Origin of the sequence: Sporosarcina sp. 6E9 (genome assembly GCF_017921835.1) — a bacterium.
Lineage (GTDB): Bacteria > Bacillota > Bacilli > Bacillales_A > Planococcaceae > Sporosarcina.
The window spans coordinates 1-57671 of sequence record NZ_JAGEMN010000004.1; the positions used below are offsets into that span (position 1 = coordinate 1).

Genomic DNA, 57671 nt, shown 5'->3' on the forward strand with positions numbered 1-57671 from the left:
AGCAAGCTTCTTAAAACATTCGCTCGACTTGCATGTATTAGGCATGCCGCCAGCGTTCGTCCTGAGCCAGGATCAAACTCTCCATAATAGAGAAACTTGAATAGCTCGAGTTTCATTTTGCTGACTTCGAATCCGAAGATTCGTTTTTGTTTCGATTTAACGAAACGTTATATCTTGACGTTTTGCTGTTCAGTTTTCAAGGTTCATTGTTATCGCCTTAATAATATAGAAGGAATATAGAATCTAGTTCGACTTATTTCTCTTCTGTAACAGCGACTTCTCTAATATAACAAAAACGAGAATGCTTGTCAACAATTATTTCAAATTCTTTTTTTGATGTTTTGTTGATTACGTGCTGCTTCTTAAGGACAAGTAATAATATAACCCAAGAAGCAGAAATAATCAAGCCTTTTTCAAAAAGAAAATTCTTCTTACTGTTTTTCCATCTATAACAAACAATAATATACCCATTATAACAATAAGCCCGCCGGTTATTTGAGCGGTTGATAGTGTTTCATGAAAGATATAATAGGCTAAGATTGACGCACCTACAGGTTCAAATAGGATTGCAATGGAAATAACATTAGTACTAACCCACTTAAGCGCCCAGTTAAATAATGAATGTCCAAGTAAATTTGGGATAAGCGCCAGCAAGATAAACCAAAACCAATCCATGCTAGGATGCGGACCAAATGATTCTCCTCTTATAATAACATAGAAGAATAGCGTCAAAGTACTTATAGAGTAAACAATAAATGTATAAGTAATTAAAGAGAGATGTCGACGAACTACTTGGCCAAATAATAAATAGGCCGTTATTAACGCACAACCAATCAAGGCCAACATATCACCAAACAATGCTGTTCCACTAACTTTGAAATCGCCCCAACTTATGATAAAGCTGCCAGCGATAGCGATTAACGCCGATAAGATTGTTTTAACGCTTAACTTCTCCTTAAAGAAAAAGTAAGTGCCTGCAAATGCAAATATTGGTTGCAACGTAACCAATACGGTTGAACTTGCCACGGAAGTATAATTGAGCGATTCAAACCAAAAAATAAAATGAAACGCTAAGAAAACTCCGGCGAATGTAGTATTGATCCAATCTCTCTTACTTAATAACTTAACTTCCCATCTATACTTATATAGAAAAACGGGTAATAGTAATAAAACGGAAAAAAACATTCGGTAAAATGCGATAACCCCGGCATCTGCAGTCGCTAGTTTGACGAAAACAGCTGATAAGGCAACGGAAATAACACCAATCATTATTGGAATGTACGGGTTGATACCTGGTTTATCCATAAAAACACATCACTTTCAAATAATCGAGATTATAAATTAATAGTATATCACCTCTGTTTACAATGAACATACTTAAGGAAGTATAATACCTTAAGAAATGAAACAGTCTTACTACAATAATAACAAAGTTTAACTATGTCTATAGGAAGGTACATAATAAGAACAATTTTAATACCTAGATTAAATTATGTTGTTTTATCATTAAAGGAGGATTTCTAGATGAATGATATATTTAAACTATTAAAAGAAGGAAACAAACCTTCCTTGCTGGCCGGAATTGTAAATACGATTATTGCAATATTAAAAGGTATCGCATTTTCCCTAACCGGTAACGTCGCCATGTTTGCCGAAACGCTTCATTCACTAGGCGATGCCGCAAATCAGTTCTTTGTATTTATTGGTTCCGCTTTATCAAGAAAAGCCCCCACTCCACGATTCCCCAATGGATTCGGTCGAGTGGTCAATTTAGTTTGTCTTGGCGCTGTTATTATTGTTGCAATCATGTCATACGAAGCCGTAAAAGAAGGCTGGCATCACGTGATGAATCCAACTGAATCAGGTGGATTCATCATCAATCTCTCTGTTCTTGGTATTGCGATTATGCTTGAGTTTGGTGTGCTTTATAAGGCCGGAAAGGAAATTTTACATGAAGCGGGTATTGAAAAAGGTGGACTCGCGCCAATAACACTGGGTTTTACTAATCTAAAGAAAGCAAAACCAGCAACAAAACTAGTCTTTATGGAAGACTGTGTTGCGACTGCCGGTGGAATTTTAGCGTTTGTCGCAGTTTTACTCGCACATTTCTTTGGATTGCTCGTAGCGGAAGGGCTCGCTTCCATTATCATTGGATTAATGATGTTTTACGTAGTCGGGAAAGTATTTCTGGAAAATGCGCGAGGAGCTATCGGAGAAACTGACGAAGAAATGCTCAATCATATCGCACATATCGTTGCTATGGATTCTGATGTGAAGGATATTCAACACATCGAGGTAGTAAAAGAAGGGGAATTTCTCCACGTGCAAGTTACCGCTGAAGTCAATCCTTCCCATACCCTTGCATACATCGATGACATACGTGATCGACTAATGAAAATTATATTAAATCAAAAAGGGGTTCAAGATGTTTTGATTTCATTTGACGAAGATGACGGAGTGCGTCAGTGGAAGGGTTCTAATCAAAATAATAAAATAGAGGATTACAGTACAAAGTTTCCAGAGTAATTTTTAATTAAGTATGACTAACATCTATTATAAGAAGAAACCGTTACGCATTATTAAAAGCGTAACGGTTTTTTAATAATTATAAAGATGCTACGAGGACTTTTTCGACATCTTCTCTATTCATATTTGAAAACCTACCGATGTTACCATTGATAGTTGCTTTTTCTGCCATAATGCCTACTTTGGAATTATCTATACCATAATCTGCAAGTGTTTCAGGGGCTCCAATCGAGGACCAGAACGATCTTAGACGATCAATGCCTTCTAAAGCAACTTCTTTAGTTGTTTTACCGTCCGGATTCACTTGGAATACTTTCTCCGCCAATCTTGCGAATCGTTCGGGATCTTTATCCAGGTTTTGTCTCATCCAATGCGGGAATATAATTGCCAGACCCCCCGCATGCGGTATATCGTATACCGCTGAAATTGCATGTTCAATTTCATGTGATGCCCAGTCTCCTTGGTAACCTAAGCGTAGGAAGTTATTTAATCCTAGAGTCCCTGCTATCAAAATTGTTTCGCGTAAGTCATAGTTTTCTAGGTCATCAACGAGTTTGGGACCATTCTCAATAATTGCACGCAACACACCTTCACACATTTCTTCTTGTACTGGCGTGTTAGTTGCTTCATTAAAGTACTGTTCGAAGATATGGGACATCATGTCAACGATACCGTATACCGTTTGATCTTTTGGGACCGACATTGTATAAGTAGGGTCCAATATCGAGAATTTCGGAAATGTAAATGGACTTCCCCAACCGTATTTCTCTTCTGTTTCTTCATTCGTAATGACCGATCCGGCATTCATTTCTGATCCTGTTGCTGCTAATGTTAGGACTGTGCCGAATGGAAGTCCTTCTTTAGGGGATGCTTTCTTACTTACAAAATCCCAGGCGTCTCCATCGTATTTCGCTGCACAGGCAATAAGTTTCGTACAGTCAATTACCGAGCCACCCCCAACTGCTAGTAAAACATCGATTCCTTGTTCCTTACAAATTTCTGCCCCTTTACGGGCTGTTGAAATACGCGGATTTGGTTCAACACCCGCTAACTCATGAACTTCCATGCCTAATTTGTCGAGTACTGACATGACCTCATCATAAAGTCCATTCTTTTTTATACTGCCGCCGCCATAAACGACTAAAACCTTTTTTCCGTAAATCGGTAATTCTTCAGTAAGTTTTTCTAATTGTCCTTTGCCGAAAATTAATTTGACTGGGTTATAAAATGTAAAATCATTCATTTGTAATACCTCCTATTTTTCTCTATTATCCGGAACAAGATTAACGATTGCAAAATTAATAGACCTGGTATTTATTATTAACAAATGGACATACTTATTATGGAGGTGTTTTAGATGGGAACTATTCAAAGAATCGCCCTCGCTTTAGTCATAATTGGCGCGTTAAACTGGGGCCTTGCTGGGTTGTTTCGTTTTGATGTGGTTGGAGAATTAGCTGGTGGTTCCGCTGAACCGATTGCTCGACTCATTTATATTATTATTGGTGTAGCAGGACTTCTCAATCTTGGATTGCTTTTTGAAGAGTGGCGAGGAGACAGAGACGTTGTCAAAGTGCATGCCGCAAGTCCGGAAGAAATATGAAAAAGACATCTCCCGTTTTATATCGGGAAATGTCTTTTTTAATTTTTACGCCCATCCACGGAAACGTGATGCTTCCGCAGTCGCGCGAACACCAACCATATAAGCCGCTAAGCGCATATCTATATTACGTGTTGTAGCTGTAGTATATACATTTTCAAATGCTTCTACCATTTTCTTTGTTAACTTTTCACGAACTTCTTCTTCAGACCAATAGTAACCCATATTGTTCTGTACCCATTCAAAGTATGAAACAGTTACACCGCCGGCACTTGCCAATACGTCCGGTACGAGTAATATTCCGCGTTCTGTAAGTATTTGTGTTGCTTCTGCTGTTGTCGGACCATTTGCCGCTTCAACAACAATACTTGCTTTTATATTATGTGCATTTTCTTCTGTAATTTGATTTGCAATTGCAGCTGGTACAATTATATCGCAGTCCAGTTCAAAGAGTTCTTTGTTAGTGATTGTGTCTTCGAAAAGTGTTGTTACCGTACCGAAGCTGTCGCGACGATCTAGTAGATAATCGATATCCAAACCATTTGGATCATGTAGAGCACCATAAGCATCTGAAATTCCGATTACTTTAGCACCTGCATCATGAAGGAATTTAGATAAGAAACTACCAGCGTTCCCGAAACCTTGGATAACGATACGAGCACCTTTCATGTCGATTCCGCGTTTTTTTGCGGCTTCTTCAATTACGATTGTAACGCCTTCCGCTGTCGCGCGGTCTCGTCCTTGAGAACCTCCAAGAACAATTGGTTTACCCGTAATAAATCCTGGTGAGTTAAATTCATCAATTCGACTATACTCATCCATCATCCATGCCATAATTTGAGCATTTGTAAAAACATCTGGAGCTGGGATATCTTTTGCTGGTCCCATAACTTGACTCAACGCACGGACATAACCGCGGCTTAAACGCTCAAGTTCGCCCATGGACATTTCACGTGGATCACAGATAACTGCACCTTTACCTCCACCATACGGAAGATTAACGATTCCGCATTTTAATGTCATCCACATTGCAAGTGCTTTCACTTCAATGTAATCTACATCAGGGTGGAAACGCACGCCGCCTTTTGTCGGACCAACCGCATCATTATGCTGGCCACGGAAACCTGTAAACACTTTAACTTTACCATCGTCCATACGGATAGGTATCCGTACTTCAACCATACGAATCGGATCCTTAAGAAGATCGTACATTCCTTCATCGTAACCAAGTTTATCCAGAGCTTCTTTAATGACATCTTGCGTGGACGTTAACAGCTTCATATTTTCAGTCAATTGTTTTTTTCGCCTCTTTGATTAAAATTTTTACTTCGCAAATATTATAACATATTGCTAGACGTCTTGAAACTAATCTTTTTAAGCAAATACCTGCTTTATTTTTTCTAATGCCCAATCAATTTCTTCTTTATTGATAACGAGTGGCGGTGCAAAACGGATTACCGTATCATGTGTTTCTTTACATAGTAAGCCCAGTTCTTTTAGTTCTTCGCAATATGGACGAGCGTCTACAGATAATTCTACGCCAATAAATAATCCACGCCCTCTTACTTCTTTAATATCAGGATGGTTTATTTTCTTTAATTCATCCATGAAATAGTTGCCGAGCGCCAATGCGTTTTCTGCAAGATTTTCATCTTCAAGAACTTCTAATGAAGCAATCGAGACTGCACATGCCATTGGATTTCCGCCAAACGTCGAACCGTGTGAACCAGGATTGAATACGCCGAGGATGTCTTCGTTTGCGACAACGCATGAAATCGGGAATACTCCGCCGCCCAATGCTTTGCCTAGTACGTATATATCTGGCTCGATGCCTTCCCATTCACAAGCGAACATTTTACCTGTACGTCCAAGACCAGCTTGTATCTCGTCTGCGATAAACAACACATTATGCTTTGTGCAAAGGTCGCGTGCCGCTTTAATGTAACCTGCTGGAGGAATAATGATGCCTGCTTCGCCTTGAATTGGTTCAATCAGAAACGCTGCTGTGTTTGGTGTAATCGCCGCTTCGAGTTCATCAATATCACCATATGAAACTAGCTTAATACCAGGTAGCATCGGACCAAATCCGCGTTGATATTCCGGTTCTGATGATAATGAAACTGCCGTCATTGTACGACCATGGAAGTTACCATTGCAACCGATAATTTCTGCTTGCCCTTCAGCAACACCTTTTACATCGTAAGCCCAACGACGTGCCGTTTTAACTGCTGTTTCAACAGCTTCAGCGCCTGTGTTCATAGGTAGAGCCATTTCTTTGCCTGCCATCTTACAAATTTTTTCATACCATGGACCAAGTTGATCATTATGAAATGCGCGTGATGTTAGTGTGACGCGATCTGCTTGTTCTTTTAGTGCATTAATAATTTTGGGATGACGATGTCCTTGGTTTACGGCAGAATAAGCCGCAAGCATGTCCATATACTTATTACCCTCTGGATCTTTCACCCAAACACCTTCTGCTTCTGAAATCACAATTGGTAGTGGATGGTAGTTATTCGCACCAAACTTTTCTGTTTGTTCAATTACATTTTTCGATACTGACACATAATTCCCTCCTTTTTAATAGCAGATTGTCTCTTCGAATATGAAGAGACAATCCTTTTAACTCGTTCATCTTTATATTATCGTATTTCTTCTTTGTATTATAGTGTTTCTGAAGTTGTTTTTCCTTGCATATGAAGTTGCAAGTAATCCGGTCCGCCCGCTTTTGAGTCAGTACCTGACATGTTAAAGCCACCAAATGGTTGGTAACCAACAATTGCGCCTGTGCAGCCACGGTTGAAGTATAGGTTTCCAACATGGAAGTCTTCGCGTGCTTGTTCAATATGCTCACGGTTATTCGTGATTACAGCACCTGTAAGGCCGTAATCTGTGTTGTTAGCAAATTCAATTGCTTCATCGAAGCTTTTCGCTTTCGATAGACCAACAACAGGTCCGAAAATCTCTTCTTGCATGATTCTAGCTTTTGGATCTAGGTCTGCAAATACAGTCGGAGCGACGAAGTATCCTTTTGAATCGTCACCAGTACCGCCAGCAATTAGACGACCTTCTTCTTTACCAATTTCAATATAGCTCATGATTTTATCATAGGATGCCTGATCAATAACTGGTCCAGTGAAGTTCGAGTTATCCGAGGAATCTCCATAAGTCAATTCATTTGTAAGTTCTTCAACGCGTTCTACCACTTGATCGTAGACTTCTTCATGAATGATTGCACGAGAACATGCTGAACATTTCTGCCCACTAAATCCGAATGCTGATTTTACAATGGATTGTGCTGCTAATTCCAAATCAGCTTGATTGTCAACAACGATTGTATCTTTACCTCCCATTTCCGCGATAACGCGCTTCAACCAAATTTGTCCTTCATTCACGACTGCAGCACGTTCATAAATTCTAGTTCCGATTTCACGGGAACCTGTAAATGATACAAAACGTGTTCTGGCATGATCTACTAGGTAATCGCCGACTTCTGCGCCTGAACCAGGGATGAAGTTAACAACTCCCGCTGGCATACCAGCTTCTTCAAGTACTTCAATAAATTTATATGCAACCACTGGCGTTGTTGAAGCCGGTTTTAGCAGTACTGTATTTCCAGTTACGAGAGCAGCTGCCGTTGTTCCAGCCATAATTGCAAATGCAAAGTTCCATGGAGAAATTACCACGCCAACTCCTAGTGGAATGTAGTGGAACTGATTATATTCGCCTGGACGACTTTCAACATGCATGCCTTTTTTCAAGTCCAGCATTTGACGACCATAATACTCTAAGAAATCGATTCCTTCGGCTACATCTGCATCTGCTTCGTTCCAAGGTTTGCCCGCTTCTTTTGTCAAAAGCGCTGAAAATTCCGCTTTACGACGACGTACGATTGCAGCTGCTTTGAATAAAACATCCGCTCTAAATTCCGGTTTAACTTTTCTCCATGTATTAAATGTTTCGTCTGCTACTTGCATCGCTTTTTCAGCAAGCTCTTGACTTGCTTTAGATACGCGGCCGATAACTTCTTCTTTGTTCGACGGGTTAGTAGATACTAGTTTTTCATCAGTCGTGATACGTTCTCCACCGATAATTAATGGGTAGTCTTCACCGAGATACCCTTCTACTTGTTTTAATGCACTAAGATATGTGTTTTTATTTTCTTCATTTGTAAAGTCTGTGAAAGGTTCATGTTTGTATGGAATCAAAATAATTTCCTCCTTTAATAATGTAAGGTGCAAAAAATATTTGCGCTTTGTAATAGCTTACATATATAATAATGCAAAAGATTCTTGCTTATTTCAAGTATTATTACTTTTATTTATACATTTTCTTATTTATTAGTCGATAGGAGGAGTTTTATGCGAAAAGAGATAGATGCGCTTGCCCCTTTTTATGCATTTGCAATTGAACATGCAGCGCTTGGTATCCACGCAATAGATAATCATGGCCATACAATTATTTACAATAATAAAATGAAGCATATAGAAGGACTTGCGCTTGAAGATGTCCAAGATCGCTCTATTTTAGAGTTGTTTAATTTTGATCAGGAAGAAAGTACTTTGCTTAAAGTTTTACAAAGTAAAAAAGAATTATTGAATGTAAAACAAACTTATTGGAATAGAAATGGGATTGAAATTACGACTATCAATGATACCTATCCGGTCTTTAGGGACAGGAACTTAATAGGAGCAATTGAACTTTCACGTGATATAACTGCATTAGAAAAAATTCTGCATCAACCAGATTCGAAATCCAATAAACCCATAACTTTCAATGAGATTGTGGCATATTCGTCACCAATGAAAACTGTGATTTCAACAGCTAAGAAAGCGGCAAAGGCCAAATTATCGGTTCTATTAATCGGTGAAACCGGGACTGGAAAAGAATTAATCGCAGAAAGTATCCACAATGCATTGTCACCATCTCTTCAATACTTTTATACGCTACATTGCCAAAGTTCGGATCCGTTTCTAATCGATCGATTACTTGAGGACTTGAATGAGTCTGCTTCCTATACGTTGTTTTGCGAGCGAATCGAACTCTTATCCATTCCTTTACAAAAAAAGTTATTGGCTTTGCTGTCGAAGTCGGATAGCGGAAATCGACAATTCATCGCGAGTATTGGGGATGATCCTGTTGAATTAATCGCCGCTGGAAGCTTATTGAAAGAGTTGTATTATTTCTTTTCTTCATTTGCGATTCGGATTCCGCCACTTCGGAAAAGACCCGAAGATATCATGCCGTTCATTTCAACATATTTAGCGCGCAGAAGTGAGCGTTATAATAGTGCGATTCAAGGAGTTACTCCTGATGTTGAGAAGCTATTTAAACAATATGATTGGCCAGGTAATATTCGTGAACTTGAAATTCTGTTAGACGAAGTGACTTCCCTTTCATCGACAGAAACCGTGATTACTTACAATATGTTGCCGCTTCATTTCAGGGTAAAAACTGGTGACAGAGATGCTCAGTCCGTCGAAGATTTTATTGTCCACCGAAACAAAGAGCTACTGCCGCTTGATGAATATTTGCATGCTGCTGAAGAGTACTATATTCATAAAGCGATGAAACTCCATGATGATAACGTTACAAAAACGGCGAATGCTTTAGGCATGAGCCGCCAAAGTTTACAATATCGTTTGCGGAAAATAAAAAATGAGAGGTAGGCATCATCGCCTCCTCTCATTTACTTATTGACCTGATTGTTCGATCCAATCTTGAAGCTTTTCTTTTAAGGAATTAAATCCTTCAGCGTCTTGCTCTTTAATCCGTTCTTGCAAAGATTCACGCAGACGTTCGTTTCGGTGGTCGGTTTCTGGTTTTTCCTGGAGTGCACGAATCGATAAACTAATTTTTTCAGCTTCTTCGTTGACTTCCAGAACTTTCACTTCGACTTCTTCTCCGATAGATAAGAACTCGTTTACATCTTTCACAAAACCATATGTGATTTCGGAAATATGGACGAGTCCTTGCGTGTTTTCATCGAGTGAGACGAACGCGCCATAGGGTTGAATGCCCGTTACTATTCCTGTGAGCTTTTCTCCCGCTTCATACTTTCTCGCCATTTGAAACAGCTCCCAATTTTTTATACGTATCTGCCATAGGGCCATCTAAATTATATCACGAATGCATATAGCGGGCAAAAAAGCATAGTTATTCACTTATTGAATCTCGTAAATTGTCCAGATATTTTTTTCGATATCTAAAATCATTTTTGCAAAGTAGTTAATCGTGCCATCTTTTTCATAACCCACAGGGACAAGCGGTGCACCGTTAATGCTAGCCTCTCCTCCCATTTCCACAGATAAATACTCTACTTGTTCTAATATAGAGTCTTTTTTCGTCCAGTCATCCATATAGGCTTCGAGCGAAATTGGGACATATTCATGATTGAATAGCTGCCACATCGTCTCAGGATCCTCTTGTTCATTTGCATAATCGTAAACGCCTATAATCATTAGCGGGTTCGCGTTTTCTAAAGTCATTAGATTATGATCGTGAGAGAACTTTTCATATAACTCTTTGACTTCTAATTGATACTTGGAATCTTGAATATCAGTTGTAATTGTCCCGTATCCCATGTATTCTTCGATTGTAAATAATTTCAAGTTATTATTCTGTGCGGAGCTTAATGCATCATAAATATGTTGTTGATTTAATCTCTGATAACTTTTCGATTTCTTCCAATCGCTCTCTTTCATCTCACTAATGATTTTCTTCATGATAAAAGCGGCTGGTGAATCCCCGCCGATATTTGCAATCTTTTCCCAAACGGCACGATATTCTTCTTTTACTGCGCCATGTTCATCAAATATTGCATTTGTTTCGCTATGTTCATAAAAAACCCCGTATTTCTTATTGTCGTCGATAACTAATGCATTAAATAATGTTGTATATGAATGTGATAACATTTCATAATGTGTAGTAAATTGTTCAGAAGCGAGTAGTGTGTTTTCCATATCGATTAAATAGTCTAGTGATTGGTCCAATGGAATATCTAGGCTTTCTACGTTGAACAAATGCTCGTTTTCAAGCATTGTCATATAGCCACTTACGTCTTCGTGAAGCGAACTTCTAATTTTCTTACTCAATTCATTGGTCTGATATTTCGGGAATAATGGCGCATACATTGGTATCGATGCTGGATAAAAGTTTTGTTTCTCTAGTCCTGTTAGAACTTTTTGAAAGTCTTCAGGGTACGAATCTTTCTTTTCCATAAACTTATCAATATCAATACTGTCATCGACCATCGCATCTTCGAAGATTTCGTGATGGTTGTAGTAAATTGTATAAAAGGACTCTTGAATATAGGAGAGTTTTTCCAAATATGAATGAATGAATTCTTCACTTTGCTTTTTATCATTTGTCAAAGGTTTTTTAATTACTCGCGTGGCCATTTCAGACGGCAATTGTATTTGTTCTAGTAGTTCCTGATATTCTTCCTTGATTTTCCCCTTATCGATTGGTTCATTTTTTTCGAGTAATCTTTCGTAACGCCTAATCATTGAATCAAAATCCCTGCGCGGGGCATCGGCTAATCCGCTTGTAAAATCATAGTCGTTACTTTCAATTGTTTCAGGAATACCCAATTCATCGAACTTATTTTGTACTTCTTTTTCAAAGTCTGTTTTTATACGCGCGATATACTTTTCAGTTGAGGACCTTTGATATTCCTCACCTGTCACTACCGAAACCGTGATGAGGGCTAATAATGTGACAATCCCTGCTACCCAATAAAGAAGTACTTTTTTTGACGATTTTTGCTTTACGAGTGGATCGCTTTCGACTTGCTGCACCTTGAATAGGTTTTCATATGTGAATGAAAAACGAAGTCGATCATATGATTTTTCTAGAAACTTTAATTGTTTCTCGATTTGCTGGTCATTTCTATTGAGTCTTTGACGTGATGCGGCAATTAAATTCACGACTTGATTTTCTGGAATCCCTGTAAGAAATGCAATTTCTTTTTCTGTCATTCCATGAAAATAGGAAAGTAATAAGGTGACTTTATTTTCATAGTCGAGATTGATTATTTTTTCATGAAGTTGTTGGTCTTCCTCAAATGGCAGAAACGTTTCCTTTTCAAGCGGCAGATCCATATCCCCCAATAATGATAAACCAATCTTATACTGGACTAAACGAAGCTGATTCTCGTCCACAATTTCTGTTAGCTGATTATATAATTTCTTGAACGTTGCTTCAGTTACCTGCTGTACTTGAAGCGAATTACAACCGTATTGAAGGGCGAGTTGTTCGATTTCTTTTGCGTGACTTCCCATCCATTTTATAAAAGCTTCGCGGTCTCCCGTCTTTAGCTGATTGTATAGCTCGACATTCGTTATGATCATCATCCCCCTACTCATCAGTGAATCCCATTATTGTAAAGGATACACGATACGCCAACCGTTTTTTGTCCACATCATGTTTATTTCTACTATAGATTCTTTACTCGGGTTCGTTTCTTGGTTGACCGTTAGCGTTGCAATGCCTGGCCAGTTTCCATTCTGATCTTGTTCTAGTCCTTTAAAAGAAATCTTTTTGTACAGGTTTTCCATATTTGTTGGAATATTTCTGCTAGGCTTTTTAATGTACTGATCTTTTTCAATTACTTCCGTTCCATCACCTTGATAGTAGAAAGCGTATTGTGTTTCAACGTCCCCTCTCTGCGCAGCATAAAAATAAGTCGCGATGATGTCAATTGGCGTCATATAATTCATTTCATCGAATGACTTCGATTCGGCGATATAATCGTACCTATAGGAGATCAATTCTTTTTCTATGGAAGCAACGTCTATTTCTGGCATAACCACTCTTGATGGTAGCGGGTTATGAACGATCTCTTGCAGAAAAGTTTCTCCGTTTTTATCTATCGAAATCGGAATATATTGATCTTCCGTTTCACTTTTCCCGATTTTGATATAAGCGTAATAATTTCTTCCATATCGCTCTATGTTTTCAGTGGAAAATTCGATGGAGGTCGCTTCTTCAAATATCGAAAACCCTTTTTCCCAATCTTCTACAAAGGTCGCCCGCCATTCCTCTGCAACTTCTTCGTTTTCATGTAAATCTCGATTATTAAAGTTGAATAAATTCAACATTGTCACTGGGTCATCCATTTCATTTGCATAGTCGTAAACACCGACCACATAAATAGGCGATAGCCCTTTAAATAGGGTTCTGTCGTAGTTTTCTTGGAACTTTTCATACAACGCTACTATTTTCGTTGTAAACAGCTTGTTTGGCAGTTCGATTTTTTCATTAACAAGTGTAGGCTTTTTACCGAACATGATTTCCTCTAGTTTACCTTCTTGTGCAAGTTTAAGAGCGTCGAGGATAGAATCACGAGTGAATCGATCCCAACTTTCCGACGCCTTCCAATCAGACGCTTCCATTTCCTTAACAATTGGTTCTACAAGGTAACTAATTGGCAACGCTTCTTCTGGATAATAAAAGTTTCCCCATGCATGTTGAAAATGAATTGGGACAATTCCTTGAACTTTCATCTCATCAATCAGGTCATTCCCTTTCATCATTTCGTAAAAAAACGAAACGAAATAGCTTTCCAAGTCCTTGTAATAACTTTCAGCCTCATTAATTTGTATAACGGCTGGTTGCATTGCAGTTAATTCTCGAGAAATCCAATCTGGACTATAGACCATATTGGCGTGATTGAGATAATAGTCATATGTCATTATTCCGAAGTATGTGCGTGCATTTTCATGATAGCTATAGCCCAATAAATCATGATTTGATGATTTATAATAACAAGCATTAATTTCGAAAGTTTTATTTTTCGCGCACAATTGAATGGATTGGCTTCGCATTGTGTCTATCGCATCTTGGAGTTCTCTCGGAAACTTATCTCTTGAAAGCATTAATAAGGATGCTTTTTGTGCGCCCCCTTCAAATCCTTCAATTGTTTCGCGATTGTCCCACAAAATGGCATTGTACATCGTGATTAGATTTTCAATTTTTTCACGGTAGCTCATAACATGATCAATACTCGCGCTTTCGCTTTCGTGAAGCGGCTCTTGTTGAATATCAGCTATCATTTCGGATGGTAATTTTATGTCCTCAATGATGTTCGCGATTTGCTGGTCTATATTTTCAGGGATTTCTCCACGATTCAATGAATCTTTAATAGTCTTCATTTGATTATCTGCTTGTCTAATGAAATTCAACTGGTCAAATCTTGAATCTTCGAGTTTGAGTTTTTCTTTCCGTTTAGCACGTTCAGTTTTATATTTTTCTTCCAATACTATGAAAGATTCCATCTCAGTAGCATTGGCAGTCGACTTGTCTTTCTTGTTCGGTAAAGACAATGGCACCGATATAAGTAACAAACCCAAAGCCAATACACCTAGAATTGGCCAGAATACTGACTTCTTGTTTGATTTGATGACAGGTTGCTGGTCTATAGAGCCGAATGCTTGGTCAACTTTAAATGTTATGGGTATGCGATGATAGGATTTTTTTAAGAGTTCAAAACTTTTTCTTTTTTCACCGAGCAATTCACTTGAAGTATTAATGGCTGACGCAACATCTATCGTGGACTCTCCAGTAATAAATGATATTTGTTCATGATTAAGATCATGATCAAAAGACAAGATAAATGGGACGCGATATTGCTCATTAAGTTCTACAATTTTCATATGAAGAAGGGTGTCTTCTTTAAAAGGAAGTGCATTTTCAGGAATGGAATGCATCGAATCATATTGTGCAAGTTTCTTTAACAAAATTTTATAAAGGGTGAGTAATAATGGATTTGTTTCATCAAGAAGACTTAAATCATCACGAATAGCGATATATGTATCTAACGTCACCTCATTCGCCTCTGCTATAGAAAGGCCATATTGAAATGCGAAACGAACCATCTTGCCACTCTGCATGTTAAGCCATTCCAGCAAATGAGCAACGTCCCCGTTTTTTGCATTTTCTACTCGTTCATTTTCTTGCACGAGTCGCCATCCCCTTCCCCGACAAATGTTCGTGAATCTTATTATACCAGAAGGTACGAATTATTCAGTTAAATTTTGCCGCTTGCAATCTATTTAATCATTCATTGTCACGTTTTATTGTATGGTTCATGTCACCTCAGGCAAAACTATTCTGTAATTTCTCACTGATTTTGGAACCGTGTTCTTTCCTTTCTATATGTGTTACGTCACTTTCGTAGGATTTTTTTCACTTCTGATGTAATTCCTTATGTATTCATGTACAATGAAAAAATGTTTGTAAATAGAAAGAGTGATGAATTATGGCGCCACGTGAACAGTGGACATCGAAAATCGGTTTTATCCTTGCCGCAGCGGGTAGTGCAATTGGACTTGGTGCGATATGGAAGTTTCCTTATATGGCAGGAACAAATGGCGGCAGCGTTTTTGTTCTGCTCTTCATAATTAGTACGATTGCAATTGGTCTTCCTATTCTACTTGCGGAGTTCGTCATTGGACGAATGGGACAAGCAGATGCGGTAACTGCGTTTAAACGGTTGGCACCTGGCAGTAAGTGGAATCTCATTGGTTGGCTAGGATTTGCTTTTGGATTTATTGTATTATCTTTTTATAGTGTTGTCGGCGGTTGGATTTTATCTTATTTAACACGAGCACTTATCTTTAAACTGAATGGATTAGATTATGGATTGATGTTCGATTCAATTACGGCTAACCCGATTGAAATACTGCTTTCACAAGCAGTGTTTATGCTGTTAACTATTTGGATTGTGCAAGGCGGGATTAAAGCTGGGATTGAACGAGCAAGTCGATGGATGATGCCTTTATTGTTCATATTTTTCATCATCCTAGCCATCCGCTCATTGACACTTGAAGGTGCGATGGAAGGTGTACGTTTCTTATTTGTACCAGATTGGTCTTTACTAACGGGTGAAACATTTTTACTTGCACTTGGTCAAGCGTTTTTCTCCCTTAGTGTAGGTGTAACTGGAATGTTGACATATGCTTCTTATTTACCGAAGGAGGAACGTCTTGGGCAATCCGCGGTGAATGTATCTTTATTGAATATCATTATTTCAATTTTAGCTGGCCTTGTTATTTTCCCTGCGGTGTTTGCACTTGGACAATCTCCCGCCGAAGGCCCTGGTTTAATCTTTGTTGTTTTGCCGGCAATTTTTGAACAGATTCCGTTTGGGAATCTATTTATGATTATTTTCTTCATCTTGATGCTTTTTGCAACATTAACATCTTCAATCTCTATGTTGGAAATTGTCGTATCTACAGGTATACGTGAGCGTACTGAACGCAGAAAACGAGCCGCTTGGGTATATGGCTTACTTATTTTCATCATTGGGATTCCAAGTGCTCTGTCTTTTGGGGTATTGTCTGGTATAAATGTCTTCGGCGGAACGATTTTCGACTTCGCGGATCTGTTAACAAGCCGAATCGGAATGCCGATCGGCGCACTATTCATTTCAATATTCGCAGGATTTGTATTAACGAAAAAGCAAACGATTGACGAATTAAATACGCATCCGGCGATACATGCCCTATGGAAGTTTCTTGTTCGATTTGCCGCCCCTCTGGCAATCGCCATTATTTTCGTCGCTTGGATTATTGATATAACATTTTAAAAAACAACCTATGGATTTGAAATCCATAGGTTGTTTTTTTCACACAATACATTTTGCTTCGTATTTTATCGCTAACAGCTTATAAGATATTTGAACACATTTTTCGATTGGAATCCACATTTCATAAGAGTGTTCGTAAATCTCGCGAATTTTTTTTGCGAGATCCGCTGGATGATCAAGTCGATGCAGTTCAGCTACAACATCAACGATTTCGAGTTCATATGCTTTTTCACCTTCGTCGAATGGGTCCCATTGTTCGAGTAGGTGGATTGCTTTTTTATTCATTTCGAAAGTTTCCATTATTGATTCACCTTATTTTTATTTGGATAATTATATGATAGCATAGGAATGGAAAAAGAAAAGGGGGAGTTTTATGGGTATTTTCGAGAAATTCATTAATCGACGTGAAACGCGGTCCATTAAATGGGATCGATTAGAAGAAGTTTATGGCATCGAAAATGCATCCGATATATTGCCAATGTGGATTGCTGATATGGATTTTGCAGCGCCACAAGTTGTTATCGATGCGATGCAAGAAGTACTCGATCATGGGGTTTTTGGCTATTCATACATATGCGATGAATGTAAAGATGCGATTCGATCATGGCTTGAAGAACGGCATTCTTGGAAAACAGAGAATGAATGGATGCTATTTCATCATGGCGTTGTACCTGCGATTGCTACGGTTATTGAAACGTTTACCGTAGATGGAGATGGCATACTAATTACTCCGCCCGTCTATCCACCGTTTTTTCAAGTTCCGAAACTTATGGAGCGCACCATCGTTGAGTGTGTCATGATTGAAAAGGATCGAAATTATTCAATTGACTTTGTCGAATTTGAAAAAGCGCTTCAACAAAATGTGAAATTGTTTATCCTTTGTAATCCACATAATCCTGGAGGGATTGTTTGGACAGAAGACGACCTTCTAAAAATTATTGAACTTTGTGCAAAATACGATGTTTTTATTTTATCCGATGAAATTCATGCAGATCTTGTATTCCCTGAACACCGACATATTGCATTGGCTTCAATTGCCGGTGAGGAAGCCCATAGAATTATCACATGCGTCGCGCCAACGAAGACATTTAACCTGGCAGGCGTTCAAGCCGCGATAATGATTGCAACTGATCAAGCGGTTCGTTCAAAACTTGAACAAAATGCATTAGCGCACGGCCAGATGTCTCTTAGTCCTTTTGCCGCGGCTGCCGTGAAATCTGCTTATATGCAGGGCGGGCCATGGCTTTCTGAGCTTCTTGAGATAATTTCCGCGAATATGGACTATGTGATTACGGAATTAGAAGAAGCGCTGCCAGGTATAAAAATAAACAAACCTCACGGGACATATTTATTGTGGATTGACTACCGCGGTACAGGACTTTCTGAAAAAGAGATGATGGACAAACTTTTAACTATAGGAAGGATTGCCCTGGAACCAGGTTCGAAATACGGTGAATCTGGCATTGGTTTTCTGCGCATGAACGTTGCATGTCCTTTTTCTACTGTTCAAAATGGCGTCCAACGAATCATTACTGCATTATCATATAAAAATGAGAACCTTCAATTTTGAAGGTTCTCATTTTTTTTTGCTTCGTTTTCTGCGCGGCGTTCACGCAGGATTCTTTCTTCAAGTTCTTTTGTCTCTTCTTCTTGTTTCTTGGAATTTCGACGAATCCAATTGAAGGTAAGGACTAAAAGAATCATGAAAAATATAAATGAAATTGCAGCAGGTATATATTCTGCTTTATCTTGTGGAAAGTAAAGGAACGGCATTAATAGAGCGTTCATTTACGTACACTTCCTTACTTAATTTATTTCACATGACTGGATTACTTTTGTAGGATTTCGATTGATTCAATTGAAACATCTTCAACCGGCTTATCTTGTCGGCCTTTTTTTACTTTTGCAATTGTATCTACAACATCCATACCTTCAATTACTTGTCCAAAGACGGTATGTTTTTGGTCAAGATGTGGCGTTCCGCCTAGTTCTTCATAAGCGTCTGCGATTGCATCCGGCCATCCGCCTTTTTTCATTTGGTCAGCAGAGCTTGGTACGTCTGATGCGTGTACGATGAAAAATTGACTTCCGTTTGTACCTGGTCCTGCATTTGCCATTGAAAGCGCACCTTTAAGGTTGAATAATTTCATCGAAAATTCATCTTCAAATGTATCGCCCCAAATGCTTTCTCCACCCATGCCTGTGCCTGTTGGATCGCCGCCTTGAATCATGAAATCTTCAATGACACGGTGAAATATAATACCGTTATAATAGCCGTTTTCAGCATGCGTTAAAAAGTTTTCAACTGTTTTTGGCGCAATTTCTGGAAATAATTTAATTTTGATTGAGCCGAGTGTCGTGTTCATTACAACAAGTGCCTCGTTTGCCGCAACTTCGTTTGTTAATTGTGGATACATTGTTATTGCCTCCTATTTTTCCGTAAGAATTTCGATTGATTCAATAATAATATCTTCAATCGGTCGTGTGTCATTTGCTTCTGCTTTTGCAATTTTATCAACTGTGTCCATTCCTTCAATCACTTGACCAAATACAGTGTGGGAATGATCGAGATGCGGTGTGCCGCCCATACTTTCATAGGCTTCGCGAATTTCATCAGAATAAACCAAGTCTTTTTCCTGTTCAAGCGCAGCTTCGTCTACATCAGTTTTCTGTACAATGAAAAACTGGCTCCCATTTGTATTCTTTCCAGCGTTTGCCATTGAAAGCGCTCCGCGGAAATGAAAAACTGAATCTGAAAACTCATCTTCAAATGAATCTCCGTAAATACTTTCCCCGCCCGCACCTGTTCCGGTCGGATCACCGCCTTGAATCATGAATTCGTCCATTACGCGGTGAAATATTACACCATCATAATAGCCTTCCTTTGCATGTGTCAAGAAGTTTTCAACCGTTTTTGGTGCAATGTCTGGAAAGAGTTTGATCTTAATCTGGCCAAGGGTTGTGTTTATCGCAACAACTTCTTCATTATCCGCTACTTCTGTTGATAGTTGCGGATAGCCATCCACTTCTTTTGTTTGTTCCTTATCAGTTCCTGTACCGCAAGCGGATAGGACGAGAAGTAACAAGACTGTTAGTAGAAGTAAGGAATATTTTCTCATTAGCAATCACCATGTTTACTCTACCATATTCACTTTCAAATTTCGATTATAAAGCAAATGCTTTCTTCGGGTTTCGAAGTGTTTTATACTTGAAAATAAGCACGATTAATGAAAGAAGGTTTATGGACATGGATGTACTAAAAAGAAACTTCATCATTATGTGGGTCTGCAATTTTCTCGTTGCTGGAACAACGACGATGATAATGCCATTCCTTTCCTTATATATCGACACGTTTGGCGATCATTCTGCTGCTTATGTTCAAAAATGGTCCGGTCTTATTTTCGGTGCAACATTTATTACTGCCTTTATTATGTCGCCAGTTTGGGGAAGGATAGCAGATAAGCACGGCTTTAAACCTATATTAATTATTAATGGGCTTGGACTTGCTACATCGATTTTCTTAATGAGTTTCGTGCAGACCGTTGAAACCTTTTTTATTTTAAGGCTTGTGATGGGAATTGTAACCGGTTTTATCCCTACCTCTTTGGCGTTTATTTCATCCCAAACAGCTAGGAATGAAGCTGGTAAAATGCTAGGTACATTGCAAATGGGAAGTGTTTCGGGGATGCTCTTTGGCCCCATGTTTGGTGGTCTACTAGCGGATGCTTTTGGTTTTCAATATACATTTATCATTACAGCGATATCAATTACAACTGCGACAATTATCGTCCTATTTGGGATAAAAGAACAAATTCGCGTGAAAAGTAAACGTGCAATTAGCTATACGCGAAAAGCAATTGTAGGCGGCATTTTCCGCCATCGGTTGATGCTAACAATCATGTTGGTTACGACGATTATTCAAATCGCGAACTTCAGTATCCAACCTCTTCTCTCTCTTTATGTTGCTGAATTAACGAATGCAAAAGATGTAGCTTTTCTTGCTGGTGTTACATTTAGCGCGGCAGGACTTGGTAATTTATTGTTCGCCAGATTTTGGGGTCGCCTTGGCGATGATATTGGCTATGAGAAAGTCTTGTCGGTCCTTTTACTTCTATCTTTTATATTTGTCATCCCCCAGGCATTTGTAACAGAATTATGGCAGCTCATTATTTGTCGTTTGTTATTCGGAATTGCCGTCGGCGGAATGATCCCTATCACTACTGCGCTTATCAGAAGGGATGCGCCTGTCAATATCCAAGGAGAAATGATGGGATACAATACGAGTTTTAGATTCCTTGGTAATATTATCGGTCCGATGTTTGGTGGTATTGTGAGTGGGTTTATCGGCATCTCTTCGGTATTTATTGTTACCTCTTCACTATTTCTTGTGGCATTTACATTCCTTTATCTGGCTAAACGAAAACCCGGGCAGGATTTTGAAGCTACTCTCGCCGCTAAAAATAACGGTTGAATCGTGCTATCTCACAAATTTTACAGTAAAACGAAAAATTCTTTCGCGTCCATACATATAAGAAGACAGTTGTCCGCTTATAGGAATCTTGCGAGTCACCCATGCAAATCAAGATAAATTACGTTATACTTTTAACGATGTTTTGAATTACGTTTTATTCATTTTGGAGGAGGATTTCATTGGAATTCGTATTATTAATATTTCTGCCGTTGCTGGCTGCTGTTTTCGTTCCGATCCTTTTTAAAAAGCTGAAATCTATACATACAGGATGGTTCGTTCTGCTTGTCCCGGTCGTTTTGTTCATTTACTACTTAAGCTTTCTAAAAATGACTATGAATGGCAATGTCGCCATTTCTGAAATACCATGGATTCCTTCGCTCGACATTTCATTTGTCTCCTATATTGATGGGCTCAGTCTTCTGTTCTCCCTTCTGATAACGGGTATTGGGGCTCTTGTCGTGCTTTATTCGATCTTTTATCTTGATAAAAATCGAGAGAAGTTGAATAACTTTTATGTGTATTTACTAATGTTTATGACTGCAATGCTAGGAATTGTGCAGTCTGATCATGTCATAACGCTTTATTTATTTTGGGAATTGACCTCGATTTCTTCATTTTTACTAATTGGATATTGGTATACGAGAGATCGTTCACGGTTTGGTGCATTGAAATCGATGCTAATAACGATTTTTGGTGGACTCATGATGCTTGGTGGATTTGTTCTTCTCTCGATTATGGGAGACACTTACTCAATTCGAGAAATGATTACCAATTCGGCAGCAATATTCGAACATGAGTATTTCATACTTGCACTCGTTTTAGTATTGCTTGGAGCTTTTACAAAATCAGCTCAATTTCCGTTTTACATTTGGTTGCCTGACGCGATGGAAGCTCCTACGCCAGTGAGTGCATACCTTCACTCTGCAACCATGGTTAAAGCTGGTCTTTATCTCGTTGCTCGGTTTACTCCGGTTTTTGCTGCATCTGAGGTTTGGATATGGCTCGTTACTGGAATTGGTCTGCTCACCCTTTTCTGGGGATCGTTTTTTGCTGTAAAACAGACGGATTTAAAGGCAATTCTTGCTTTCTCGACAGTCAGCCAACTTGGCTTAATCATGTCACTACTCGGCGCAAGCGCAGTTTCTTATCATGTTGAAGGTGAGAATGCCGCATTATTCAAGTTTGCTGCCTTTGCTGCGATTTTCCATTTGCTTAATCATGCGATGTTTAAAGGTAGTCTTTTCATGGTAGCAGGAATCGTCGATCACCAAACAGGTACACGAGATATAAGAAAACTTGGCGGTTTAATGAGTATTATGCCAATCAGTTTCACAGTGGCCTTTATCGGATCTATGTCGATGGCTGGTCTACCACCGTTTGGCGGTTTTCTAAGTAAGGAACTATTCTTCACTTCGATGATTGCATTACCTAAATTTGAATTGTTCAACTTTGCCACATGGGGTATGGTTTTCCCGATACTTGCATGGGTTGCAAGCGTCTTTACGTTTGTCTATAGTTTCTATTTCGTTTTCAAAACGTTTACTGGCAAGAAGAAAACTGAACTTTTACCGATTCAACCGAAAGAGGCGTCATTGGGAATGCTCATTTCCCCAATCCTTCTTGCAACTGTTGTAGTCGTTATTTTCTTCATCCCAAACCTAATTGGAAAGGCATTCGTTAGCCCTGCTGTTGTTGCCACGCAATCGGATTTGTTTACTCATCCCGATGAAGTCGGCGTTCATATCAAGGCTTGGCACGGCCCATTAGCAACTGAACTTCTTATGACGTTGGGTGTCATTGGAATTGGATTACTTCTGTTCTTAACAATGGCCAGATGGCAAAAATTATACGATATACAACCACAATATTTTTCATTAAATGCGTTATACGACTCCTTACTGACCTTCGGAGAAGTGGGTATGAATCGATTATCACGCTTTTATATGACGGGGTTAATACGTACGTATTTGATTTATATGTTTTCGTTTATTGTTTTAATCACAACCGCAACCTTATTTATACAAGACGCATTTGTTGTCGATATGGATAGTTTCGCAAAGATAAATGCGTATGGTGTGATGACTGCAATCATACTAATTCTTGCAGTTTGCATGGTTTTATTCGCTAAGACACGACTAGGGGCAATTATTGCGCTAGGTGCTGTTGGTTATTCCGTCGCTTTGTTTTTTGTCATCTTTAAAGCACCCGATCTTGCGTTGACGCAACTTGTCATTGAAACAGTTTCGGTCGCATTGTTCTTGTTGGCATTTCATCATTTACCTGAGGTAAAAAGACATGGTGAAACCAGGAAGTTTCGTCTAGGTAACTTTATTATTGCGGCGGCTGTTGGAATTATGATTACATTAGTCGCGTTATCTGCACATTCACAAAAGCTGATTCCAGAGTCTATCTCTCAGTATTATAAAGATACGGTGTTTACAGAGGCGGCCGGTGGAAATATCGTGAACGTCATCCTTGTGGATTATCGTGGATTTGATACATTGTTTGAAATTGGCGTATTAGCAATTGCAGGTATCGGTGTTTATAGCATGATTCGTTTAAGATTGTCGAGAAAGGAGAATTCTGATGAAAGCAAATGATGTTATCTTGCAGACCGCAACGAAGGTTGTGTTCTTTATCATATTTCTTTTTTCGGTTCATATTTTCTTTGCTGGACATTTTGCTCCAGGAGGCGGCTTCGTTGGAGGGCTTCTTACAACGGCAGCAATCGTTCTATTATTGCTGGCTTTCGATCTAAAAACCGTACAAGAATCACTGCCGTTTAATTTCATGATTGTTGTAGCGATTGGTTTGCTTTTAGCGCTGGGCACAGCGGCTGGTTCAATCTTGTTTGATGTCCCGTTCTTCACACATGCATTTGATGATTTTAATTTACCGCTTTTCGGGGTTTCTTCACTACACACAGCTATGATTTTTGACGCTGGTGTTTACTTGGTGGTAGTCGGATCTACGATTACGATGATTCAAGCGATTGGAGGAGATTCGTAATGGAATTTGTAATGTCGATTGTAATCGGCATCTTATTTATGGCGGCCGTTTACTTAATTTTATCAAGAAGCTTATTGCGAATAATCCTCGGAACTGGTCTTCTAAGTCATGGTGCTCATTTATTAATCTTAACAATGGGTGGTTTAGGTGGTTCAGCTCCTCCTGTTTTGGTTGATGGCGTAACCGATTTAGTTGACCCACTACCGCAAGCGCTAATTTTGACCGCGATTGTGATTAGCTTCGGTGTCACGGCGTTTATGCTCGTACTATTTTATCGGACATATGAAGAACATAAAACCGACAACATGAATCTTATGAAGGGAAATGACGAACATGATTAATCTTTTAGTATTTCCAATCATTTTGCCGTTTTTCTTCGCGATTGTTCTGCTCTTTTTTAGAGAGAATGTCCGAATGCAAAGGATTGTCACCGTAATTGGTTTAGCATTAAGTTTCATATCCGCACTTATGTTGCTGTCAAAAGTAAAGTCTGACGGTGTGCAGGCATTAACACTAGGTAGTTGGCCAGCACCATTCGGTATTACAATGGTTTCGGATATGATTTCTATATTACTTGTCACAACTTCAATTCTAATTACGTTTTTCGTCGTTATTTACAGTTTTTCGGCGATTGATACGGAACGAGAAAAGTTCTATTATTATCCATCAATTCTTTTTATGTTAACTGGTGTTAATGGTGCTTTTACGACAGGTGATATTTTCAATATGTTCGTCTTCTTTGAAGTATTACTAATAGCCTCTTATGTGCTAATTGTACTTGGCGGCGAAAAAAAGCAACTTCGTGAATCCATAAAATATGTACTCGTCAACGTTATTTCGTCTGCATTATTCGTTGTCGCTATCGCACTATTATACTCGGTGGTCGGTACTGTAAATATGGCGGATATTGCAGTGAAAATCACGGAAATTGGACAACCTGGTATTGTCACCGTAATCGCTGTATTATTTCTACTTGTTTTCGGAATTAAAGGGGCTTTGTTTCCACTGTACTTTTGGTTACCTGGTTCCTATGCGGCACCGCCGATGCCCGTGTTGGCGCTTTTCGGAACATTACTGACAAAAGTCGGCATTTATGCAATTACGCGTACATATACCTTGTTCTTCATCCACGATTTGGCGACTACACATGAGTTACTTTTAGTATTATCGCTCATTACAATCGTTGCAGGATGCATTGGCGCTTTGGCTTATTTTGACTTGAAACAAATTATGATTTACAACATTATCATTACTGTTGGCGTCATTTTGTTCGGTGTCGCGCAAATGAATAAAGCTGGTATGGAAGGCGCTATGTTTTATTTAATACATGACATGCTTATTAAAGGGGCTTTGTTTCTTCTAATCGGTATCATCATTACGATTACCGGAACATCGAGTTTACGGAAAATGGGCGGATTAATGAAAACCTATCCCTCATTAGGCTGGATGTACTTAATCGCTGCATTGGGACTTGCGGGGATTCCCCCGTTAAGTGGGTTTGTGGCAAAGCTTCTTATTGTTAAAGGCGCATTTGAATCTGGAAACGTTTGGGGAAGTATTATTATTCTTGCTTCTAGTTTAATTGTATTATTATCTGTCATGCGTATATTCATCTACGCATTTTGGGGCAAGCCTGTAGAATTACCTGTAGCAAAAAGTGATTCTTATCAAAAAATGATGATTCCTGCGGTTCTGTTGGTCGTCTTATCCATTGCCTATGGAATCGGATCAGAGTGGCTTGTACCTTATATGACAGATGCCGCGGATGTATTATTAAACCCGTCTATTTATATTGACGCGGTGTTAAAGGAGTAGATGACGATGGCTTTCCAAATACTGTTGAACTTTTTCATCGCGATTGTCTGGATGTTCTTAAGCTCATCGGCGACAGCTACCACATTCGTCATTGGCTATTTAATCGGGTTTATACTCCTGTTTGTGATGAGAAGATTTTTTACTGAACGACTTTATATTGATCGAGTCTGGGCAGCGTTTAAGCTAACTGTAATCTTTATAAAAGAATTAGTGCTCTCTAATATTTCAGTTCTGTTACTCGTTATTCGTCCAAAATTGGATCTTAAACCAAGATTTTTTGCCCTACCGACAGAGCTAGAGCGCGATTGGGAAATTACATTGCTTTCAAGTTTAATCACATTAACACCTGGTACGGTTGTCGTCCATGTTTCTGATGACCAACGCGTGTTATACGTCCATGCCATCGATGCAGATGATGTTGATGATGCAATTCACTCGATTAAAAATACATTTGAAAAAGCGATTAAGGAGGTGAGCCGTCCATGATGACTTTTATTTGGATTTCTTTGTTGATTGTCATTTTATCGATGGTCGGTCTCCTTTATCGTATTTTCCAGGGTCCGTCAGTACCAGATCGGTTAGTTGCTTTGGATGCAATCGGCGTTATGTTTATCTCGGCAACAGCCTTATTATCCGTATTATTTGAGACAGAACTGTTTCTAGATGTAATTTTACTGCTAGCAGTCTTGTCCTTTATCGGAACTGTGAGTTTTTCCAAATTCATCGAGAAAGGAGAGATAATCGAGCGTGACCGTAATAGCTAATACACTCATTGTCATTTCAATCCTCGTAGGACTCGTTTTCACGGTTGTCGCGGTGGTAGGCATCATACGTTTACCCGATGTGTACACACGCGCTCATGCGGCTTCTAAGAGTGCCACATTAGGTGTATTAAGTATCCTGGTAGGTGTATTCTTTCACTTTTGGTTGAATGAAGGACATTTTAGTGTAAAAATCCTCCTAGGAATTCTCTTTTTATTCATCACTGCGCCAATCGGTGGTCATTTGATGAGTAGAGCCGCTTATGTTTCTGGCGTGAAACCGACGGAACTTACAGTTGGCGATGACCTTGCAGAAATCATTGAACAAGGAAAAAAGGATCAAGCAAAAAAAACTTAAACTAAAACGCATGGAAACCGGTTATTAACAGGTTTTCATGCGTTTTTTTCAAATATTAATACGGACGATAATATCCATATGGCGGATAACCGCCGTAGTAAGAAGGCGCATATGGGTAACCGTAATACGGTGGATAACCGCCGTATCCGCCGTACCCGCCGTACCCGCCGTACCCGCCGTTCCCATCAAACAATGCACTCCCTAAAAGCCCACCGGCTAAGCCACCAATGAATGGGCCTCCAAATCCTCCAAAACCAAAACCACTTCCAAAGCCACCATCTCTATAGCCGCCACCTCTATTATGACCACCACGATAACCACTTCTTGGCAATTTACTAACCCCCTTCTCACTTCTCACTTATCCTATTCAAAAAAGAACACGAGAAAGAGGACAGCAGCCTATTTGCTGTTTATATCCGTACTTGCCATACGTTCAATAACTGTCGCGAGTGTACGCACCATTACGCCGGTTGCGCCTTTTGGACCAAGATCATGCTCGGAACTTGCATCTGAAGTTCCCGCAATATCCAAATGAATCCACGGCGTGTCACCGACAAATTCTCCAACGAAACCCCCACCAAAGATCATATGACCATCGCGGCCGGGTGAGTTATTTAAATCAGCCACTTCACTTTTGCGAAGTCGTTTCTTATCGCTTTCTGTTAATGGCAGTCTCCAGACAAATTCTCCTGTTTCTGTTGCTGCATGCATGAACTCTTCAAAGAACGCCTCATCGTTTGTTAGCGCTCCAGTCTTGTCCATACCTAATGCCACGATAACACCGCCTGTGAGTGTCGCTACGTCGATTAAATAGTCTGCACCGGATTGCTTCGCATATGTCACGGCATCTGCTAGGACAAGACGCCCTTCCGCATCGGTATTTAAAACTTCGATTGTTTTCCCACTTAACGAAGTGATGACATCATCTGGTTTAAATGCATCGCCAGACACCATATTGTCAGTAGACGCAATGACAGCTATGACGTTTTTCTCGGGCCGTGTTTCTCCGATGATTTGCATAGCGCCGAGTACAGCTGCTGCTCCGCCCATATCACCTTTCATACCAACCATTCCATCACGCGGTTTTAGTGAATAACCGCCAGTGTCGTAGGTAATCCCTTTTCCGACGAGACCGACGATGTCTTCCCATTTATCGGTTGCAGCATACTTGAGAACAATTAGCTGTGGCTCTTCAACAGAACCTTTATTTACCGCTAGGATTGCGCCCATTCCCTGCTCTTCCATTTCTTTTTTTCCAAGCACTTCAATTTCGAAGTCATATGTTTCCGCAAGACGGCGGGCATAGCTTGCCATTTCAGTCGCAGTCAACATATTCGGCGGCATATTCACAAGCGTTCTGGCCTCATTTACCGCATCAGCATGTAGACTGCCTACTTCAAAAGCTACCTTTAACTCGTCTTGATTTGAATCAGATAAGAATGTGACTGTTTCTAGCGAAATATCACGATCATTGGAATCTGTTTTATAGCTAGCAAACTTATACATGCCAAGCCCAATTCCTTCACCAGCTAAAAAGGCAACATCTTCATTTGTTATTTTTTCGTTGGTAAAAGGCGTTGGCCAAATTGCAATCGAGGAAGCTTTCATAATTGATATTTCTTTCCCGATCGTTGAAAAGGCTGTTCGTAGTCGCTCTTCAGTTAATTTGTTTTTCGCACCGAGTCCGATAAACAACACGCGCTTGAATCCGCTATCATTGAATGTAGGCATTTTTACAACTTGTTTATACGTCGTTTTCACATCACCTGACTTTAACCACTCAGGCAAGTGCGAATTATAGGACGCAACGAAATCATCCCAACCTGGTGTATTTTCCGGATGTTCGGGTACACCAATAATAAGTACTTCCGTATCAATTTTGTTAAAGTCTTGTTCGATTAATTTAATTTCCATTAGAATCCCCCTAATTTTATGTCATTGTTCATTATAGACTATAATTCCCTTTGTTTGAAATGAACATTCTCATTTTTACGATTACTCTTGTTAATGTTTATGTGGTATACTAGCGATATTATTTTTTAAGAAAAGGGATGTAAACTCAAATGGCTATTTTTAATAACATTCCGCTTCTCGCGGCATTATTCGGCATAATTTTTGCACAATTTATTAAAATCCCCATTAAGTTCTTAATTATACGAAAACTCGACTGGAAACTCATGACCTCTACTGGCGGAATGCCGAGCTCCCATTCTGCTGCGGTTACATCCCTGACAACTGCAATTGCATACGAAACAGGGCTAGATTCGCCATTGTTTGCAGTTTCTGCAATTTTCGCTGTTATCGTGATGTTTGATGCAACCGGGATTCGTTTTCAGGCTGGCCAACAGGCAATCATAATTAACCAAATGCGCGTCGACTTCCAAACTTTCGTGCAAGAAGCGAAAGGCTGGCCGAAGAAAGACGGGGAACAAAAAATCCAAGAATTAAAAACATTGCTTGGGCATAAGCCAAGTGAAGTATTTGCTGGCGCCGTCACAGGCGTTTTAATTTCAATTGTCATTTACACTTTTCTTGTCTAAGCTATCGAAAAAGAGAGGTTAAGCAATAATTTGCTTAACCTCTCTTTTTATGTTGTATAAATTAAAACATTTGATACCCTTGCTTTCGGAGTAATTTCATGACAAATCCTGAGATTATTGCACCGACAAGACCACTGGTGAGTATGATAATATCCGCTGTTTGAAGCGCCATAAATTTCACACCCAAAAGTTTAAATGCATACACTGGTTTCGTTATATATTCGTATATTTTCACTTCATCAATGATCAGAATAACGATAATCGGGTAAATAATCGCCATGAGCCACGTCATACGAAGTAACATATTCAATAAGAATCCGATACCGAAAAAAATCACGATAAAAATAAGTACGGATAAGACAACATGAACAAGTGAAATCGACCCCTGTGGCGAGGCTGCTGCAATCGCTAAAGCATTTATATGAGTCATTAGGTTAACCTCCATTTTCCATTCATAATTTTACATGAATTGGTGGAAGCATTCAACAGAACGTCACTAGTTCGATAATTTGTCAGATTTACAATTCGGGATGTGTTCGCGTTTACGCTTATTACCTGCTCGGACAAAACCAACTTATCACGAAAAAAAAGCATCTATTGTCAATTATGATCGACATAGATGCTTGGAACCTGCTAATTATAATTTAAATTTACCTTTTTTAAGTGTTAAACCAACTCCGCCGATAAGGAACAATGCTCGGTTATCGACTACTTTCTTCATGAATGAAGCTTTTTTACCCGTCATTTTCTTGCCAAATGCGACACCGATTGCATCATCACTACCAAGCGAACAAATACTACCTTTTAAATCTGGCGTAAATTCTTCGGTTGGCTGGTCTTTCATCAGTGCAATAATGTTTTTTGCGCACGTAACACCTTGTTGCATCGCGATTTGAGCAGTTGGTGGAAACGGACGGTTGATTTCTTCGTTAATCATAAGTGCACAGTCACCTACGATGAATACGTCTGAATATCCTGGTGCGCGAAGATCTTTGTCAACTTTGACACGTGCACGCATATTTTCGATACCTGTTTCTTCGATAAGACGGTTACCGCGTACACCCGCAGCCCATACAACTGTACCGGCTTTGATGAATTCAAACTCGTCATCGCCTGTTTTAATCTTCACACCTTCTTCAGTAGCTTCCACAACTGGTGTTCCGATTGAAAACTCAATGCCTTTTGCTTCAAGTTGACTAACTGCATATTTAACAAGATCCTCATCGAATCCTGGAAGAACCATTGGCGCTGCTTCAACGCAAAGTACACGTACTTTTTCATAAGGAACATCAAACTCTTTACATAGTTCTGGAACGCGATTACCAAGTTCACCCAAGAATTCGATTCCCGTGAATCCAGCTCCACCGACAATAATCGTTAGACGGCTATCATCTTTCTCAGTCTCAAGTGACCAAGTTGCAAATTGATACTCAATATGCTCACGGATTTGACGCGCCGCTTTAACGTTAGCAATCGACAGTGCGTGTTTATCTAGGCCTGGAATACCGAATGTTTCACCTTCGAAACCGAGTGAAATAACGAGATAATCGTATGTATGCGTTCCGACATTTGTCGTCACAACTTTTCCTTTTACATCGATTGCCTCAACGGTTGCTTGCACAAAATCCACATGGGATGCAATAACATCTTTAATATCATAACGCACTTGTTCTGGAGACAATGTTCCCGCAGATGCTTCATGTAGCCAAGTAGATTCATAGTGATAATCATTTTTATTGATAAGAACGATGTTAGCCTCATTGGCTCCAATTGATTTTTGCAAATTAACAACTGTTGTTAAACCGCCGTATCCTGCACCTAAAACTAATATTGTCGGTCTTTTCACGAAGATCGAACCACCTTTTAATTTTTTATTTTACTCAAAACAGGTGAAAAAAGCAGAACTAACAATAATTCCGCAATAAATTTACTCATTTCGAGTTATCGTTAATCATTCAACAAACTTACTCTCTCCTATAGTAGCCCTTTTGGATGGGTATTTCAATACTATAATTGAATTAGGAAAGGTTTGAAAATACTGAATAAGCAATGGTTTTGAAAGGCTTTCAAAAATCTACCCTCCTAATGATTATTTTAGGAGGGTAACTGATTCGTATTCCGCTTTGAATACAATGAAGCCGCTGTATAATTATTTTAACAATCAGCCGGTGCGCCGACCTTTGTTGCCGTTCTGAATGAAGTTCCGCAACCGCATGATAAGATGGCGTTTGGATTATTAATCGTAAATCCGCCCCCCATTAGGGATTCTTTATAATCAATTTGCGTGCCTTTTAATATGTCTACGTCGTCGTTTGCAACAATCATTTCGATGTCATGCTGTGTCAACAACTGATCTTTTTCGGTCAATTCTTTTTCAAATCCCAAACCATAAGTGAGGCCACTGCACCCACCGCCGTTAATAGCGACACGGAGGTACGAACCTTCTTCCCCATTATGACGCATCATCTCTTTTACGCGGTATGCTGCCGCTTCTGATAGTTCGACTAATTGAGCCATTTAACGTTCACCTTCCCTATCCTTTACATCTATTGTAGCAATCTTTAGGGTTTCTATGCAATCAAAAAAACTCGTTTTAAATGTTCTATAAGTTATAATTGGGTTGACGCGTTACAAATGTAAACATTTTAAAATCAAAAAAGGCCCATATTAGGCCTTTTTGATGGAGAAAATAAAATTTAAAATACTTGTTCGACTTCTACGACACCTGGTACTTCTTCAAGTAACGCGCGTTCAATACCCGCTTTTAATGTAATTGTTGAACTTGGGCATGTACCGCAAGCACCAAGAAGGCGAAGTTTTACGATTCCATTCTCAACATCGACGAGCTCACAGTCTCCTCCGTCGCGAAGAAGAAATGGGCGTAATTTATTTAGAACTTCTTGTACTGGTTCTGTTAACATTGCATCAGTCATTTAATTTCGTCCCCTTTCCTTATAATAATTATTATAAACTGGAAAGCAGAAAAAATCCATCTTTGAATTCGAAAGGAGTCATTTTAATTGAAAAATAATCATGTTGTCGTCGAAGTTTATGGTGCAGATGTGATCTGCGCGAGTTGTGTCAATGCCCCGTCCGCTAAGGATACGTATGAATGGTTGGAGGCAGCGATTGGTCGAAAATATCCAGAACAACCGATTGCCATTGAGTACATCGATATTGATTCTACAATTGAGAATGAGCGACAAGACGAAATTGCTGAAAAAGTTCGCAATGACGAGTATTTTTATCCGCTGGTCATGATTAATGATGAAATGATCGGTGAAGGTCATATTCAATTAAAACCTGTTTTTAGTGCGCTTGAAAAGTTTGGGTATGTGACTGGTAATTAAGTCTACTATTATAGGTTGCATTAAGAAGTCTCCCGTGGAACGCGTCCGCCCGGAACGTAAATCAATGATTCTTATATTAGACAATTACTTTAATAATGGATTGATTAAGTACATGTTATAGTTTCGACTTTTTGAGTAACAAAAAAGTATGGAAGGAAAAAATTCCATCCATACTTTTGTTCGTTTTTCCTTTGTGTCAGCCGTTATGGCGTTTGTACATCCAAAGTACGCCTGATTTTAGTAGACGTGCGATGCGGCCTGTTACGGTACGATCTGCTAGGTAGGCGAATCCTTGCTTTTTACCCAATGAACCTAGGAAACCTTTCAACTTGATTTCCGGCATTTTTTCAGGAAGCGGTTCTTCATTCCACACATGACGCAAGACTTTTACTATTTGTTCCGCTTGTTCCTCTGCAACTTGCGCACTTGGCGCGTAAGGCAGTGCTGCGCAATCTCCTGCGACATAGACATCGGAGTAATTCGGTAACTGGTGATATTTATTTAAGACTAGGCGACCAGAATCACCTTTTTCAGTATTAATATTTTGTACAGGTGTAACCGGACGAATTCCGGCTGTCCATACCACAGCATCTACTGGAATTGTTTCTTCATGATTATACAGTACGTCGGGTCCAACTTGCGTAATATTCGATTCCGCAACGACATCAACGTTATGTTCGTCAAACCAACCTTTTACATAATTACTAAGTCTTTCTGGAAAATCTCTTAAAATACGTGGGCTACGATCAAACAACTTTATCTTTAAATCGGGTCGGCTTTCACGAAGTTCACTGGCAAGTTCAATTCCGCTAAGTCCTGCACCAACGATTCCAACAGTTGCGCCACCACCTAAACCTAATAGTTTTTCATAGGTGATTCGCGACTTCCCAATTGTTTGAATGCTATATGTATTTTCCGCGGCTCCTGGTACATCATGATAATTATCCATACAACCCAGGCCGATAACCAGTTCATCGTATGTAATGATTTGTCCATCATCTAGATACACACTTTTTTCTTCAGGAGAAATTTCGATAATTTCGCCCCCGACAACTTTTAACTGATCATGAACAGGCAACGGAACACGCACAACTGAATCCGATACTGTTCCTGCAGCAAGTGCATAAAATTCCGTTTTCAGACTATGAAAAGGCGTGCGATCGACAAGCGTTATTTCAATATCACTTGGTAAATCTTTCGTTAATAGACGCAGTAAAATACGCATATTTCCGTATCCAGCACCTAATAAGACAAGTTTTCTCATAATTTTCTCCTTTGTAACTCAATTTCCGTTGGTTTCTCGTATTTGATTATATCAGTTTGAGACATGGTTCACAATAAGGCTGAGAAATTGACGTATACATCATAAAGTAGTAGGATTCCTAATAGTGAGGTGATCTCCGTGAATCCAATCGTCGAATTTTGCATGAGTAATCTTGCAAACGGTTCACATAAAACTTTAGAAAAGCTAGAGCTAGATCCCAACCTTGATGTTCTCGAATATGGTTGTTTAAGCTACTGTACAATATGCGCTGAATCACTTTATGCTTTAGTCAATGGTGAAATTGTAGAAGCCGATACACCTGAGGAACTAACAGAGCGCATTTATCAATTCATAGAAGATAATCCGCTCTTTTAGAAGGGCTATAGTTCATCCGAATTTATTAACTTTCCGTGTTCGTACACGGAAAGTTTTTTTATAGTTGCCAATCCGCCAGTGAGTTTAAGATATGGGTCGGTTTTTCAGCTTGACCTAAAACTTCTTCTTTCGAAGTAACGCCGCCCTCAACGTAAATCGTGTCAATCCCGTATCGAATCCCCGATAGTATATCGGTGTCATAATTATCGCCCACCATTACCATTTCTTCTTTACTATACCCGTTTTCATTTTTAATAAATGCTAACATATGTGGCTCCGGTTTTCCGATGAAAACAGGCTTTACACCTGTTGTAAATTCCAGGAGTTTAACGATTGATCCTGCACCTGGCAACAAGCCTCTTTCCGTAGGAATTGCTTTATCACCATTGGTTGCGATAAACTTTGCGCCTGAACGAATTGCCAGAGCAATTTCGGTAAACTTCGCATAATTTACTTCGCGGTCAAGTCCTACGACGACAATATCCGGATTTTCCGTTACAAATGTAAACCCTTCTGCAACTAATGCATCGTGCAATCCTTTTTCCCCAATCATCTGAACGGTCGCCCCATCGTAGTGTTCTTTACAATACTTAGCTGAGACTAATGCTGACGACATAATTTTCTCAACATATGTTTTGACTCCAAAAGAGGCAAGCTTTTCAATCACTTGTTCAGGTGTAGCCGTTGAATTATTCGTTATGTAATAAGGTTCAATCCCTTGTGATTGTAGGTCTGAGATGAAGGTCACCGCTTCAGGAATTCGTTCTGTCCCATGATAGACAGTGCCGTCAAGGTCAAGACAATATACATTATATTTCTTCATAGGTCCTCCTCAGAAGGCAAAAATGCAGATACTGGTCCAAGCTCATGTTCAAGGTAGTGACGAACATTTGTTGGAAATGCCAGAAGTGCCTCCATTGACTGATTTAATACTTCAACGATGGTTTCCGTGTTCACATTCGTAAAATCTCTGACAATCATCTTGCGAAGTCCAATAACTGATTTTAAAGGATCAGACATGTCAGGCGTAATTACTTTTTCATCTTCCATGATGTCGATAATATCATCATAGCCGCCTGGATCACGCATGATGAACCCGTCAATCATTGAGTTTCCAACATCGATAACAGATTCGATAATAACATGACTAAGTCGAGCCACCGCAAGAGAATGAATTAAATCCATCTTCCACTCTTTTTCTTCATTATAAAGTGTCAATAACTTTTCCATATGGGTGAGTGCATTTTCAATTTGATTTCGATCAATAAAATACATTTGTTTACCCCTCTCTAAATTCGATATCCTTTTTCATTCTATCATATATAATCATAAAAAAAGAATGCCGTTGTTTTGATCATAGAAGATCATTACACGGCACCCTTTCTAGTTGCTTATACTTTTTTAACTTTGCCTACTTTTTTCAAGACAAAGTGAGCACACCCGAAATTACAATACTCGTAGAGGTAATCTTGCAAGGTACTTATCTTCGTTTCATATGTGGCTTTCTGATTTCGGTCATCAAAAAAACCTTTTAAACGGAGTTGTCCGTATCCCCAGTCACCGAGTATATAATCATATTTTTGCAACACTTCACTATATCGTGCTAGCAACGCTTCTTGTTGAAAACCATCTCGGAAATCTTTGATGATTTCGTACTCCCAATTTTCAAGAGTTATCATTTATCTTTTCACCGCCACTCAACTTTGCAGTGCTTTTTCAAGTTTCTCTTCACCTAAACGCTGTCTTTCTTTGGCGGCTGCGTTTACCTGCTCATCTGCATGGTAACTTGAACGAACGAGCGGCCCAGCTTCACAGTGTGAGAACCCTTTTGACATTGCAATTTTTCTTAATTCACCAAACTCTTGTGGTGTATAATACTTTTGAACTACTAAATGTTTTTTGGTTGGTTGTAAGTATTGACCAATCGTCATGATATCCACATTGTTGGCTCTTAGATCATCCATTGTTTCAAGTATTTCTTCATGTGTTTCGCCAAGCCCTAACATTAACGAGGATTTCGTTGGAATGTCTGGATACATTTCATTTGCGCGACGGAGTAATTCAAGTGAACGATCATACGTTGCACGAGCACGAACTCTTGGCGTTAAACGGCGAACTGTTTCAATATTATGGTTTAAAATGTCTGGTTTAGCATCCATTAAGCGTTCTAGATTTTCATAAACGCCGCCCATATCTGAAGGTAGTACCTCTACTGTTGTAAATGGATTTTTTCGTCGAATTGCACGAATTGTTTCCGCAAATACTGCGGAACCTCCGTCTTTTTGATCATCACGTGCAACAGCTGTTACAACAACATGTTTTAAATTCATGAGCTGTACTGAATCGGCAACACGTTCTGGTTCAGCAAGGTCAAGTTCGTTGGGTAGTCCTGTGTTTACCGCACAGAAACGGCAAGCACGCGTACAAGTTGCACCTAATATCATGAAAGTGGCGGTACGGCGTTCACCCCAGCATTCATGGATATTCGGACAGCGGGCCTCTTCACAAACCGTATTTAAATTTTGTTCCCGCATTAACTTTTTAAGTCCTCTGTAGTTTTCATTCGTATTTAATTTAATATTAAGCCACTCTGGTTTTCTTATATGCTCTGACTTTTTTCCACGTTCTGGTCTACATGACACGTTAACCGACTCCATTCTTTCCATTCTAGGTGAAGGATTCACATAATTAGCGCATTTAATTGACTATTTTTAATGTATCACATTTACATTATCTGAACAACCTCGCAACGCCTTATATATTTCTAAAAAAAGAGAGTGCCCATTTTGTTGGGCACTCTCTTACATTATTTATTTCTTCTTGATTTAACCACTGCATTTGTAATACTTGCCGCTAGTCCTCCCCATATGATGAGGATTCCGACGACCATCATTAATATTGCACTAGCACTCATAATGAATCCTCCTTCGTTTCTTCATAATCGGTTTCTTCAATCGTATTCCGCTTCCATTTGAACAATGTGAATATGATCCCCATTACAAGTGCGAACAAGGCAACAGACCAGCCGCCATACAAGATAAATGTATCGCTATATCCTTCGTAGTTACCTAAGGTGCCTTTGTCGTCTATTACATGCAGTTTCATCACGTTTTTGCGTATTAACCCGAACATCATATAACCAAGTACTAACGGCGTAATGAATCCTAAGCAAATTTTCCACCAAGAACGAATTTGAATGTCTGATAATGCGTTTGCATGCCGTTCGAATACATCGACCTTTTTGAAAACCCAAACGATGAGTACTACTTCAACAAGCCCAATCGCCGCTACACCAAATTGGTTGATGAAGTAATCGGCTGCATCTAGGAAATATAGCCCACCGCGTGTTGCAAACAATGTAGAGATTATCGTAGCTAAACCAACCGAGAATATTACCGATTTGCTTCTTGAAATATTAAACTTATCGGATATCCCAGCAATATACGTTTCAGATATAGAAATTAGAGATGATAAACCCGCTAAGACGAGAGACAAGAAAAACATTACCCCGATTAATCCATTCATGCCTGGCATCTCATTAATGATTTGCGGGAAGACAACAAATGCTAAACCAACACCAGCATCGGCCACTTCAGAAACGGCCATATTTGCTTGTGTTGCCATAAACCCTAGCGCAGCGAAAATTCCGATCCCTGCTAGTAATTCAAAGCCCGAGTTCGCAAACCCCGTGATAAAAGCGTTGTTTGTGATATCCGATTTTTTCGGAAGATAACTTGAATACGTGATCATGATTGCGAAGGCAATTGATAAACTAAAGAATATATGCCCGTATGCGGCAACCCAAACGGTTGGATTGGCTAGCTTACTTAAATCTGGTTTAAAAAATGCATCTAATCCAAGCAGGGCTCCATCAAGTGTAACCGCTCGAATAACGACAATTAAAAATACAACGACAAGCGTCGGAATAAAAATCCGGTTCGCTAACTCGATTCCTCTTTTAACACCTGCTAACAAAATAATAAATGCAATTGCCCAAACCAATAAGAGCGGTAATAACACTCCTGGGACATATCCACCAACATCTCCCGGATTTTCAGCTAGTTTTAGGACATCCCCAAATAGGAACCCCTTTGTATCTTCCCCCCACGATAAATTAAACGAATACACCGTGTACTTCATTGCCCATGCAATGATTACAGCGTAGTAGGTCGAGATGACGAATGAGACGAAAATTCCCCACCACCCCATCCATTCTGCTCTCTTTCCACCCATTCGGAAAAAAGAAAGCGGTGCAGATCCCCGGTACTTATGCCCGATGGTGAACTCCATTATCAAAATTGGAATTCCTGCAGTAAGTAATGCAAATAAATATGGTATAAAGAATGCGCCTCCGCCGTTCTCGTACGCTACATACGGGAAACGCCAGATGTTTCCGAGTCCTACTGCAGAACCGACTGCCGCCATGATAAAGCCTGCACGGGTACCCCACTGTGATCGTTGTTTCATACGTTTTCCTCCCCCATTAATCTCAAATACAAATCATTTTTCTGAAGATTTAATCACAGTCTTCTAGTTTAGTATAACTACCTATCTGATAATTGTCAAAATACATTTTACTCCATTAATACTATGAAAAAAATAAAGAAGTGATGACAGTTCATCACTTCTTTATTTTCGATTATCATTTAGTTGTAGCGATTTCCTGTTTATTATTCCGCAAAATCAACACTGTAAATAGAATTATTAATATAATAATTACGACAAGTAAGCCAATCCAAATTATGCCCGTAAAACCTAAGACTAAATAACCAATTCCTGCTATCGCGGCACTGATTAAAGCATAAGGTAATTGCGTCGCAACATGATCTATGTGGTTACAACCAGCACCCGTAGACGAAAGAATCGTTGTATCAGATATCGGCGAACAATGATCTCCAAAAACTGCTCCGGCAAGAACAGCAGCTAACGCTGGCAATAACATTTCAGGTGCTGCGTCAATCATAATTTGGGCAGCAATCGGAATTAGAATACCGAATGACCCCCAAGAAGTACCTGTGGAGAAGGCCATTAAACCGGCAAGGATAAACATGATGACCGGTAAAAATGCAACAGGTAGATTTGCATTCGTCACAACTCCAGACAAATACAAGCCTGTTTCTAACACTGCAATTAAATCGGTTAATGCCCATGCAAAAATTAAGATGAAAACCGCAGGTAACATAGCTTTTAATCCACTAACAAGTGCACGGCCCATAAGTGCATAACTAGCTGTTTCGTTTTGCTTCATTTTCAACAGATACAAACTACCCGCTAAGATTGCGCCTGCTAAACCGCCTGTTACTAAGGATAATGGAACGTCCGTATTTTCAAATATCGACCAAATACTAATGTCCAATCCATCAGCGACACTTGCCAAATAGCCAGTCCACACCATCATCAAAAGTGTCACCGCGACTAATGCAACAATCGGTGCGACTAGGTCTTTCACTCGGCCATGTGAATGCACCGGGAAATCTTCTTTCAATTGTCCTGGAATCTCTTTGTCAGGGCTGTATAATTGGCCTGTTTCAGTTGCAAGCTTTTCATGTTTTTTCATTTCAAATAAATCAATGTCCGTCCAAGCAAAGAAGAAGACGATAGCAAGTGTTGTAATGACATAAAAGTTCATCGGTGCCATCATAATAAATGCCGATAACGGTGAATAGTTAATCGCAGCAGCCCCACCGAAAATCAATGCAAGTTGTCCTATTAAATAAGCTCCCCAACTTGATATCGGCGAAACAACACATATAGGTGCTGACGTTGAATCTATAAAATATGCAAGTTTCGCACGTGAAATTTTATGCTGATCCGTTATCGGTCGAGCGATTTGCCCAACAGCAAGTGAATTAAAGTAATCATCTACGAATATAATAATTCCAAGGAAAACGGTTAGCAGCTTTGCGCCACGTTTCGTTTTTATCCGATGCAAAGCCCACTCAGCAAACGCACGGCTTCCACCAGACAAACTTACAAAGGCAGTAATAACACCTAACAGAAGGATAAATAACATAATATAAATCGTATATGTATTTAAAGCGCCTTCCTCCCAAAAGGAGACAATCATCGCATTCCATAGATTTTGTAAAGATTCCATCGGTGAAAAGGACGCGACTAATAATGCGGCAGAAACAATTCCTGCACCAAGTGACAGCAGAACCCTTCTCGTTGCCAATACCATGAGTATGGCAATTAACGGCGGTAATATAGACAACCATGTTCCAATCATTCTGTATTTCCTCCATTTCGTAAGGTGAGGTATTTAGGAATTAAAAAAACCGGTCCATTCGCATACTAAATGCATTGGGAACCGGCTTTCTCTACGTTATCGTTTTGTTGGATAAATTGATAATTATCAAACGCACGATTTGTAGCTCATCATACGCGCATTTATTCGCAATATGACAGTGTCATCCCTATTCGGAATGACCCCAGCTTAAGCGGATTGACAAGTCACTTAAACTTCGGCAAAGCTTCCTTTTACACACGGTCTTCGAATGTCATTCTCGCGTGTGTGACTCATAAGCAATGCAGCCTCTACCCTATCGATATTTTTTTCTATAGCTAATACTAACATGATTTACTCGAAATTTCAACATGACCATTTACTCCCCTTGAGGAAGTGGTACTGGAACTTCGAATTGCGCGCCCCCTGCACCATCACCGGAACTGAAAATATGCGGTACAGCTCCCTGAACTAAACCAATTGCAACGGGAATTTTCTGTTCGACAACAGCTGTTTTCGTTGCGAGTGGGACAATAATCTCTACATTTACCCGTAGTATAATATTTACTTCAATATAAGCATTATTTATCCCAAATTGTTCTATCGATGCTGCTACATTTGCTTGCACGTCCCCGATCACGTGAAAGCGAATTGGAATTTTCGGCCCAAGGTTTCCTAACAACGGAATCCCTGTCGCCTGCCCTAACGGCAAATAAAAGACAACACCGCCTTGATCTTCCATTTTCACTGGGTCATATTCTATATCATCAAGTGGCAACATATCTAGGTTCCCAGCTTCTGCTTGTGCCAAATGCATCTCAACTAAATTTCTTGTATCGGCTAATACTCTATTAATAATTTCCGTATTGAATTTAGTTGTCACCATATTTGAAGTTTCCGTTGGGACATGTTCAATGATGTCATTGACGTCTAGGATATTGGCAATCCTCGTACTAATCGCTTGATTAATGACGTGTGCTGCAATTTTTCGCGTTTGGATTTCTGCATATCGAACATAAGTTGGCGTAAGTCTTGCATTAACCAAAAAGAAGAAAAAAACAATCGCCAATAAGATTGCTGGGATTAAAAGCGGCATCAAACTGCGCTTTCGGCGCTTGGATTTTCGTCTTACCTGTCCTTGTAATCTCAAAACGACTCCTCCTGCTATAGATTATGCTTAGAAGGAGCCGATGATTCTTTGAAATATTTACGTCCATAGTCACTTGCAATATCTCGTATTAATTCGGGCATATAATAATCCTTTTTTGCGTGTTGAAGCGATGGAAAAAAGAAGCCAAAAGTAAACATATCAAGTGTGGCTAGTGTATAAATCTCGCCCGGCACTACTTCGCGATTACCCGCGAACAGTTGCCCGTGTCTATTTTTATATAATCTTTCATAGATCATTGCGCCCATTAGCGCCCCTCGGAATCCTAATCCCTTAACCGTGATCTGTGGCCAGTCTTCATTCAACGATAACTCGTGGATTTTCAGCAACTCAGTTCCTTCTAGCGGTATCACACAGACATTGATCGGGTGAGGAAGTATTGAATGCATATTCTCTTTTGTTACCCAGCCTTTATCTAAACTACCAAGAAATATTCCAGCATTAAAGATAGCGCAATCCGCTTTTGTATAATCAATTAAAGCACGCCCAAAAAAAGCAGATAACGGACTCGGCGCAAACAAATTTTGCTTTAACGGACTTGGATTATAAAAAAGCTTTTCTTGCATCGCTTGTTTCCCTAATTCCAGTACCGCATTCAGATTTTGAACATCATCATCGTTAACCGGGAGCGTTTCAGACGGATATAAAGTAGCGCTCATATTATCAATCCTACGCCTCACTTCGTCGAACACAATTGAAACATGGCCTGTGTAGTCCCCATACTTCCCTGTCGCTGCTAGCAGGGTATTCCCAACAAACTCGCCTTCAGTGAATAGGTGATGCGTATGGGCTCCTAATATAACGTCAATGTGGGGACACGCTTTTGCCAACTCTTCGTCCTCGGTAACACCCATATGCGATAAGCAAATAATAATATCTGTCTGCGTCGCAATTTTCTCTGCGATTTCTATTAATTTCTCCCGCGGCGGTAATATCCTCCACCCCAATGTTGCATAGAACTGCTTATATAGTGCTGTCGCACCGATCACGCCAACTTTCGTTCCTCTGTCAGTTTCATATATTTTATACTCGGTCGCCCAATGCGGATATTCGCCATCCAAATCCACCAGATTCCCTAGAATTACATCAAATTCAGCATCGTCATATAACGAAGAAAGGGCTTCTTTGGACATCGTAATGCCTTCATTATTTCCAATCGTCACCGCATCATAGCCGGCTTCATTGAGTAGGCGAATATTACCTTTTCCCTTAGTTCCTTCTGTAAAAGGATGTGAACGATCAACATTATCACCGATATCGAATAGATAGAAGGCATCTCCTGCCGCTATGTGCGCTTGTCTTTTATCAATCAGAAGGCGATGAATCTGTGGCCAGTTTTCAAAATGACTATGAATATCATTTGTATGATAAATATGTATTGTCTCCATTATAAAACCTCCAATTTACCCCCAAATACCATCCACAATCGAACGAATTCCGAGCAGAAGAAGTATAATTCGTAAAGCGAAAACGAGTGTTTCGGATTTCATTTTCTGGTTTAACTTTGCCCCTAGCTTCGCCCCAATATACGCCGCTGGAATAACCGGTATCGTATAGATCCAAGGTACGTTGCCAAGTGATATATGTGTAATTGAATTCACGATTGCCGATAAGAAGACCATGAACATCGAAGTCCCAACTGCAACATGAGGTGGGAATAAAAACAATAAAATCATAGCTGGAACGATGATCGAACCGCCGCCGATTCCAAATAACCCGGATGCGAATCCAACGCCAAATGTTAATAATAATGCAAACCAAACCGGGTAGCCGTATGTATAGGACTTTCCGAAGTTATCTGTGAAATCACGTGTTTTTCCACGTTTTACGAACCAGCTGACTGGTTTCAAATAATTACGAACGAGTAGCAGTATGGATAATAGAATAAGTAAAATACCAAAATATAAATTGAATGACGGCAAATCTAATCCTTTATTTACAAATGCACCGAACAGTGTCCCCGGGGCACTACCAGCGAAGAAAATCAAACCACTCCGAAAATCTACTGTTTTTGTTTTAATATTTGTAAGTGTAGAGCCGAGTCCTGTAAAAATCATCATCACGACAGATAAACCGACAACCGTTTGTGGCGTGATTCCAGGAATCCAACCAAGGTTTACGCCAATATAAAGTGTTGCTGGAACAAGAATAATTCCACCACCTAAGCCTACGAGTGCGCCAATGATGCCTGCTGATAAAGCAATGATCGCTAATAATATAAATTCCATTACCTACTCCCCCTTCAGTATTAAATTATTGAATACTCTCATCCTATCATATATTTAGTGGTTTATTCTGTAAATAATTGTTGAATGGCGAAAAACGACCACCGGATTGATTTGATTTCGCCTATATTACCCACTTGTGAATAAAATATAAAGCCAAAGATAAAAAAACACTGACACAAGTATTGCTGTGTCAGTGTTCCTATCTATTTATGTGGAATTAACCAATAGAACCTTCCATCTCGAATTTAATCAAGCGGTTCATTTCTACTGCGTATTCCATCGGTAGTTCTTTTGTGAATGGCTCGATGAAGCCTAGTACGATCATTTCAATTGCTTCTAGTTCAGGAACACCGCGGCTCATTAAGTAGAAGAGCTGCTCTTCCGAAACTTTAGAAACACTTGCTTCGTGCTCAAGTGAAATGTTGTCGTTTAGGATTTCGTTATATGGAATTGTATCAGATATCGAAATGTCATCCATTAATAACGCGTCACACTCAACTCGTGAGCTAGCGCCATCTGCATTACGACCGAAATGAACGATACCACGGTATGTTCCTTTTCCGCCGCCATGAGAAATGGACTTAGAAACGATTGTAGAGGACGTATTTGGTGCTAAGTGCATCATTTTCGCACCCGCATCTTGGTGTTGTCCTTTTCCTGATAATGCGATTGACAATGTCAAACCACGTGCATATTCTCCTCTTAGTAAAACCGCCGGGTATTTCATCGTTAATCTAGAACCGATGTTTCCATCAATCCATTCCATTGTTCCGTGCGCATCAACAACTGCACGTTTTGTAACAAGGTTATATACGTTATTTGCCCAGTTCTGAATTGTTGTGTAACGGCAGTACGCGTTTTCTTTTACGATGATTTCTACTACAGCACTATGAAGTGACGCTGTTGTGAATACAGGTGCTGTACATCCCTCAACGTAATGAACGCTCGCGCCTTCGTCAACAATGATAAGTGTACGTTCAAATTGCCCCATATTTTCTGAGTTAATACGGAAATAAGCTTGTAGGGGTGATTCTACTTTAACACCTGGTGGTACGTAAATGAATGATCCACCCGACCAAACAGCAGAGTTCAATGCTGCGAATTTGTTGTCAGAGTTTGGAATCACAGTACCCCAGTATTTCTTGAATAGTTCTTCATCTTCTTTAAGTGCTGAATCAGTATCTTTAAAGACGATTCCCATATCCGTTAGTTCTTGCTTCATGTTGTGGTAAACAACTTCTGATTCGTACTGTGCAGAAACTCCTGCTAGATACTTCTGTTCCGCTTCAGGTATTCCAAGTTTATCAAATGTACGCTTGATTTCTTCTGGAACTTCATCCCAAGAACGTTCAGTTCCCTCAGATGCTTTTACATAATACGTAATCTCATCGAAGTTTAGTGAGTTAAGATCTCCGCCCCATTGTGGTGTAGGCATACTATAAAACAATTCTAATGACTTTAAGCGGTAGTCTAACATCCATTGTGGTTCGTCTTTCATTGAAGAAATTTCTTCAACAATTTCACGTGTTAAACCACGTTCAGAACGAAACACCGAGACATCTCCATCATTAAAACCATGTTCGTATTCGCCAATTTCAGGCATCTTTTTAGCCATTATTATTCCTCCATCCTATATTGCTTAAGTACTCCTTAACAATTAGTGAATGAAATCACTACTTCAGGTTGCACTTCACTCGGAATCTTCCTTACCGACGCCTTGTTCCATCGCTTTCCATGCAAGTGTTGCACACTTAATCCGAGCAGGAAACTTTGCAACGCCCGAGAGCGCCTCAATATCTCCTAAATCGATGGAATTATCATATTCATTTCCTAGCATAATATTCGAGATTGTGTCTGCGAGAGATAGGGCCTCTTCTACTGATTTCCCTTTAATCATCTGGGTCATCATAGAAGCAGAAGCCATGGAAATCGAACAACCCTCGCCTTCAAATTTTGCGTTTTGAACCGTGCCATCCTCAACTTGCATCGTTAAATGGATCACGTCGCCACACGTCGGGTTGTTCATGTCGACGGTGACACTGCTTTCTTCGATTACGCCTTTATTTCTCGGTGTCTTATAGTGATCCATAATCACCGAGCGGTATAACTGATCAAGATTTCTAGTTGACATCGTTAAAATACTCCTTTGCGATGCGGAGTCCGTCCACGAGGCGATCAACGTCTTCTTCCGTATTGTAAATATAGAAGCTGGCGCGTGCCGTGGCCGATACATCTAACCATTTCATAAGTGGCTGACAGCAATGGTGTCCAGCTCTCACGGCAATTCCGTGCATATCAAGCACAGTCGCAAGGTCGTGAGGGTGAACATCGTTCAGATTAAATGTGATTAGACTTGCACGTTTTTCTGGTTCAAGTGGTCCATAAATCGTAACACCTTCGACTTCGGACATTTTTTTCATTGCATATTCGGCAAGATGTTGTTCATGTTTTTCAACATTATCTAAGCCGATTTCTTCGAGATAATCAATCGCCGCGCCTAGACCTACAGCACCTGCAATAATTGGGGTACCACCTTCAAATTTCCATGGCAGTTCTTTCCACGTAGATTCATATAGGCCAACAAAGTCTATCATCTCTCCGCCAAACTCGACGGGTTCCATCTTGTTTAGTAATTCTTTTTTACCGTACAACACACCAATACCGGTAGGGCCGACCATTTTATGCCCGGAAAATGCATAAAAATCACAATCGAGTTGCTGCACATCAACCTTCATATGAGGAGCAGCTTGTGCCCCGTCTACAACCATAATTGCGCCATTTGCATGCGCAATTTCAGTGATTTCCTTGATTGGGTTTACTGTTCCAAGTACGTTTGACACATGCATGATTGATACGATTTTTGTTCGCTCAGTGACAGTTTCACGTACTTTATCCAGTGTAATTGTCCCATCTTCTTCAAGGTCAATAAACTTAAGAACAGCACCTTTTTCTTTTGCAAGTTGTTGCCAAGGAATAATATTCGAGTGATGCTCCATATGTGTAATGACTATTTCATCGCCTTCGCCAACATTGGCGCGACCGTAACTTTGTGCAACGATGTTTAACGATGTAGTCGTTCCGCGCGTGAAAATGATTTCTTCCCGTGACTTCGCATTGATGAAGTCGCGCACTTTGTCCCGCGCGCCTTCATATGCTTCTGTCGCCTGATTACCGAGCGTGTGCACGCCTCGGTGAACGTTTGAATTATCTTTTTCGTAATAATTACTCATTGCATCTATGACTTGCTGCGGCTTCTGGGAAGTTGCAGCACTATCAAGATAAACGAGCGGATGCCCGTTTATCTCTTGTTGAAGTATTGGAAAATGTTTGCGGATGTCTTTGTTAAGCATTAGCGCACTTTCCTTTCAATAACCTCCGTCAACAGTTTCTTAACACCTTCGACCTTTAATTCGGCAACGACTGGTGCGAGGAATCCGTGAATGATAAGGCGTTGTGCTTCTTCTTTTGATATTCCACGACTCATTAAATAAAACATTTCAAGCGGATCAACTTTACCTACAGATGCTGCGTGACCTGCTGTTACTTCGTCTTCAGCAATAAGTAAAATTGGGTTTGCATCTGCACGTGCGCGGTCACTTAAGATAAGCATACGTGATTCTTGTTCGGCGTTCGATCCCGTTGCTCCTTTAGTGATTTTACCGATACCGTTAAAGATTGCAGTTGACTCGTCTTTTACGACAGCATGCTTCAAAATCATACCGTTAGAGTTTTTGCCCCAACTAATGATTTCTGTTGTGAAGTTTTGGCGTTGTTTTCCACGGCCAACAACAACTGTTTTCATGTCGCAATCTGAACCGTCTCCGACAAGATGTGTGATGTTTTCTGAAATCGTATCACAGTCATTCATTAGTCCAAGTGCCCAGTTAAGTTGGCTGTCTCGACCTACGATACCACGACGGTTTACGTAAGTTGTGAATCCTACTGGAAGCACATCTACTGCACCATAAGTTACTTGTGCATTGTCACCTGTGAAAACTTCAGATACAATATTTGCTTTTCCTTTTGATTCTGAAACTGTCGACATGTAGTTCTCGATATATGTCAGTGAACTATTCGCCTCGGCAACTACGATAACGTGGTTAAAGATCGATACTTGTTCATCATCATGATAAAACAATGCCTGAATTGGGTCTTCAATAATCACATTTTTCGGAATGTATACAAATACGCCACCGTTCATATATGCCGCATTGAATGCAGTTAATTTATGTTCGTCGACTTTTACACCGTCCGTCATGTAATACTTTTTCACAAGATCACTATGTTCGCGTGTTGCTGTGAATATATCAGTTAAAATAACACCTTTTTCTTTCAAGTCTTCTGACAAGGAAACAAATGCAGGCGTATTATTATGTTGTACATAGACGTTATTCTCTTTCGCCGTGTCAAAAAGCGCTTGTGCATCTTCAGGAAGTTCATCTAATGTTGTATATACAGGACTTTCTGTTGCATGGATAGGAAAATCCGTAAAGTTCCATCGATTAATTCTTGTTTTATCTGGTGTTGGCATAGGAAGTTGTTCCAATTTCGCAAATGCATCTGCACGGAAATCTGTCATCCACGCGGCTTCATTCATTTTTTTTGAAAAGGAACGGATATCCTGTTCGGTCAATACCGATTTTGTTTCAACCGTCATTTTGAATAGTCCCCTTTCTTAAGCTTCTTGCTCTACAGTTTCTTCTTCAATACCAAGTTCTTCATGTAACCAGTCATATCCTTGTGCTTCTAGCTTGTGAGCTAAATCTGCACCACCGGATTGGACAACTTTCCCTTGAATCATAACGTGTACATGATCTGGTGTAATGTAGTCAAGTAGGCGTTGGTAGTGAGTAATGATTAGGCAACCAAAACCTTCACCGCGCATTTCGTTAATTCCTTTTGCTACTATTTTCAATGCGTCGATGTCTAGACCTGAGTCAATTTCATCAAGCACAGCGAATTTAGGTTGTAACATCATAAGCTGGAGAATTTCATTACGCTTCTTCTCTCCACCTGAGAATCCTTCGTTCAAGTAGCGAGTAGCCATATCCTCGTCCATTTCAAGTGTTGCCATTTTCGCATCAAGATCGCGAATGAAGCCCATTAATGGAATTTCGTTACCTTCTCCACGCTTAGCGTTTATCGCTGAACGTAAGAAGTCAGCATTTGTAACGCCTGTGACTTCACTTGGGTATTGCATTGCTAGGAAGAGGCCTGCTTTTGCACGCTCATCAACTTCCATTTCAAGTACATCTTCACCATCAAGTGTAATTGTACCTGCAGTTACTTCATATCTTGGGTGTCCCATAATCGCTTGCGCGAGAGTAGATTTTCCTGTACCGTTTGGACCCATAATTGCGTGGATCTCGTTTGTATTGATCGTCAAATCGACGCCTTTCAATATTTTCTTGCCTTCTATTTCAACGTGAAGACCTTTAATTTCTAAAGTTGCCATTCCAATACCTCCAATATGTTTATTGTGAATGGATATCCATTCTTTATTTAGTATCATTCTAATCTTACCCGATTATGCAGTACCTTGCAAATCATTGAGAAGTCAAGGCTTTTTATAGATTGCCCCTAATTCAAGACTTCTGAGTGGATATCATAAAAGAAGATTTGTCTTTCTCAATTAAACTATTTTCACTGAGAATCTGGAACCGATACTTTGTCTTTCGTGAACTTGTCCACAATAACTGCAAGTGCACCGTCACCTGTTACGTTTGTTGCCGTTCCGAAACTATCTTGGGCCATGTACAATGCAATCATGAGTGCAACCATTGCTTCACTAAAGCCAAGCATTGAGCTTAATAGTCCAACTGCCGCCATTACCGCGCCGCCTGGAACTCCAGGTGCTGCAATCATCGTGACACCTAGCATGAAAATGAATGGTAGAAAGCTAGAAAACACAATTGGCATATCATTCATTAACATGACACCAATCGCACATGACACAAGCGTAATTGTACTTCCCGATAAATGAATCGTAGCAAAAAGCGGGATAGAAAAATCCGTAACTCGCTCGGATGCGCCTGTTTTTCGCGCTTGCCTTAATGTAACTGGAATCGTTGCGGCAGATGATTGTGTACCAAGTGCAGTGAAATAAGCTGGTGCCATCGTTTTCATTAACCCCAATGGATTGCGGCCTGAAAGTGATCCAGCAACCGTATATTGGATAGTCAACATGAGTAAATGAAGAATGATAATCATGATAAAGACAACCGCAAATACAGATAATACCTTAGCAACTTCCCCGCTATACGTCATATTTAGAAATATTCCAAAAATATGGAATGGTAAAAGCGGTATAATGACAAATGAAATGACCCGTTCAATTAATACATTGAATTCTTCAAAGACAGCTAACATCGATTTACTACTAATCGCTGCCATACCGATTCCGAATAAGAAGGAAATCAAAAGCGCTGACATAACCCCCATTATCGGCGTCATTTCAAGTTCAAAAAACGCTTCTGCTGGAACTCTTGTCCCTTCTTTAACAGTTGCATTTGCAAAGTTACCAATAAAGTTTGGCAATAATGTTGTCGCTGAAAAAAAGGCAAGAATACCGGCTGCAATTGTCGATAAATAGGCAACAAACGCCGCCAGACCTAAAAGTTTTCCAGATCCTTTTCCTAGCTTTGCAATACCTGGCGCAATAAATGCAATAATGATTAACGGAACAACGAAATTCAGAAAGCCGCCAAATATCATGTTGAAAGTTGCAAATAAGCTTACAAATCCTTTTGCAAAACCTTCACCTATCATAGGTGTAAGTAATCCCAAACTAATTGCCAATGCGATCGCTATGACAATTCTCCATATCAGGCCTATCTTAATTTTCAAATCCATTTCCCCCTAAAATGATATTTTTTTATGCTCAATCCTACGATAACATAACAAAAAGTGAAATGTTTATTTATTTCAAAGAAATTAATTGGAAAAGATGGGAATTGGATAAAATTCAAAGAAAAAACCGGCCCCCGAAAATTTAGGGAACCGGGCGATTAGCGTCATCCAGTAATTATGTAGCGTTAGTTAATAGGAATGCCCATTTCAATCGGGGCTTTCTGTACATCGAATTGGTCACTGTATTTTTCGTTATATATATGACAGGCCACCCAATGGTCTTTCTTCTTTTCTATCAATTTCGGCACCACTTCACTACATATATCTTTCGCGAAGGGGCATCTCGTTCTGAAACGACAACCACTTGGCGGATCGATTGGACTCGGTATATCTCCTTTGATAATCATTCTTTCTCGATTACGTTCTAATATTGGATCTGAGATGGGTATAGCACTTAATAACGCCTGTGTATAAGGATGCAAGGGTTCTTCAAATAGCGCATCACTAGTTGTTACTTCAGCCATGCTCCCCAAATACATGACACCCACACGATCACTAATGTGTTTGACCATCGATAAATCATGTGCGATAAACAAATAGGTTAAGCCGCGTTCTACTTGCAATCTTTTTAGTAAATTGACAACTTGTGCCTGAATGGAAACATCTAAAGCCGATATCGGTTCATCAGCAACGATAAATTGCGGATTTACCGCTAAAGCTCGGGCAATCCCTATCCTTTGGCGCTGACCGCCACTAAACTCATGCGGATATCTATTGCCATGTTCACTATTAAGTCCGACAGTTTCCAGCAATTCGTTGACCTGGGCAGTTCGTTCAGCATTATTTTTTACTAAACCATGAATATCGAGCCCTTCCGCAATTATATCCTTAACGGTCATTCTAGGATTTAGTGATGCATAAGGATCTTGAAAAATCATCTGCATGTTTCGATTGAATTTCTTCAATTCTTTTTTCGATTTTTTCGCATGCACATTTTCACCTTGAAAGTGCACTTCTCCACCACTTGCCTCATATAGACGCATGATTGTACGGCCAGCAGTGGATTTTCCACAGCCGGATTCGCCTACCAAGCCGAATGTTTCACCTTTGTAAATATCAAATGTAATTCCATCGACTGCCTTCAAAATCTTGTTTCGATCCACTTTAAAATGCTTTTTCAAATCTTTTATTTCAAGTAATTTCTCTCGATTTTCAGACATGTTGCTTATAACCTCCTACGATAGCAGTTTCCGGGATTTCTACTTTAGGAGCACGTTCATCCAATAACCAGCATGCTGTCTTTTGCGTATTCGATAATACCGTGTACTCAGGCATATCATTTTTGCAGACTTTCATAGCATATGGGCACCTCGTGACAAATGGACATCCTTTTGGAGGATCCGATAAGTCCGGCGGTGAACCCGGAATTGCTAATAGCTCTTCCCCTTTACTATCTACTTTCGGCATTGAACCTAGCAATCCCCAAGTATAAGGATGCTTAGGGTTATAGAATATCTCATCTACATTTCCTGTTTCTACAATTTTCCCGCCATACATAACTGCAACTCGATCTGCTACGCTTGACACAACCCCCAAATCATGTGTAATCAATATGATTGCTGTGCCAGTTTTCTCCTGCAAATCACGCATAAGCTCTAAGATTTGCGCCTGAATCGTCACATCTAGCGCAGTTGTTGGTTCGTCGGCTATCAGTATTTTAGGATTACAAGCTAAAGCAATCGCAATCATCGCGCGTTGCCTCATACCACCCGAATATTGGTGTGGGTATTGATTAATCCGGGTTTCCGCGTTAGGTATTCCAACAAGTTTCAACAATTCAATACCGCGCGAAAAGGCTTGTTTCTTCGTCATGTTTTGATGCTTAATGAGACTTTCAGAAATTTGGTTACCTATCGACATGGTTGGATTCAATGACGTCATGGGATCTTGGAATATCATACTTATTTCTTTCCCACGAATCTCCTGCATTTGTTTTTCCGACTTCATAGTTAAATCTTCATTATTGAAAAGAATGGTTCCTCCATCGAACTTACCGGGAGGCATATCGATTAAGCGCATGATTGAATAGGCCGTGACACTTTTACCTGATCCAGACTCGCCTACAATGGCCAATGTCTCCTTCTCTTCTAATTCAAAAGAAACGCCACGAACGGCCTTTACATCTGCACCATATGTTTCAAACGACACTGATAGGTCATTGACTTTTAATATTTTTTTCAATTTGTGCGTACCTCCTTATTTGCCTTCTTTCGGATCCAATGCATCTCTCAATCCATCGCCGATGACATTAAATGCGAGAATCGTCAAACAAATGAAGAATGCTGGGAAAAAGAGCTGGTATGGATAATACTCAAACCCTGATAATGCATCCGACGACATGGTTCCCCAACTCGCACGAGGTGCAGGTACACCTAAACCTAGATAACTCAAAAATGCTTCTGTGAATATTGCCGTAGGGATTGTTAAAGTCAACGTAACAAGGATCGGACCTAATGTATTAGGGATCAAGTGTCGGAACATCAACCTGAAGTTACTCGCCCCTAATGATTTTGAAGCCATGACGTATTCTTCAGATTTTAGTTGCAGAACCTGTCCACGCACAATCCTTGCCATACTAATCCAACCCGTTATGCTCATTGCAATGATCATCGTCCATAATCCTGGAGGCATAACAACCATCAACAAGATAACGACTAATAAATAAGGTACACCATACAGAATATCTGCTATCCGCATCATATACTCATCTACTTTGCCGCCAAAGAAGCCGGATATCGCTCCCCAAATCACACCAATTACTAAATCAATTAGAGAAGCCATTAAACCGATGAATAATGAAATTCTCGCGCCATACCATGTTCTTGCAAATATATCTCGACCAAGATTATCCGTTCCAAACCAATGTTCCGCAGTCGGAGTCTTGTTCACATTCATAATGTTGGTATCATCGTAGCTTTTTCCTGAAATCGGTTCACCAATCAAGGCCATAATTGCTAGTAATACAATCATAATGACACCGAAAACGGCTAGCTTATTTTCACGGAAACGACGCCCTGCGTCCTTCCAATAGGATGAACTTTCACCTACGATTTTTTCAGATGCTTCTTGATCTATTCCCAATGGTTCGAAATCTGACTTTTCCAGTTGCAAACGTGTCATTAACTATTAGCCCCCTTATTTGCCAGTTTTATCCGTGGATCAACCCAGCCGTAAATAAGATCGACTATCAAAATGGATATAAGTAATAGGACACTGAAAAATACGGTAGTCCCCATAATAACTGTGTAATCTCGATTTGTGACACTTTCAACAAACTCGCGGCCTAAACCTGGAATTCCAAATATCTTTTCGATTATAAAACTACCGGTTAATATGCCGGCTACCAATGGCCCCATGTAGGATACAACTGGTAAAATTGCATTTCTAAGTCCGTGTTTATAGATAACTACGCGTTCCGATAATCCTTTTGATTTTGCTGTTTTGATATAATCCGCATTCAACACTTCTAACATACTAGACCGCATTAACCTGGCAATAAACGCGAGCGGTGTCGTTGCTAGTGCAAATGCCGGCAATATCGTATGGGCAAAAGACTCGAATCGAGCAATTGGCAACAAAGACAATTGCATTGAAAAAATATATTGTAGGATTGTCGCCATAACAAAGCTCGGGACAGAAATCCCCAAAATCGCAATCACCATGACGGTATAGTCACTTCCCTTATTATGCCGAATGGCAGCAACGGTCCCAAACAACACACCGAAAGCCAATGCGATAAAAATGGCCTCCAATCCTAGAATTAAAGAGTAGGGAAAACTTCTTTTAATAATATCCGTAACTTGTTGACCTTCATATTTAAATGAAGGGCCAAAATCAAATTTGGCAGCGCTAATCAAATAATTAAAATACTGTTCATGAATAGGGTCATTTAATCCGTATGCTTCCTGCATTTGTCGTTCGATTGCAGGAGATGTTTTTCGTTCGGATGTAAAAGGCCCACTCGGTGCTAATTTCATTAGTCCAAATGTGATTGTGATAATAAATAACAGGGAAATTAGAATGTAGCCAATTCGTTTAAGTAAGTATCTAGCCAAGTGAGAACACCTCCGTAATCCTTTGGATAAAGTGTATATTCCTTCATTGAACAAAAAATAGGGGTGAAAACAAATCACCCCTATGAAACCTATAACGATCATTGTGTCCTATGACTTGTTATTCTTCTGCAATATAGCCCCATTTGTATTGAACGAGACCTAGTGGTGATACTTCAACGTTTTTAACTTTATCTTTATTCGTCCATACGTTTGTATAGAAGTAAAGTGGCGCTAACGGAAGTTCATCCATAAAGATATCTTCTGCTTTACGTAATAAATCTTCACGTGCTTTAGCGTCTGTCTCAGTTCTTGATTCCTTCAACAAACCTTGATACTCCGAGTTTTCCCAGTTTGTATAGTTGTTTCCACCCTTAGTTTCAAAGATTTCTAGGAAGTTGATCGCATCGTTAAAGTCAGCAAGCCAACCCATACGTCCGACTTGGAAGTCACCTGCGCCCATGGAGTCAAGATAGACACCCCACTCTTCATTGTGAAGTTCAACATTGATTTCTAAATTCTTTTTCCACATATCTTGAACTGCTTGCGCAATCGATCCATGTGCTTCACTTGTATTATAAGAAAGTTTAATCGTTGGCATTTCACTTAAACCTAATTCTTCTAACCCTTTTTCCATCAACTTTTTAGCTTCTTCAATATCATTATCTTTAAAGTAACCTTCTGCATTTTCTTCGAAAATCGAAGGTGGAACCAATGCCATTGCCGGTGCTTGCTCGGCTTGCGTAATATTGTCTACAATCCCTTGACGATTAATCGCCATAGCGAATGCTTTACGAATATTTACGTTGTTAAATGGTTCTGCTTCTGTGTTAAACGCGTAGTAATAAACGCCTGCAAGTGGTGAAATGTTTAATACATCGTCTTTTTTGTATGATGGGATAGCTGCCAACGGAATGGAGTCTGTTGGAGAACCGAGCCAATCGATTTCACCTTTGTCATACATTTGTTTCGCTGTATTTTCATCTTCAATCATTACCATCGTGATTGTTTCTAACTTAACTGTATCTGCATCCCAATATTCAGGATTTTTCTTCAAAACAATCTCATCTTTATGTTTCCAAGAATCCATAAGGAATGGACCATTTGTTACGTATGTGTCAGATTGGTCTTGTGCCCAGTTAGGATTTGCTTCTGCTACACTCGCATTGACGGGAAAGAACGTATAAAACGCTGTCAATTCAAGGAAATAGGCTGTTGCTTGTTCTAACTCGACAACCAATGTTTGATCATCTTCGGCTGTAACGGCTACATCATCTAGGGACCCGCCGTTTTCTTTAGCAGCTTCGGCACCTTTAATCATATAAAGTTGATAGGCGTAGTCTGTGTCCACATTAGCTGGATCAAGTACCCACTTCCAAGCGTATTCAAAATCTTTTGCTGAAACAGCATCTCCGTTAGACCATTTTGCACCTTCTCGGATTTTGAATGTGTATTTTAAGCCGTCGTCAGACATTTCGTAGCTCTCTGCCATAGCTTCTTCAACTTTACCTTCTTGGTTTACACGCATTAAACCTTCAAACGTCTGGTTTAATACCGCACCTGAAGTAGTATCTGTCGCTAGGGCTGGGTTTAATGAAGGCGGTTCCGATCTGATGTTCACATTCAACGTTTGATCCGCCGCTAGCTTACCTGTTTCTTCCTTTTCACCGGATGTTCCTTCTTTTTCACCAGTTTTCTCATCACCACAAGCCGCTAAAATCATACTCATAGTAAACACTAAAACTAGTAATGCTAACCAACTTTTCTTCATAATTCAATCCCCCTCAGGCTTCATTATTAACTCAATATGCTGAATACGCTTACAACACATCTTACAGCTAAGTATACTATCATTAATTGAATATTCCTACCCCCAATTTACAAAAGTTATAGAAAAATATGAATAGTACTATTTAAATATACTTTATAGCCAAATAAAAAACGCTTCCAGACTTTACCGGTAGCGTTTTCCATCTATAATATTATTATTTTACTGGAACAACTGAGCCTTTCCATTCTTCTATGATAAAGTCCTGAATTTCTTTTGATTTCAATGCATTGATCAACGCTTTTATTTCAGCTTTTTCCTCATCACCTTTGCGAACAGCAATCACATTCACGTATGGTGAATCCGAATCTTCAAGCGCTATTGAATCTTCCATTGGATTCAAGCCTGCATCTATGGCATAGTTTGAGTTAATCAACACTGCATCGCCTTCATCATTGTTGTAAAGTTGTGGTAATAAAGCCGCTTCATAATCCGCTTCAAAATTGATATTTTTAGGATTATCGATGATGTCTTTTACTTCAGCAGTCGTTTTCTTAATGTCCTCGTTCAGCTTGATAAGCCCTTGTGCTTCAAGCATTGCAAGTACACGTCCATGATCGGCGATAGAGTTACTCATTAAGATCGTTGCTCCATCTGGAAGT

At 39.7% G+C, this 57671-nt stretch carries 57 protein-coding genes, 1 rRNA gene and 1 riboswitch (1 of these 59 running past the window's edge); of the genes, 16 read left to right on the forward strand and 42 right to left on the reverse strand.

Features of this window, described 5'->3' with window-relative positions:
- Both J4G36_RS14460 and J4G36_RS14465 read right to left on the reverse strand, forming a co-directional pair.
- Positions 1–88 (reverse strand): 16S ribosomal RNA (locus J4G36_RS14460); the annotation flags it as partial.
- Positions 89–402: 314 nt separating this feature from the next.
- Positions 403–1305: a DMT family transporter gene (locus J4G36_RS14465; RefSeq protein ID WP_210471109.1), complete on the reverse strand. Its 903-nt coding sequence runs from the start codon at positions 1303–1305 to the stop codon at positions 403–405.
- 219 nt (positions 1306–1524) lie between these two features.
- Between J4G36_RS14465 and J4G36_RS14470 the strand changes: the two genes are divergently transcribed.
- Complete coding sequence (locus J4G36_RS14470) at positions 1525–2526, forward strand: cation diffusion facilitator family transporter (protein ID WP_210471110.1); 1002 nt, start codon at positions 1525–1527, stop codon at positions 2524–2526.
- Between the two features lie 79 nt (positions 2527–2605).
- On the opposite strand, the gene J4G36_RS14475 is transcribed toward J4G36_RS14470, so the two are convergent.
- Positions 2606–3769: an iron-containing alcohol dehydrogenase gene (locus J4G36_RS14475; RefSeq protein WP_210471111.1), complete on the reverse strand. Its 1164-nt coding sequence runs from the start codon at positions 3767–3769 to the stop codon at positions 2606–2608.
- A gap of 114 nt (positions 3770–3883) precedes the next feature.
- On the opposite strand from J4G36_RS14475, the gene J4G36_RS14480 reads away from it, so the two are divergent.
- Positions 3884–4129: a DUF378 domain-containing protein gene (locus J4G36_RS14480; protein WP_210471112.1), complete on the forward strand. Its 246-nt coding sequence runs from the start codon at positions 3884–3886 to the stop codon at positions 4127–4129.
- A 45-nt stretch (positions 4130–4174) separates the two neighbouring features.
- On the opposite strand, the gene J4G36_RS14485 is transcribed toward J4G36_RS14480, so the two are convergent.
- The 3 genes from J4G36_RS14485 to pruA all read right to left on the reverse strand — a co-directional run bounded on the left by J4G36_RS14485 (position 4175) and on the right by pruA (position 8334).
- Complete coding sequence (locus tag J4G36_RS14485) at positions 4175–5419, reverse strand: Glu/Leu/Phe/Val family dehydrogenase (RefSeq protein ID WP_210471113.1); 1245 nt, start codon at positions 5417–5419, stop codon at positions 4175–4177.
- An 81-nt stretch (positions 5420–5500) separates the two neighbouring features.
- Positions 5501–6691: an ornithine--oxo-acid transaminase gene (locus tag J4G36_RS14490; protein WP_210471114.1), complete on the reverse strand. Its 1191-nt coding sequence runs from the start codon at positions 6689–6691 to the stop codon at positions 5501–5503.
- 98 nt (positions 6692–6789) lie between these two features.
- Positions 6790–8334: an L-glutamate gamma-semialdehyde dehydrogenase gene (gene pruA / locus J4G36_RS14495; RefSeq protein ID WP_210471115.1), complete on the reverse strand. Its 1545-nt coding sequence runs from the start codon at positions 8332–8334 to the stop codon at positions 6790–6792.
- A 153-nt stretch (positions 8335–8487) separates the two neighbouring features.
- Here pruA and J4G36_RS14500 point away from each other — a divergent pair, with 153 nt between their 5' ends.
- A complete protein-coding gene (locus tag J4G36_RS14500) occupies positions 8488–9795 on the forward strand; it encodes an AAA-type ATPase lid domain-containing protein (RefSeq protein WP_210471116.1) in 1308 nt (435 codons plus the stop codon).
- 24 nt (positions 9796–9819) lie between these two features.
- Here J4G36_RS14500 and yugI read toward each other — a convergent pair whose 3' ends face one another.
- The 3 genes from yugI to J4G36_RS14515 all read right to left on the reverse strand — a co-directional run bounded on the left by yugI (position 9820) and on the right by J4G36_RS14515 (position 15087).
- A complete protein-coding gene (gene yugI / locus J4G36_RS14505; RefSeq protein ID WP_210471117.1) occupies positions 9820–10194 on the reverse strand; it encodes a S1 domain-containing post-transcriptional regulator GSP13 in 375 nt (124 codons plus the stop codon).
- 96 nt (positions 10195–10290) lie between these two features.
- The gene (locus J4G36_RS14510; protein ID WP_210471118.1) at positions 10291–12480 is read right to left on the reverse strand and encodes an RNA polymerase sigma factor; all 2190 of its coding nucleotides are present in this window, start codon (positions 12478–12480) and stop codon (positions 10291–10293) included.
- Between the two features lie 24 nt (positions 12481–12504).
- The gene (locus tag J4G36_RS14515) at positions 12505–15087 is read right to left on the reverse strand and encodes an RNA polymerase sigma factor (protein WP_210471119.1); all 2583 of its coding nucleotides are present in this window, start codon (positions 15085–15087) and stop codon (positions 12505–12507) included.
- A gap of 299 nt (positions 15088–15386) precedes the next feature.
- Here J4G36_RS14515 and J4G36_RS14520 point away from each other — a divergent pair, with 299 nt between their 5' ends.
- The gene (locus tag J4G36_RS14520) at positions 15387–16715 is read left to right on the forward strand and encodes a sodium-dependent transporter (protein WP_210471120.1); all 1329 of its coding nucleotides are present in this window, start codon (positions 15387–15389) and stop codon (positions 16713–16715) included.
- Between the two features lie 39 nt (positions 16716–16754).
- Here J4G36_RS14520 and J4G36_RS14525 read toward each other — a convergent pair whose 3' ends face one another.
- Complete coding sequence (locus tag J4G36_RS14525; RefSeq protein WP_210471121.1) at positions 16755–17015, reverse strand: DUF1871 family protein; 261 nt, start codon at positions 17013–17015, stop codon at positions 16755–16757.
- Between the two features lie 73 nt (positions 17016–17088).
- Between J4G36_RS14525 and J4G36_RS14530 the strand changes: the two genes are divergently transcribed.
- Entirely contained in the window at positions 17089–18285 is a 1197-nt protein-coding gene (locus J4G36_RS14530; RefSeq protein ID WP_210471122.1) for a MalY/PatB family protein, read from the forward strand.
- Here J4G36_RS14530 and J4G36_RS14535 read toward each other — a convergent pair.
- Genes J4G36_RS14535 through J4G36_RS14545 form a run of 3 tightly spaced genes read right to left on the reverse strand, consistent with a single transcriptional unit; the run spans position 18276 to position 19834 of the window.
- On the reverse strand, positions 18276–18503 hold the full coding sequence (locus J4G36_RS14535; RefSeq protein ID WP_210471123.1) for a hypothetical protein: 228 nt from the start codon (positions 18501–18503) through the stop codon (positions 18276–18278). The genes J4G36_RS14530 and J4G36_RS14535 overlap by 10 nt on opposite strands.
- Positions 18504–18544: 41 nt before the next feature.
- The gene (locus tag J4G36_RS14540) at positions 18545–19132 is read right to left on the reverse strand and encodes a peptidylprolyl isomerase (RefSeq protein ID WP_210471124.1); all 588 of its coding nucleotides are present in this window, start codon (positions 19130–19132) and stop codon (positions 18545–18547) included.
- 12 nt (positions 19133–19144) lie between these two features.
- A complete protein-coding gene (locus J4G36_RS14545; RefSeq protein WP_210471125.1) occupies positions 19145–19834 on the reverse strand; it encodes a peptidylprolyl isomerase in 690 nt (229 codons plus the stop codon).
- Positions 19835–19962: 128 nt separating this feature from the next.
- Between J4G36_RS14545 and J4G36_RS14550 the strand changes: the two genes are divergently transcribed.
- The 8 genes from J4G36_RS14550 to mnhG all read left to right on the forward strand — a co-directional run bounded on the left by J4G36_RS14550 (position 19963) and on the right by mnhG (position 27129).
- Positions 19963–21186, forward strand: coding sequence for an MFS transporter (locus J4G36_RS14550; protein WP_210471126.1), 1224 nt, complete (start codon positions 19963–19965; stop codon positions 21184–21186).
- A 179-nt stretch (positions 21187–21365) separates the two neighbouring features.
- The gene (locus J4G36_RS14555; RefSeq protein WP_246880641.1) at positions 21366–23786 is read left to right on the forward strand and encodes a Na+/H+ antiporter subunit A; all 2421 of its coding nucleotides are present in this window, start codon (positions 21366–21368) and stop codon (positions 23784–23786) included.
- Positions 23773–24195, forward strand: coding sequence for a Na(+)/H(+) antiporter subunit B (locus J4G36_RS14560; RefSeq protein WP_210471127.1), 423 nt, complete (start codon positions 23773–23775; stop codon positions 24193–24195). The genes J4G36_RS14555 and J4G36_RS14560 overlap by 14 nt, the downstream gene beginning before the upstream one ends.
- Positions 24195–24536 (forward strand): Na(+)/H(+) antiporter subunit C, encoded by a 342-nt coding sequence (locus J4G36_RS14565; protein ID WP_210471128.1) that lies wholly within the window; start codon positions 24195–24197, stop codon positions 24534–24536. The genes J4G36_RS14560 and J4G36_RS14565 overlap by 1 nt, the downstream gene beginning before the upstream one ends.
- Positions 24529–26010: a Na+/H+ antiporter subunit D gene (locus J4G36_RS14570; protein WP_210471129.1), complete on the forward strand. Its 1482-nt coding sequence runs from the start codon at positions 24529–24531 to the stop codon at positions 26008–26010. The genes J4G36_RS14565 and J4G36_RS14570 overlap by 8 nt, the downstream gene beginning before the upstream one ends.
- Before the next feature lie 6 nt (positions 26011–26016).
- Positions 26017–26496 (forward strand): Na+/H+ antiporter subunit E, encoded by a 480-nt coding sequence (locus J4G36_RS14575; RefSeq protein ID WP_210471130.1) that lies wholly within the window; start codon positions 26017–26019, stop codon positions 26494–26496.
- Positions 26493–26774 carry a Na(+)/H(+) antiporter subunit F1 gene (locus J4G36_RS14580; RefSeq protein ID WP_210471131.1) on the forward strand — a complete coding sequence of 94 codons (282 nt, stop codon included), beginning with the start codon at positions 26493–26495 and terminating at the stop codon, positions 26772–26774. The genes J4G36_RS14575 and J4G36_RS14580 overlap by 4 nt, the downstream gene beginning before the upstream one ends.
- Positions 26758–27129: a monovalent cation/H(+) antiporter subunit G gene (gene mnhG / locus J4G36_RS14585; protein ID WP_210471132.1), complete on the forward strand. Its 372-nt coding sequence runs from the start codon at positions 26758–26760 to the stop codon at positions 27127–27129. Before J4G36_RS14580 ends, mnhG begins: the two co-directional genes overlap by 17 nt.
- A gap of 55 nt (positions 27130–27184) precedes the next feature.
- Here mnhG and J4G36_RS14590 read toward each other — a convergent pair whose 3' ends face one another.
- Positions 27185–27460, reverse strand: coding sequence for a spore coat protein (locus J4G36_RS14590; RefSeq protein WP_210471133.1), 276 nt, complete (start codon positions 27458–27460; stop codon positions 27185–27187).
- A gap of 68 nt (positions 27461–27528) precedes the next feature.
- Positions 27529–29043: a leucyl aminopeptidase gene (locus J4G36_RS14595; RefSeq protein WP_210471134.1), complete on the reverse strand. Its 1515-nt coding sequence runs from the start codon at positions 29041–29043 to the stop codon at positions 27529–27531.
- A 149-nt stretch (positions 29044–29192) separates the two neighbouring features.
- Here J4G36_RS14595 and J4G36_RS14600 point away from each other — a divergent pair, with 149 nt between their 5' ends.
- The gene (locus tag J4G36_RS14600; RefSeq protein WP_210471135.1) at positions 29193–29669 is read left to right on the forward strand and encodes a divergent PAP2 family protein; all 477 of its coding nucleotides are present in this window, start codon (positions 29193–29195) and stop codon (positions 29667–29669) included.
- A 61-nt stretch (positions 29670–29730) separates the two neighbouring features.
- Here the strand turns inward: J4G36_RS14600 and J4G36_RS14605 are convergent, their stop codons facing one another.
- The 4 genes from J4G36_RS14605 to J4G36_RS14620 all read right to left on the reverse strand — a co-directional run bounded on the left by J4G36_RS14605 (position 29731) and on the right by J4G36_RS14620 (position 32602).
- Positions 29731–30099, reverse strand: a complete 369-nt coding sequence (locus J4G36_RS14605) for a YuiB family protein (RefSeq protein ID WP_210471136.1) — start codon at positions 30097–30099, stop codon at positions 29731–29733.
- A gap of 207 nt (positions 30100–30306) precedes the next feature.
- Complete coding sequence (locus tag J4G36_RS14610) at positions 30307–31515, reverse strand: NAD(P)/FAD-dependent oxidoreductase (protein WP_210471137.1); 1209 nt, start codon at positions 31513–31515, stop codon at positions 30307–30309.
- Positions 31516–31823: 308 nt separating this feature from the next.
- The gene (locus J4G36_RS14615) at positions 31824–32186 is read right to left on the reverse strand and encodes a HesB/IscA family protein (protein WP_210471138.1); all 363 of its coding nucleotides are present in this window, start codon (positions 32184–32186) and stop codon (positions 31824–31826) included.
- A 179-nt stretch (positions 32187–32365) separates the two neighbouring features.
- Positions 32366–32602 carry a NifU family protein gene (locus J4G36_RS14620; RefSeq protein WP_210471139.1) on the reverse strand — a complete coding sequence of 79 codons (237 nt, stop codon included), beginning with the start codon at positions 32600–32602 and terminating at the stop codon, positions 32366–32368.
- A gap of 87 nt (positions 32603–32689) precedes the next feature.
- On the opposite strand from J4G36_RS14620, the gene J4G36_RS14625 reads away from it, so the two are divergent.
- Complete coding sequence (locus J4G36_RS14625) at positions 32690–33019, forward strand: YuzD family protein (RefSeq protein WP_210471140.1); 330 nt, start codon at positions 32690–32692, stop codon at positions 33017–33019.
- A 196-nt stretch (positions 33020–33215) separates the two neighbouring features.
- On the opposite strand, the gene J4G36_RS14630 is transcribed toward J4G36_RS14625, so the two are convergent.
- Positions 33216–34283, reverse strand: a complete 1068-nt coding sequence (locus J4G36_RS14630; protein WP_210471141.1) for an NAD(P)/FAD-dependent oxidoreductase — start codon at positions 34281–34283, stop codon at positions 33216–33218.
- A 138-nt stretch (positions 34284–34421) separates the two neighbouring features.
- On the opposite strand from J4G36_RS14630, the gene J4G36_RS14635 reads away from it, so the two are divergent.
- On the forward strand, positions 34422–34658 hold the full coding sequence (locus tag J4G36_RS14635) for a YuzB family protein (protein ID WP_210471142.1): 237 nt from the start codon (positions 34422–34424) through the stop codon (positions 34656–34658).
- 58 nt (positions 34659–34716) lie between these two features.
- Here J4G36_RS14635 and J4G36_RS14640 read toward each other — a convergent pair whose 3' ends face one another.
- From J4G36_RS14640 to J4G36_RS14745, 22 genes are all read right to left on the reverse strand, one after another.
- A complete protein-coding gene (locus tag J4G36_RS14640; protein ID WP_210471143.1) occupies positions 34717–35481 on the reverse strand; it encodes a TIGR01457 family HAD-type hydrolase in 765 nt (254 codons plus the stop codon).
- Positions 35478–35933, reverse strand: coding sequence for a DUF86 domain-containing protein (locus J4G36_RS14645; protein ID WP_210471144.1), 456 nt, complete (start codon positions 35931–35933; stop codon positions 35478–35480). Before J4G36_RS14645 ends, J4G36_RS14640 begins: the two co-directional genes overlap by 4 nt.
- Positions 35934–36049: 116 nt before the next feature.
- Positions 36050–36337 (reverse strand): YutD family protein, encoded by a 288-nt coding sequence (locus J4G36_RS14650; protein WP_210471145.1) that lies wholly within the window; start codon positions 36335–36337, stop codon positions 36050–36052.
- A gap of 18 nt (positions 36338–36355) precedes the next feature.
- The gene (lipA, locus tag J4G36_RS14655; RefSeq protein WP_210471146.1) at positions 36356–37324 is read right to left on the reverse strand and encodes a lipoyl synthase; all 969 of its coding nucleotides are present in this window, start codon (positions 37322–37324) and stop codon (positions 36356–36358) included.
- Between the two features lie 140 nt (positions 37325–37464).
- A complete protein-coding gene (locus tag J4G36_RS14660) occupies positions 37465–37572 on the reverse strand; it encodes a methionine/alanine import family NSS transporter small subunit (protein ID WP_210471147.1) in 108 nt (35 codons plus the stop codon).
- Positions 37569–39125, reverse strand: a complete 1557-nt coding sequence (locus J4G36_RS14665; RefSeq protein ID WP_210471148.1) for a sodium-dependent transporter — start codon at positions 39123–39125, stop codon at positions 37569–37571. Before J4G36_RS14665 ends, J4G36_RS14660 begins: the two co-directional genes overlap by 4 nt.
- 175 nt (positions 39126–39300) lie before the next feature.
- A complete protein-coding gene (locus J4G36_RS14670; protein ID WP_210471149.1) occupies positions 39301–40887 on the reverse strand; it encodes a Na+/H+ antiporter NhaC family protein in 1587 nt (528 codons plus the stop codon).
- A 134-nt stretch (positions 40888–41021) separates the two neighbouring features.
- Positions 41022–41206: riboswitch (Lysine riboswitch) on the reverse strand.
- A 57-nt stretch (positions 41207–41263) separates the two neighbouring features.
- On the reverse strand, positions 41264–42034 hold the full coding sequence (yunB, locus tag J4G36_RS14675; protein ID WP_246880642.1) for a sporulation protein YunB: 771 nt from the start codon (positions 42032–42034) through the stop codon (positions 41264–41266).
- Between the two features lie 14 nt (positions 42035–42048).
- Entirely contained in the window at positions 42049–43440 is a 1392-nt protein-coding gene (locus J4G36_RS14680) for a bifunctional metallophosphatase/5'-nucleotidase (protein ID WP_210471150.1), read from the reverse strand.
- Positions 43441–43455: 15 nt separating this feature from the next.
- A complete protein-coding gene (locus tag J4G36_RS14685) occupies positions 43456–44280 on the reverse strand; it encodes a sulfite exporter TauE/SafE family protein (protein ID WP_210471151.1) in 825 nt (274 codons plus the stop codon).
- A 217-nt stretch (positions 44281–44497) separates the two neighbouring features.
- Entirely contained in the window at positions 44498–45895 is a 1398-nt protein-coding gene (gene sufB, locus J4G36_RS14690) for a Fe-S cluster assembly protein SufB (RefSeq protein ID WP_210471152.1), read from the reverse strand.
- 75 nt (positions 45896–45970) lie between these two features.
- Positions 45971–46411, reverse strand: coding sequence for a Fe-S cluster assembly sulfur transfer protein SufU (gene sufU / locus J4G36_RS14695; protein WP_210471153.1), 441 nt, complete (start codon positions 46409–46411; stop codon positions 45971–45973).
- Positions 46401–47630 (reverse strand): cysteine desulfurase, encoded by a 1230-nt coding sequence (locus J4G36_RS14700; RefSeq protein ID WP_210471154.1) that lies wholly within the window; start codon positions 47628–47630, stop codon positions 46401–46403. The genes sufU and J4G36_RS14700 overlap by 11 nt, the downstream gene beginning before the upstream one ends.
- Positions 47630–48937 (reverse strand): Fe-S cluster assembly protein SufD, encoded by a 1308-nt coding sequence (gene sufD / locus J4G36_RS14705; protein WP_210471155.1) that lies wholly within the window; start codon positions 48935–48937, stop codon positions 47630–47632. Before sufD ends, J4G36_RS14700 begins: the two co-directional genes overlap by 1 nt.
- Before the next feature lie 18 nt (positions 48938–48955).
- A complete protein-coding gene (gene sufC / locus J4G36_RS14710) occupies positions 48956–49735 on the reverse strand; it encodes a Fe-S cluster assembly ATPase SufC (RefSeq protein ID WP_210471156.1) in 780 nt (259 codons plus the stop codon).
- Positions 49736–49923: 188 nt separating this feature from the next.
- The gene (locus tag J4G36_RS14715; RefSeq protein WP_246880643.1) at positions 49924–51126 is read right to left on the reverse strand and encodes a dicarboxylate/amino acid:cation symporter; all 1203 of its coding nucleotides are present in this window, start codon (positions 51124–51126) and stop codon (positions 49924–49926) included.
- A gap of 188 nt (positions 51127–51314) precedes the next feature.
- Entirely contained in the window at positions 51315–52349 is a 1035-nt protein-coding gene (locus J4G36_RS14720; RefSeq protein WP_210471158.1) for an ABC transporter ATP-binding protein, read from the reverse strand.
- Positions 52342–53370, reverse strand: a complete 1029-nt coding sequence (locus tag J4G36_RS14725) for an ABC transporter ATP-binding protein (RefSeq protein ID WP_210471159.1) — start codon at positions 53368–53370, stop codon at positions 52342–52344. The genes J4G36_RS14720 and J4G36_RS14725 overlap by 8 nt, the downstream gene beginning before the upstream one ends.
- Positions 53371–53385: 15 nt before the next feature.
- Entirely contained in the window at positions 53386–54309 is a 924-nt protein-coding gene (locus J4G36_RS14730; RefSeq protein WP_210471160.1) for an ABC transporter permease, read from the reverse strand.
- Positions 54309–55244 (reverse strand): ABC transporter permease, encoded by a 936-nt coding sequence (locus J4G36_RS14735; RefSeq protein ID WP_210471161.1) that lies wholly within the window; start codon positions 55242–55244, stop codon positions 54309–54311. Before J4G36_RS14735 ends, J4G36_RS14730 begins: the two co-directional genes overlap by 1 nt.
- A gap of 118 nt (positions 55245–55362) precedes the next feature.
- Positions 55363–57012: a peptide ABC transporter substrate-binding protein gene (locus J4G36_RS14740; RefSeq protein WP_210471162.1), complete on the reverse strand. Its 1650-nt coding sequence runs from the start codon at positions 57010–57012 to the stop codon at positions 55363–55365.
- 214 nt (positions 57013–57226) lie between these two features.
- Positions 57227–57671: the 3' portion of a MetQ/NlpA family ABC transporter substrate-binding protein gene (locus tag J4G36_RS14745; RefSeq protein ID WP_210471163.1), read on the reverse strand. The gene runs 407 nt beyond the window's last position; 445 of the gene's 852 nt are visible here — the last part of the coding sequence; its start codon lies beyond the right edge, outside the window; its stop codon occupies positions 57227–57229.

Coding starts and splice junctions, on each gene's coding strand:
- J4G36_RS14465 (WP_210471109.1), bottom strand. CDS start 1,305: ATGGATAAACCAGGTATCAACCCGTACATTCCAATAATGATTGGTGTT.
- J4G36_RS14470 (WP_210471110.1), top strand. CDS start 1,525: ATGAATGATATATTTAAACTATTAAAAGAAGGAAACAAACCTTCCTTG.
- J4G36_RS14475 (WP_210471111.1), bottom strand. CDS start 3,769: ATGAATGATTTTACATTTTATAACCCAGTCAAATTAATTTTCGGCAAA.
- J4G36_RS14480 (WP_210471112.1), top strand. CDS start 3,884: ATGGGAACTATTCAAAGAATCGCCCTCGCTTTAGTCATAATTGGCGCG.
- J4G36_RS14500 (WP_210471116.1), top strand. CDS start 8,488: ATGCGAAAAGAGATAGATGCGCTTGCCCCTTTTTATGCATTTGCAATT.
- yugI (WP_210471117.1), bottom strand. CDS start 10,194: ATGGCGAGAAAGTATGAAGCGGGAGAAAAGCTCACAGGAATAGTAACG.
- J4G36_RS14510 (WP_210471118.1), bottom strand. CDS start 12,480: ATGATGATCATAACGAATGTCGAGCTATACAATCAGCTAAAGACGGGA.
- J4G36_RS14520 (WP_210471120.1), top strand. CDS start 15,387: ATGGCGCCACGTGAACAGTGGACATCGAAAATCGGTTTTATCCTTGCC.
- J4G36_RS14525 (WP_210471121.1), bottom strand. CDS start 17,015: ATGGAAACTTTCGAAATGAATAAAAAAGCAATCCACCTACTCGAACAA.
- J4G36_RS14530 (WP_210471122.1), top strand. CDS start 17,089: ATGGGTATTTTCGAGAAATTCATTAATCGACGTGAAACGCGGTCCATT.
- J4G36_RS14535 (WP_210471123.1), bottom strand. CDS start 18,503: ATGAACGCTCTATTAATGCCGTTCCTTTACTTTCCACAAGATAAAGCA.
- J4G36_RS14540 (WP_210471124.1), bottom strand. CDS start 19,132: ATGTATCCACAATTAACAAACGAAGTTGCGGCAAACGAGGCACTTGTT.
- J4G36_RS14545 (WP_210471125.1), bottom strand. CDS start 19,834: ATGAGAAAATATTCCTTACTTCTACTAACAGTCTTGTTACTTCTCGTC.
- J4G36_RS14550 (WP_210471126.1), top strand. CDS start 19,963: ATGGATGTACTAAAAAGAAACTTCATCATTATGTGGGTCTGCAATTTT.
- J4G36_RS14560 (WP_210471127.1), top strand. CDS start 23,773: ATGAAAGCAAATGATGTTATCTTGCAGACCGCAACGAAGGTTGTGTTC.
- J4G36_RS14565 (WP_210471128.1), top strand. CDS start 24,195: ATGGAATTTGTAATGTCGATTGTAATCGGCATCTTATTTATGGCGGCC.
- J4G36_RS14570 (WP_210471129.1), top strand. CDS start 24,529: ATGATTAATCTTTTAGTATTTCCAATCATTTTGCCGTTTTTCTTCGCG.
- J4G36_RS14575 (WP_210471130.1), top strand. CDS start 26,017: ATGGCTTTCCAAATACTGTTGAACTTTTTCATCGCGATTGTCTGGATG.
- J4G36_RS14580 (WP_210471131.1), top strand. CDS start 26,493: ATGATGACTTTTATTTGGATTTCTTTGTTGATTGTCATTTTATCGATG.
- J4G36_RS14595 (WP_210471134.1), bottom strand. CDS start 29,043: ATGGAAATTAAATTAATCGAACAAGACTTTAACAAAATTGATACGGAA.
- J4G36_RS14600 (WP_210471135.1), top strand. CDS start 29,193: ATGGCTATTTTTAATAACATTCCGCTTCTCGCGGCATTATTCGGCATA.
- J4G36_RS14605 (WP_210471136.1), bottom strand. CDS start 30,099: ATGACTCATATAAATGCTTTAGCGATTGCAGCAGCCTCGCCACAGGGG.
- J4G36_RS14615 (WP_210471138.1), bottom strand. CDS start 32,186: ATGGCTCAATTAGTCGAACTATCAGAAGCGGCAGCATACCGCGTAAAA.
- J4G36_RS14620 (WP_210471139.1), bottom strand. CDS start 32,602: ATGACTGATGCAATGTTAACAGAACCAGTACAAGAAGTTCTAAATAAA.
- J4G36_RS14630 (WP_210471141.1), bottom strand. CDS start 34,283: ATGAGAAAACTTGTCTTATTAGGTGCTGGATACGGAAATATGCGTATT.
- J4G36_RS14640 (WP_210471143.1), bottom strand. CDS start 35,481: ATGAAGAAATATAATGTATATTGTCTTGACCTTGACGGCACTGTCTAT.
- J4G36_RS14645 (WP_210471144.1), bottom strand. CDS start 35,933: ATGTATTTTATTGATCGAAATCAAATTGAAAATGCACTCACCCATATG.
- J4G36_RS14650 (WP_210471145.1), bottom strand. CDS start 36,337: ATGATAACTCTTGAAAATTGGGAGTACGAAATCATCAAAGATTTCCGA.
- lipA (WP_210471146.1), bottom strand. CDS start 37,324: ATGGAAAGAATGGAGTCGGTTAACGTGTCATGTAGACCAGAACGTGGA.
- J4G36_RS14660 (WP_210471147.1), bottom strand. CDS start 37,572: ATGAGTGCTAGTGCAATATTAATGATGGTCGTCGGAATCCTCATCATA.
- J4G36_RS14665 (WP_210471148.1), bottom strand. CDS start 39,125: ATGAAACAACGATCACAGTGGGGTACCCGTGCAGGCTTTATCATGGCG.
- J4G36_RS14670 (WP_210471149.1), bottom strand. CDS start 40,887: ATGATTGGAACATGGTTGTCTATATTACCGCCGTTAATTGCCATACTC.
- J4G36_RS14680 (WP_210471150.1), bottom strand. CDS start 43,440: ATGGAGACAATACATATTTATCATACAAATGATATTCATAGTCATTTT.
- J4G36_RS14685 (WP_210471151.1), bottom strand. CDS start 44,280: ATGGAATTTATATTATTAGCGATCATTGCTTTATCAGCAGGCATCATT.
- sufB (WP_210471152.1), bottom strand. CDS start 45,895: ATGGCTAAAAAGATGCCTGAAATTGGCGAATACGAACATGGTTTTAAT.
- sufU (WP_210471153.1), bottom strand. CDS start 46,411: ATGTCAACTAGAAATCTTGATCAGTTATACCGCTCGGTGATTATGGAT.
- J4G36_RS14700 (WP_210471154.1), bottom strand. CDS start 47,630: ATGCTTAACAAAGACATCCGCAAACATTTTCCAATACTTCAACAAGAG.
- sufD (WP_210471155.1), bottom strand. CDS start 48,937: ATGACGGTTGAAACAAAATCGGTATTGACCGAACAGGATATCCGTTCC.
- sufC (WP_210471156.1), bottom strand. CDS start 49,735: ATGGCAACTTTAGAAATTAAAGGTCTTCACGTTGAAATAGAAGGCAAG.
- J4G36_RS14720 (WP_210471158.1), bottom strand. CDS start 52,349: ATGTCTGAAAATCGAGAGAAATTACTTGAAATAAAAGATTTGAAAAAG.
- J4G36_RS14730 (WP_210471160.1), bottom strand. CDS start 54,309: ATGACACGTTTGCAACTGGAAAAGTCAGATTTCGAACCATTGGGAATA.
- J4G36_RS14740 (WP_210471162.1), bottom strand. CDS start 57,012: ATGAAGAAAAGTTGGTTAGCATTACTAGTTTTAGTGTTTACTATGAGT.